Annotated in this window: 47 protein-coding genes, 1 other RNA gene and 1 pseudogene (2 of these 49 running past the window's edge); 31 read left to right on the top strand and 18 right to left on the bottom strand. The window is 72.9% G+C overall.

The window, feature by feature from the left end:
* The 10 genes and pseudogenes from ACR68M_RS25080 to ACR68M_RS25035 all read left to right on the top strand — a co-directional run.
* Window positions 1-304, top strand: partial view of an ABC transporter substrate-binding protein gene (locus ACR68M_RS25080; RefSeq protein WP_441246367.1) — the 3' end only. 746 nt of this gene lie to the left of the window's left edge; 304 of the gene's 1,050 nt are visible here — the last part of the coding sequence; the start codon falls outside the window, past its left edge; it ends in the stop codon at window positions 302-304.
* A 7-nt stretch (window positions 305-311) separates the two neighbouring features.
* Window positions 312-1,316 (top strand): siderophore-interacting protein, encoded by a 1,005-nt coding sequence (locus tag ACR68M_RS25075; protein WP_441246366.1) that lies wholly within the window; start codon window positions 312-314, stop codon window positions 1,314-1,316.
* A 137-nt stretch (window positions 1,317-1,453) separates the two neighbouring features.
* On the top strand, window positions 1,454-3,016 hold the full coding sequence (locus ACR68M_RS25070) for a pyridoxal phosphate-dependent decarboxylase family protein (RefSeq protein WP_441246365.1): 1,563 nt from the start codon (window positions 1,454-1,456) through the stop codon (window positions 3,014-3,016).
* 83 nt (window positions 3,017-3,099) lie between these two features.
* Entirely contained in the window at window positions 3,100-4,392 is a 1,293-nt protein-coding gene (locus ACR68M_RS25065) for a lysine N(6)-hydroxylase/L-ornithine N(5)-oxygenase family protein (protein ID WP_441246364.1), read from the top strand.
* Between the two features lie 11 nt (window positions 4,393-4,403).
* Window positions 4,404-4,973: a GNAT family N-acetyltransferase gene (locus tag ACR68M_RS25060; protein WP_441246363.1), complete on the top strand. Its 570-nt coding sequence runs from the start codon at window positions 4,404-4,406 to the stop codon at window positions 4,971-4,973.
* Entirely contained in the window at window positions 4,970-6,787 is a 1,818-nt protein-coding gene (locus ACR68M_RS25055) for an IucA/IucC family protein (RefSeq protein WP_441246362.1), read from the top strand. The genes ACR68M_RS25060 and ACR68M_RS25055 overlap by 4 nt, the downstream gene beginning before the upstream one ends.
* Window positions 6,784-8,283, top strand: a complete 1,500-nt coding sequence (locus ACR68M_RS25050) for an MFS transporter (protein WP_441246361.1) — start codon at window positions 6,784-6,786, stop codon at window positions 8,281-8,283. Before ACR68M_RS25055 ends, ACR68M_RS25050 begins: the two co-directional genes overlap by 4 nt.
* Before the next feature lie 61 nt (window positions 8,284-8,344).
* Window positions 8,345-9,550 carry a hypothetical protein gene (locus tag ACR68M_RS25045; protein ID WP_441246360.1) on the top strand — a complete coding sequence of 402 codons (1,206 nt, stop codon included), beginning with the start codon at window positions 8,345-8,347 and terminating at the stop codon, window positions 9,548-9,550.
* An 80-nt stretch (window positions 9,551-9,630) separates the two neighbouring features.
* A pseudogene (locus ACR68M_RS25040) lies at window positions 9,631-10,545 on the top strand (ADP-ribosylglycohydrolase family protein); the annotation flags it as partial.
* A 726-nt stretch (window positions 10,546-11,271) separates the two neighbouring features.
* Window positions 11,272-11,988: a Fic family protein gene (locus ACR68M_RS25035; RefSeq protein ID WP_441246359.1), complete on the top strand. Its 717-nt coding sequence runs from the start codon at window positions 11,272-11,274 to the stop codon at window positions 11,986-11,988.
* Here ACR68M_RS25035 and ACR68M_RS25030 read toward each other — a convergent pair.
* On the bottom strand, window positions 11,907-14,978 hold the full coding sequence (locus tag ACR68M_RS25030; protein WP_441246358.1) for a tetratricopeptide repeat protein: 3,072 nt from the start codon (window positions 14,976-14,978) through the stop codon (window positions 11,907-11,909). The two genes, ACR68M_RS25035 and ACR68M_RS25030, sit on opposite strands and share 82 nt — an antisense overlap.
* A gap of 324 nt (window positions 14,979-15,302) precedes the next feature.
* Window positions 15,303-15,653, bottom strand: a complete 351-nt coding sequence (locus ACR68M_RS25025) for a hypothetical protein (RefSeq protein WP_441251709.1) — start codon at window positions 15,651-15,653, stop codon at window positions 15,303-15,305.
* 121 nt (window positions 15,654-15,774) lie between these two features.
* Between ACR68M_RS25025 and ACR68M_RS25020 the strand changes: the two genes are divergently transcribed.
* A complete protein-coding gene (locus ACR68M_RS25020) occupies window positions 15,775-16,254 on the top strand; it encodes a macro domain-containing protein (RefSeq protein WP_441246357.1) in 480 nt (159 codons plus the stop codon).
* A 270-nt stretch (window positions 16,255-16,524) separates the two neighbouring features.
* Here ACR68M_RS25020 and rnpB read toward each other — a convergent pair.
* From rnpB to ACR68M_RS25005, 3 genes are all read right to left on the bottom strand, one after another.
* Window positions 16,525-16,922, bottom strand: an RNA gene (rnpB, locus tag ACR68M_RS25015) — RNase P RNA component class A.
* A 13-nt stretch (window positions 16,923-16,935) separates the two neighbouring features.
* On the bottom strand, window positions 16,936-18,450 hold the full coding sequence (locus ACR68M_RS25010) for an MFS transporter (RefSeq protein ID WP_441246356.1): 1,515 nt from the start codon (window positions 18,448-18,450) through the stop codon (window positions 16,936-16,938).
* A 66-nt stretch (window positions 18,451-18,516) separates the two neighbouring features.
* Window positions 18,517-19,962: an RNB domain-containing ribonuclease gene (locus tag ACR68M_RS25005; RefSeq protein WP_441246355.1), complete on the bottom strand. Its 1,446-nt coding sequence runs from the start codon at window positions 19,960-19,962 to the stop codon at window positions 18,517-18,519.
* Between the two features lie 237 nt (window positions 19,963-20,199).
* Between ACR68M_RS25005 and ACR68M_RS25000 the strand changes: the two genes are divergently transcribed.
* Together ACR68M_RS25000 and yaaA are read left to right on the top strand one after the other, a co-directional pair.
* Entirely contained in the window at window positions 20,200-20,670 is a 471-nt protein-coding gene (locus tag ACR68M_RS25000; protein ID WP_441246354.1) for a hypothetical protein, read from the top strand.
* A 97-nt stretch (window positions 20,671-20,767) separates the two neighbouring features.
* Entirely contained in the window at window positions 20,768-21,568 is an 801-nt protein-coding gene (gene yaaA / locus ACR68M_RS24995) for a peroxide stress protein YaaA (protein ID WP_441246353.1), read from the top strand.
* Window positions 21,569-21,659: 91 nt separating this feature from the next.
* Here the strand turns inward: yaaA and ACR68M_RS24990 are convergent, their stop codons facing one another.
* The 3 genes from ACR68M_RS24990 to ACR68M_RS24980 form a co-directional block, all read right to left on the bottom strand.
* Window positions 21,660-22,823: a bifunctional RNase H/acid phosphatase gene (locus ACR68M_RS24990; protein WP_441246352.1), complete on the bottom strand. Its 1,164-nt coding sequence runs from the start codon at window positions 22,821-22,823 to the stop codon at window positions 21,660-21,662.
* 1 nt (window position 22,824) lies between these two features.
* The gene (locus tag ACR68M_RS24985; RefSeq protein WP_441246351.1) at window positions 22,825-23,568 is read right to left on the bottom strand and encodes a zinc ribbon domain-containing protein; all 744 of its coding nucleotides are present in this window, start codon (window positions 23,566-23,568) and stop codon (window positions 22,825-22,827) included.
* Window positions 23,569-23,630: 62 nt separating this feature from the next.
* On the bottom strand, window positions 23,631-24,479 hold the full coding sequence (locus ACR68M_RS24980) for a Nif3-like dinuclear metal center hexameric protein (RefSeq protein WP_441246350.1): 849 nt from the start codon (window positions 24,477-24,479) through the stop codon (window positions 23,631-23,633).
* A 799-nt stretch (window positions 24,480-25,278) separates the two neighbouring features.
* Between ACR68M_RS24980 and lanL the strand changes: the two genes are divergently transcribed.
* The 6 genes from lanL (at window position 25,279) to ACR68M_RS24950 (ending at window position 34,283) form a co-directional block, all read left to right on the top strand.
* Window positions 25,279-27,969, top strand: a complete 2,691-nt coding sequence (gene lanL / locus ACR68M_RS24975; protein ID WP_441246349.1) for a class IV lanthionine synthetase LanL — start codon at window positions 25,279-25,281, stop codon at window positions 27,967-27,969.
* A gap of 81 nt (window positions 27,970-28,050) precedes the next feature.
* Window positions 28,051-30,036: an alpha/beta hydrolase family protein gene (locus ACR68M_RS24970; RefSeq protein ID WP_441246348.1), complete on the top strand. Its 1,986-nt coding sequence runs from the start codon at window positions 28,051-28,053 to the stop codon at window positions 30,034-30,036.
* A 180-nt stretch (window positions 30,037-30,216) separates the two neighbouring features.
* Window positions 30,217-30,360: a VenA family class IV lanthipeptide gene (locus ACR68M_RS24965; RefSeq protein WP_441246347.1), complete on the top strand. Its 144-nt coding sequence runs from the start codon at window positions 30,217-30,219 to the stop codon at window positions 30,358-30,360.
* A gap of 178 nt (window positions 30,361-30,538) precedes the next feature.
* Entirely contained in the window at window positions 30,539-32,173 is a 1,635-nt protein-coding gene (locus ACR68M_RS24960; protein ID WP_441246346.1) for an ATP-binding cassette domain-containing protein, read from the top strand.
* Window positions 32,170-33,924: an ATP-binding cassette domain-containing protein gene (locus ACR68M_RS24955; RefSeq protein WP_441246345.1), complete on the top strand. Its 1,755-nt coding sequence runs from the start codon at window positions 32,170-32,172 to the stop codon at window positions 33,922-33,924. Before ACR68M_RS24960 ends, ACR68M_RS24955 begins: the two co-directional genes overlap by 4 nt.
* Window positions 33,925-34,121: 197 nt before the next feature.
* Window positions 34,122-34,283, top strand: a complete 162-nt coding sequence (locus ACR68M_RS24950) for a hypothetical protein (protein WP_441246344.1) — start codon at window positions 34,122-34,124, stop codon at window positions 34,281-34,283.
* A gap of 62 nt (window positions 34,284-34,345) precedes the next feature.
* Here ACR68M_RS24950 and ACR68M_RS24945 read toward each other — a convergent pair whose 3' ends face one another.
* Window positions 34,346-35,422, bottom strand: a complete 1,077-nt coding sequence (locus ACR68M_RS24945) for a Zn-dependent alcohol dehydrogenase (RefSeq protein ID WP_441246343.1) — start codon at window positions 35,420-35,422, stop codon at window positions 34,346-34,348.
* Between the two features lie 172 nt (window positions 35,423-35,594).
* On the opposite strand from ACR68M_RS24945, the gene ACR68M_RS24940 reads away from it, so the two are divergent.
* A complete protein-coding gene (locus tag ACR68M_RS24940) occupies window positions 35,595-36,887 on the top strand; it encodes a M48 family metalloprotease (RefSeq protein ID WP_441246342.1) in 1,293 nt (430 codons plus the stop codon).
* 29 nt (window positions 36,888-36,916) lie between these two features.
* On the opposite strand, the gene ACR68M_RS24935 is transcribed toward ACR68M_RS24940, so the two are convergent.
* Window positions 36,917-37,549 carry an AAA family ATPase gene (locus tag ACR68M_RS24935; protein ID WP_441246341.1) on the bottom strand — a complete coding sequence of 211 codons (633 nt, stop codon included), beginning with the start codon at window positions 37,547-37,549 and terminating at the stop codon, window positions 36,917-36,919.
* Between the two features lie 193 nt (window positions 37,550-37,742).
* Here ACR68M_RS24935 and ACR68M_RS24930 point away from each other — a divergent pair, with 193 nt between their 5' ends.
* The 4 genes from ACR68M_RS24930 to ACR68M_RS24915 all read left to right on the top strand — a co-directional run bounded on the left by ACR68M_RS24930 (window position 37,743) and on the right by ACR68M_RS24915 (window position 42,276).
* Entirely contained in the window at window positions 37,743-38,399 is a 657-nt protein-coding gene (locus ACR68M_RS24930) for a class I SAM-dependent methyltransferase (RefSeq protein WP_441246340.1), read from the top strand.
* A 244-nt stretch (window positions 38,400-38,643) separates the two neighbouring features.
* Window positions 38,644-39,945: a hypothetical protein gene (locus ACR68M_RS24925; protein WP_441246339.1), complete on the top strand. Its 1,302-nt coding sequence runs from the start codon at window positions 38,644-38,646 to the stop codon at window positions 39,943-39,945.
* A 403-nt stretch (window positions 39,946-40,348) separates the two neighbouring features.
* Window positions 40,349-41,041 carry an N-acetylmuramoyl-L-alanine amidase gene (locus tag ACR68M_RS24920; RefSeq protein ID WP_441246338.1) on the top strand — a complete coding sequence of 231 codons (693 nt, stop codon included), beginning with the start codon at window positions 40,349-40,351 and terminating at the stop codon, window positions 41,039-41,041.
* A 200-nt stretch (window positions 41,042-41,241) separates the two neighbouring features.
* Window positions 41,242-42,276, top strand: a complete 1,035-nt coding sequence (locus ACR68M_RS24915) for a hypothetical protein (protein WP_441246337.1) — start codon at window positions 41,242-41,244, stop codon at window positions 42,274-42,276.
* Between the two features lie 119 nt (window positions 42,277-42,395).
* Here the strand turns inward: ACR68M_RS24915 and ACR68M_RS24910 are convergent, their stop codons facing one another.
* From ACR68M_RS24910 to ACR68M_RS24900, 3 genes are all read right to left on the bottom strand, one after another.
* Window positions 42,396-43,490, bottom strand: a complete 1,095-nt coding sequence (locus ACR68M_RS24910) for a prenyltransferase (protein WP_441246336.1) — start codon at window positions 43,488-43,490, stop codon at window positions 42,396-42,398.
* Window positions 43,487-44,233 (bottom strand): class I SAM-dependent methyltransferase, encoded by a 747-nt coding sequence (locus ACR68M_RS24905; RefSeq protein WP_441246335.1) that lies wholly within the window; start codon window positions 44,231-44,233, stop codon window positions 43,487-43,489. The genes ACR68M_RS24910 and ACR68M_RS24905 overlap by 4 nt, the downstream gene beginning before the upstream one ends.
* Window positions 44,234-44,410: 177 nt before the next feature.
* Window positions 44,411-45,724 (bottom strand): glycosyltransferase family 4 protein, encoded by a 1,314-nt coding sequence (locus tag ACR68M_RS24900; protein WP_441246334.1) that lies wholly within the window; start codon window positions 45,722-45,724, stop codon window positions 44,411-44,413.
* Between the two features lie 249 nt (window positions 45,725-45,973).
* Between ACR68M_RS24900 and ACR68M_RS24895 the strand changes: the two genes are divergently transcribed.
* Window positions 45,974-46,567 carry a TetR family transcriptional regulator gene (locus tag ACR68M_RS24895; protein ID WP_441246333.1) on the top strand — a complete coding sequence of 198 codons (594 nt, stop codon included), beginning with the start codon at window positions 45,974-45,976 and terminating at the stop codon, window positions 46,565-46,567.
* Here the strand turns inward: ACR68M_RS24895 and ACR68M_RS24890 are convergent.
* Window positions 46,554-48,020, bottom strand: a complete 1,467-nt coding sequence (locus ACR68M_RS24890) for an aldehyde dehydrogenase (protein ID WP_441246332.1) — start codon at window positions 48,018-48,020, stop codon at window positions 46,554-46,556. The two genes, ACR68M_RS24895 and ACR68M_RS24890, sit on opposite strands and share 14 nt — an antisense overlap.
* Window positions 48,021-48,366: 346 nt before the next feature.
* Between ACR68M_RS24890 and ACR68M_RS24885 the strand changes: the two genes are divergently transcribed.
* From ACR68M_RS24885 to ACR68M_RS24865, 5 genes are read left to right on the top strand one after another with little or no spacing between them, the layout of a single operon-like run.
* A complete protein-coding gene (locus ACR68M_RS24885; protein WP_441246331.1) occupies window positions 48,367-49,746 on the top strand; it encodes a prenyltransferase/squalene oxidase repeat-containing protein in 1,380 nt (459 codons plus the stop codon).
* The gene (locus ACR68M_RS24880; protein WP_441246330.1) at window positions 49,743-50,405 is read left to right on the top strand and encodes an SCO2322 family protein; all 663 of its coding nucleotides are present in this window, start codon (window positions 49,743-49,745) and stop codon (window positions 50,403-50,405) included. The genes ACR68M_RS24885 and ACR68M_RS24880 overlap by 4 nt, the downstream gene beginning before the upstream one ends.
* A 15-nt stretch (window positions 50,406-50,420) precedes the next feature.
* Window positions 50,421-51,503, top strand: a complete 1,083-nt coding sequence (locus ACR68M_RS24875; protein ID WP_441246329.1) for an energy-coupling factor transporter transmembrane component T — start codon at window positions 50,421-50,423, stop codon at window positions 51,501-51,503.
* Window positions 51,500-53,125, top strand: a complete 1,626-nt coding sequence (locus ACR68M_RS24870) for an ABC transporter ATP-binding protein (protein WP_441246328.1) — start codon at window positions 51,500-51,502, stop codon at window positions 53,123-53,125. The genes ACR68M_RS24875 and ACR68M_RS24870 overlap by 4 nt, the downstream gene beginning before the upstream one ends.
* The gene (locus ACR68M_RS24865) at window positions 53,125-53,916 is read left to right on the top strand and encodes an ECF transporter S component (protein ID WP_441246327.1); all 792 of its coding nucleotides are present in this window, start codon (window positions 53,125-53,127) and stop codon (window positions 53,914-53,916) included. Before ACR68M_RS24870 ends, ACR68M_RS24865 begins: the two co-directional genes overlap by 1 nt.
* A gap of 41 nt (window positions 53,917-53,957) precedes the next feature.
* Here the strand turns inward: ACR68M_RS24865 and ACR68M_RS24860 are convergent, their stop codons facing one another.
* Together ACR68M_RS24860 and ACR68M_RS24855 are read right to left on the bottom strand one after the other, a co-directional pair.
* Entirely contained in the window at window positions 53,958-54,242 is a 285-nt protein-coding gene (locus tag ACR68M_RS24860) for an antibiotic biosynthesis monooxygenase family protein (RefSeq protein ID WP_441251708.1), read from the bottom strand.
* A gap of 107 nt (window positions 54,243-54,349) precedes the next feature.
* Window positions 54,350-54,910: a GNAT family N-acetyltransferase gene (locus ACR68M_RS24855; protein ID WP_441246326.1), complete on the bottom strand. Its 561-nt coding sequence runs from the start codon at window positions 54,908-54,910 to the stop codon at window positions 54,350-54,352.
* Between the two features lie 82 nt (window positions 54,911-54,992).
* Here ACR68M_RS24855 and ACR68M_RS24850 point away from each other — a divergent pair, with 82 nt between their 5' ends.
* Entirely contained in the window at window positions 54,993-55,883 is an 891-nt protein-coding gene (locus ACR68M_RS24850; RefSeq protein WP_441246325.1) for a GNAT family N-acetyltransferase, read from the top strand.
* On the opposite strand, the gene ACR68M_RS24845 is transcribed toward ACR68M_RS24850, so the two are convergent.
* Complete coding sequence (locus ACR68M_RS24845) at window positions 55,844-56,533, bottom strand: hypothetical protein (protein WP_441246324.1); 690 nt, start codon at window positions 56,531-56,533, stop codon at window positions 55,844-55,846. The two genes, ACR68M_RS24850 and ACR68M_RS24845, sit on opposite strands and share 40 nt — an antisense overlap.
* A 32-nt stretch (window positions 56,534-56,565) precedes the next feature.
* Window positions 56,566-56,711, bottom strand: partial view of a DHA2 family efflux MFS transporter permease subunit gene (locus tag ACR68M_RS24840; protein ID WP_441246323.1) — the end only. 1,957 nt of this gene lie beyond the right edge of the window; only the last 146 of its 2,103 coding nucleotides appear in the window; its start codon lies beyond the right edge, outside the window — the gene reads right to left on this strand; the stop codon is at window positions 56,566-56,568.

The following is a 56,711-nucleotide window of genomic DNA, read 5'->3' as shown; positions in this document are numbered from 1 at the left end:
GTACTTCGCCCAGCTCGGCGTCGACCTGATCGTCCCGGACAAGCTGGACGCGGGCGGCTACTACGAGGGCCTGAGCTGGGAGACCGCCGGCAAGTACAAGGCGGACCTGCTCCTGCTGGACAACCGCAGCACCGCCCTCCAGCCCAAGGACCTGACCGGCAAGCCCGCCTGGGCCCAGCTCCCCGCGGTGAAGGCCAACCAGATCACGCCGTGGAGCTCGGTGCCGCGCTTCTCCTACGCCGGGGCCGCGCCGCTGCTGGAGCAGCTCGCCAAGGCCATCCGGTCCGCCAAGAAGGTGAGTTGACCGCCCGATGACCGACAACACCGCAGTGGATGCCGCCGTAACAGATGCTGCCGCAGTAGGTGCCACCGCACCAGATGCCGCCGGCGACCCCGAGACCGTCGCCGGGCAGTTCCGCTTCTTCGACGCCCGCGTCCTGCGGGCCGAGCGGCTCGGCCCGACCCTCACCCGGATCACCTTCGGCGGTGAGCAGTTGGCGCGCTTCGCCTCCGGCGGGCGGGACCAGAGCTTCTCGCTGTTCCTCCCGCAGCCGGGCCAGGCTGCCCCGCTGCTGCCGGACCGGACCGGTGACGGCTGGTACCAGCAGTGGCGGGCCCTGCCGCCCGAGCAGCAGGCGGTGCTGCGCTCGTACACCGTCCGCGCCCAGCGCACCCGGCACGCCCAGCAGGACAACCGCGCCCGCTGCTCCGAACTCGTCGAGTTGGACGTCGACTTCGCGCTCCACGGCACCGGCCCGGACGACCCCGCCGGGGCCGCCGGACCGGCCTCCCGCTGGGCCGCGCAGGCCGCGCCCGGCGACCAGGTCGTCCTGCTCGGCCCCGCCGTGGCGGACAACCGCAGCGTGGGCTTCCGCCCGCCGCCCGGCACCGACTGGGTCCTGCTCGCGGCCGACGAGACGGCCCTCCCCGCCCTCGGCGGCATCCTGGACTGGCTGCCGGCGGGCAGCTCGGCGAAGGCCTGGATCGAAGTCCCGCACGCACAGGACATCCAGGACCTGGCGAGCGCGGGCGAGGTGGAGATCACCTGGCTGATACGTGGCGCCGACGGTGCCCTGACTGGCGGTGCGTCAGCCGATGGTGCGCTGACCGATGCCGTCCGGGCCGCCGAGCTGCCGGAGGGAGTGCCCTACGCCTGGATCGCGGGCGAGTCCGGCGCAGTCAAGGCGCTGCGCCGACACCTCGTCAGGGAGCGTGGATTCGACCGCAGGAGCGTCGAGTTCTCGGGCTACTGGCGTCGCGGCGCCTCCGAGGAGCAGCTCCGCTCGGAGGCACTGGCGGCAGCTGACGCCGAGTAGGCCGGACATCTGACGAAGGCCCGTCCCTGATCGGGGGCGGGCCTTCATGCATGTCAGAACTTAGGATAGGCTTACCTAAGTTCTCGAGGGGACGTCTCCGTCCTCCTCCCTCTCCCGCGACTGCCGAGGACCGAACCATGAGCTTCCAGGGACCGACCACAGCGGCCACGCCGACCGGCGCCACGACCACGGTGGCGGGCGCGAGAAGGCACCTCTTCAACAACCGCACCCTGGCCGGCTACCGCAGCTCACTGGCCGCCGGTGTCGACCGGGTGGCCGACCGGATCGCCCGTGCCGACCGCCCGTTCAGCGGGGTGTCCCCGCAGCAGCTGGCGCCCGAGATCTCCGGCATCGACCTCGACCGCCCGCTGAACGACCCCGCCGCCGCGCTGGACGAGCTGGAGGACGTCTACCTGCGGGACGCCGTCTACTTCCACCACCCCCGCTACCTGGCGCACCTCAACTGCCCTGTCGTGATACCCGCACTGCTCGGCGAGGCGGTGCTCAGCGCCGTCAACTCCTCGCTGGACACCTGGGACCAGAGCGCCGGTGGCACCCTGATCGAGCGCCGCCTGATCGACTGGACGGCGGGGCGGATCGGCTTCGGGGTGGACGCCGACGGCATCTTCACCAGCGGCGGCAGCCAGTCCAACTTCCAAGCCCTGCTGCTCGCCCGGGAGGAGGCCTGCGCCAATGCCGCACTCGGGCTCGGGGCCGGGGCCGCACTCGGGGCCGACGAGCCGCCGACCCGCCGCGAGCTCCTCTCCAGGCTGCGCATCCTCGCCTCCGAGGCCGGGCACTTCAGCGTGCAGAAGTCGGCCAAGATGCTCGGTCTCGACCCGGACGCGGTGATCACCGTGCCGACCGGCAGCGATCGCCGGATGCAACCCGCCGCCCTTGCCGCCGTGTTGGAGCTCTGCCGCCGCGAGGGCCTGGTGGTGATGGCCGTGGTCGCCACCGCCGGCACCACCGACTTCGGCACCATCGATCCGCTGCCCGCCGTCGCCGACCTCTGCGAGCAGGCCGGCGTCTGGCTCCACGTGGACGCCGCGTACGGCTGCGGGCTGCTGGTATCACCGACCCGCCGACAGCTGCTGGAGGGCATCGAGCGAGCCCATTCGGTCACCGTCGACTACCACAAGTCCTTCTTCCAGCCGGTCAGTTCCAGCGCGCTGATCGTCAGCGACAGCCTTCTGCTGCGGCACGCCACGTACTACGCGGACTACCTCAACCCGGCCCGGATGGCCGAGCAGCGCATCCCCAACCAGGTCGACAAGTCGATCCAGACCACCCGCCGGTTCGACGCCCTCAAGCTCTGGCTGACCCTGCGCATCATGGGCGCGGACGCCGTCGGCGAGCTCTTCGACGAGGTGGTCGACCGGGCCGCCGCCGCATACGACCTGCTCACCGCCGACCCGAGGTTCGAGGTGGTCACCCGGTCGCAGCTGTCCACCGTGGTCTTCCGCTACCTCCCGCCCGCCGGCCCCGGCCGCGAACTCACCGACCAGGCCAACCTGTACGCCCGCGAGGCGCTCGCCGCCTCCGGCGAGGCCGTGGTGGCCGGCACCAAGGTCGACGGCCGTCACCACCTCAAGTTCACGCTGCTCAACCCCGAGACCACGCTCGACGACATCACCCACGTCCTCGACCTGCTGGCCGGCCACGCGGAACACCGCCTGCGCGAACTGACCGCAGCCTGAACCCGGTTGAGTCCGGCTGAGCCCGGTTGAGCCCGGTTGAGCCCCCATCGTCCACTGCCCCACCCCTGCCACGGGAGACACGCATGTCCACCCACGACTTCATCGCGATCGGGCTCGGCCCGTACAACCTCGGCCTCGCCTGCCTGACCGCACCGATCGAGGAGCTCGACGGCCTGTTCCTGGAGAGCAGGCCCGAGTTCGACTGGCACCCCGGGATGCTGCTGGACTTCGCCACCCTGCAGACGCCGTTCATGGCCGATCTGGTCACCCTGGCGGACCCGACCTCGCCCTTCTCCTTCCTCAGCTACCTGAAGGAGTCCGGCCGCCTGTACCCGTTCTACATCCGCGAGATGTTCTACCCGGTGCGCAGCGAGTACAACGAGTACTGCCGCTGGGCGGCGGGCAAGTTGGACAACATCCGCTTCGGCCAGCAGGTCTCGCTGGTCGAGTACGACGAGGCGGACGGCCTCTACACCGTCACCGCCACCACCGAGGGCGGGACGGTCCGGCACCGGGCCCGGCATCTGGTGCTCGGCACCGGCACCCCGCCGCACCTGCCCGAGGCCTGCCAGGAGCTGGGCGGCGATCTGGTGCACAACTCCGCCTATCTGGCGAACAAGGCCGCGCTGCAGGCCAAGGAGAGCATCACCGTGGTCGGCAGCGGCCAGAGCGCGGCCGAGATCTACTACGACCTGCTGGCCGAGACCGACGTGCACGGCTACCGGCTGAACTGGGTCACCCGCTCGCCCCGGTTCTTCCCACTCGAATACACCAAGCTCACCCTGGAGATGACCTCCCCGGAGTACGTGGACTACTTCCACTCGCTGCCCGAGGAGACCCGCTACCGGCTGGAGGCCGAGCAGAAGAGCCTCTTCAAGGGCATCGACGCCGACCTGATCAACAGCATCTACGACCTGCTGTACCAGAAGAGCGTCAAGGGGCCCGTGCCCACCCGCCTCTTCACCAACACCGCCCTGCACAGCGCCTCCTGGGACGAGAGCACCGGCCACTACACGCTCGGCCTGCACCACACCGAGCAGCAGCAGGACTTCGGCCTCAGCACGGCGGGCCTGGTGCTCGCCACCGGATACAAGTACCGGACGCCGGGTTTCCTCACCCCGGTCCTCGACCGGATCCGCAGGGACGGCCAGGGCCGCTTCGACGTGGCCCGCAACTACAGCATCGACACCACCGGGCGCGGGATCTTCCTGCAGAACGGTGGCACCCACACCCACAGCATCACCTCCCCCGACCTCGGCATGGGGCCCTACCGCAACTCCTGGATCGTCCGGGAGCTGACCGGCCGGGAGGTCTACCCGATCGAGAAGACCATCGCCTTCCAGGAGTTCGGCGCCCCCGAGGGCCTCGTCGCATGAATGAGCACCGTATGAGCATCCTGTTCTCCCGTACCGACCAGCGGCTCGGCGAGTTCGCCGTCCGCCCGCTCGACCCGGCGGCCGACGCCGAGCTGCTGCACGGCTGGGTCACCCACCCCAAGGCTCCGTTCTGGCTGATGCAGGGACAGTCGGTGGCCGAGGTGTCCGCCGCGTACCGGGCGATCCTCGAACACCCGCACCACGAGGCCTTCGTGGGCCTCTGGGAGGGCCGCCCGGCCTTCCTGGTGGAACGCTACGACCCGGCGCACGTGGAGCTGGTCGGCCTGTACGAAGCGCAGCCCGGCGACGTCGGCATGCACTTCCTTTGTGCACCCGCCGACACCCCGGTGCACGGGTTCACCCGGGCCGTGATCACCACCGTGATGGCGTTCGTCCTCGACGACCCGGCCGCTCGCCGGGTGGTGGTCGAGCCCGATCTGCGCAACACCGCCGTGCACGCCCTGAACGCGGCCGTCGGCTTCGAACCGGCCGGCCCGATCAGCAAGCCCGAGAAGGAGGCGCTGCTCAGCTTCTGCACCCGCGAGCAGTTCGCCGACGCCGTCCGAGGAGTGAACGCGTGACCCCCGCCGTCGACAGTTTCGTCGCCCACCTGCGCCCGGACACCTGGGCCACCGCCAACCGGCTGCTGGTCCGCAAGGCACTCGCCGAGTTCGCCCACGAGCGGCTGCTGACACCGGAGTTGCTGGCATCCCCGCCCGCCGGTGACCACTACGCGGTGCGCAGCGACGACGGCACGGTCGAGTACCGCTTCACCGCCCGGCTGCTCTCGCTCGACCACTGGCAGATCGCGGCCGACTCGATCACCCGCCTGCGCGGCGACGAGCAACTCCCATTGGACGCCGTCGACTTCTGCATCGAGATGCGCGAGACCCTGGGTCTGTCCGAGCAGGTCCTGCCGGTCTACCTGGAGGAGATCAGCTCGACCCTGGCCGGCAGCGCGTACAAGATCGACAAGCCCGGACTCACGGCGGCCGAGCTGGCCGGGGCCGACTTCCAGGCCGTCGAGACCGGCATGACCGAGGGCCACCCGGGCTTCGTCGCCAACAACGGCCGGATCGGCTTCGGCGGCGACGAGTACCACCGCTACGCCCCCGAGGCGGCCCACCCGCTGCGCCTGGTCTGGCTGGCCGCCCGACGCACCCACTCCACCTTCAGCTCCTGCACCGACATCGACTACCAGGGTCTGATCGACCAGGAGTTGAGCGCCGCCGAGCAGGCGCGCTTCGCCGCAGTGCTGACCGGGCTCGGCCTGGACCCGGCCGACTACCACCTCTTCCCGGTGCACCCCTGGCAGTGGTCCAACAAGCTCTCGGTCACCTTCGCCGGCGAACTCGCCCAGCAGCGCCTTGTCCTGCTCGGCGAGGGGGACGACGCCTACCTGGCCCAGCAGTCGATCCGGACGTTCTTCAACACCAGCGACCCGTCCAAGCACTACGTCAAGACCGCCATCTCGGTGCTCAACATGGGCTTCATGCGCGGACTTTCGGCCGCGTACATGGAGGCCACCCCGGCCATCAACGACTGGCTGGCCCGGCTGATCGCCGGGGACGCGCTGCTGCGCGGCACCGGCCTGACCATCATCCGCGAGCACGCGGCGATCGGCTACCGCCACCGCCAGTACGAGGCCGCGACCGACCGGTACTCCCCCTACCGCAAGATGCTGGCCGCCCTCTGGCGGGAGAGCCCCGTCCCCTCGCTCGCCCCCGGGGAGCGGCTGGCCACCATGGCGTCGCTGCTGCACACCGACCGCGCGGGCGACTCGCTGGCGGCGGCCCTGATCGAGCAGTCCGGCCTGGCCCCGGCGGTCTGGCTGCGCCGCTACCTGGACGCCTACCTCACCCCGCTGCTGCACAGTTTCTACGCCTACGATCTGGCGTTCATGCCGCACGGCGAGAACGTCATCCTGGTGCTGGACGCGACCGGCACCGTCCGGCGGGCGATCTTCAAGGACATCGCCGAGGAGATCGTGGTGATGGACCCGCACGCGGTGCTGCCGCCGGAGGTCCAGCGGGTCCGGGCCGACATCCCGGACCACATGAAGCTGCTGTCGATCTTCACCGATGTCTTCGACTGCTTCTTCCGCTACCTGGCCGCCACCCTGGACGAGGCCGGAGCACTCCCGGAGGAGGACTTCTGGCGCACCGTCGCCGAGTGCGTCGCCGACTACCGCGACCGGGTACCGCAGCTGGCCGAGAAGTTCGAGCGGTTCGACCCGTTCGCCGCGCAGTTCCCGCTCTCCTGCCTGAACCGGCTGCAGCTGCGCGACAACCGACAGATGGTCGACCTCGCCGACCCGGCGGCGGCCCTGCAGCTGGTCGGCGAGCTGGCCAACCCGATCGCGCCGTACGCCTCGCACGCGCAGGTCTGCACGTGACGGTCGACACCGCCGAGCGCCGACGGCTGGGGGCCGGGCCGGGCCCGCTCCCCACCCGGTGGCTGATCCTCGCAGTGGTCTGCCTGGCCCAGCTCGCCGTGGTGCTCGACAACACCGTGCTCAACGTCGCGATCCCGTCGCTCAGCCGGGACTTGGACGCGGACACCGCCGACGTCCAGTGGATGGTCAACGCCTACTCCCTCGTCCAGGCCGGGCTGCTGCTGGCAGCCGGTGCCGCCGCCGACCGGTACGGACGCAGAAGGCTGCTGCTGGCCGGGCTGGCGGTCTTCGGCCTCGGCTCACTGGCGGCCGGACTGGCGCACTCCACCGGCCAGTTGATCGCCGCTCGGGCCGGGATGGGCGTGGGCGGCGCGCTGCTGCTCACCACCACGCTGGCCGTGGTGATGCAGGTCTTCGAGGCCGAGGAGCGCTCCCGGGCGATCGGCATCTGGGCCGCCGTCAGCGCTCTCGGCTTCGCTGCCGGGCCACCTGTCGGCGGTCTGCTGCTGGCGCACTTCTGGTGGGGCGCACTCTTCCTGGTCAACCTGCCGGTGGTCCTGGCCGGGCTGGTCACCGTCCGCGTCCTGGTCCCCGAATCCCGGGCGCCCGGCGAGGGGCGGCCCGACCTGCTCGGCGCACTGTTCTCCACCGTGGGCATGGCCGCCACCGTGTACGCGATCACCGCAGGCCCCGCGCATGGCTGGGCCTCGGCGCAGGTCCTGCTGCCCGCCGCGCTCGGCCTCGCCGTACTGGCCGGATTCGCCCACTGGGAGCGCCGGGCCCGCCACCCGATGCTGGACGTGGCGTTCTTCCGTGACCGGCGGTTCGTCGGCGCGGTCACCGGCGTACTGCTGATCACCTTCGGCAGCGCCGGGGTGCTCTTCCTGCTCACCCAGCAGCTCCAGTTCGTCCGTGGCTACAGCGCGTTGGAGGCCGGGCTGCGGATGGCCCCCTTCGCCCTCACCGTGGTGCTGCTCAACTTCACCGGCCTGGCCGCCCGACTGCTCACCCGGCTCGGCCGCCCCCGCTCCATCGCGATCGGCATGACCCTGCTCGCCGGAGGCTTCGGCGTGGTCGCCGTCTGCACCCACGGCGGCTACGGCCCCCTGCTGGCCGGGCTGCTCCTGATGGGCGCGGGCTGCGCCCTCGCCAACCCGGCCATCGTGGAGGCGGTGCTCAGCTCCATCCCGCAGGACAAGGCCGGAGCGGGAGCCGGGATCGACGGCGCGATGGCCGAGGTCGGCTCCAGCCTCGGCGTCGCCGTCCTGGGCGCCGTACTGAACGCCCGCTTCGCCGCCCTGCTCCCGGCCCCCCTGGCCGGGGCCACCTCACTGCCGGAGGCACTGTCCGCCACCCGCACAGCGGCAGACCGCGACGCCGCCGTGGCGGCCTTCGCCCAAGCTGGCGAATGCGCCCAACTGGCGGGCGCGGCAGCGGTGCTGGCCGGTGGCTGGATGGCGGCCCTGCTGTTGCGGCGGGCCGACCGGCGGGCCTGAGCTGGATTGTGCTCGCCAGAAACTGAGACAACGTCATATCTACGGTGGCACAGTGGCGCTCATGTCCCAGGATGCGAATCAGGGCGCCACGGCGGCGGGCGGCACGAGCAGCTCGGTGTCGCACAGCACGGTCAACGGACCGCTCGTCCAACTCGGCCGGATGCACGGCGACATCCACTTCCACGGCCGGCCGAGGACACCCCGGGCGCCGGGCCCGGAGACGGTGGAAGTCCTGGTCGAGCGGCGTGATCCGGTCGGGCGGTACGTCGTCCTGCCCTCGCTCGACGCGCTCGCGGACCCGCCGGTCCGGGGGCCGGGCGTTCTCGTCGGCGGTGAGGACATCGCGGGGTGGGCCCGGAGCCACGGCGGCGTCGACTTCGACTCCACCGTTCTCTTCGTCACCCTGACCAACCGCTCGGACTCCCACCTCACCCTGCGCGGCATCAGCGCCGTGGTGCTTCGCCGCACTGCCCCGACGACAGGTGCACTGATCGGGAAGCAGACCGCGGGGAGCCAGCCGGTGCCCGAGCTGCTCTTCGACCTCGACCAGGCCGAGCCCGAGCTGTGGGAGGTCGACGAGCAGTCCAGGCAGCCGATCGGCGCCCGCCCCTACCTCGACCGCACGCACGTCCGCCTGGCGCCGGACGAGTCACTGAAGCTGATCATCACGGCGGAGAGCCGTCGCACCTGCTGCACTTGGCAGTTGAGCCTGACCTTCCGCCCCGACGACGCCCCCGAGTTCACCGTCCGGCCGCCCGACGAGTTCCGCACCACCGGCCTCCCGGTGGAGGGGCTGGGCCCCGTGCTCGTCTGGCAGTGGCACCGCACGCCACCCCAGTTCGAACACGGGCTCGCCTATCTGGACTGGTGCCGCGTGGGCAACAGCGAGCCACGCCCGCTGGGGCCGCTGCCGCCGGGCGTACTGCCGCCCTTCTGGGCGCGGCACCCCAACGTCCTCCCCTTCCTGCCCGCACTGATCCACTTCCTCAGCACCGACACGACCGGGCCGGAGGCCCGCCACCGGCTCGAAGCGGCGTTCGCGGCGGTCGACGCAGCCCGCAGCCTGGCGGGGTCGGGCGACAAGGCCTTCGAGAGCCTCGCAGAGCCCCTGCGGAAGTTGGCCCCCGCACTGCTCACCCTCTGCGCCGGACTCGCCGCCGGTCAGCTCCCGGCCGGGATCCACGACACCCTGCGCAGCTACATCGAACGGACACCTGCAGCCATCGCCCTGACCCCGGCGTTCGCCACCATCACCCGCCTCGGGTGAGGATCGCGCGCGATCTCCCGCAGCGAACTGCCGGGGAATCCGCTGGCCCCCGGGTGGCCTGATTGGCAGGATGCCTGGTGATGACCAACCACTCCGCAACCAGCACCGGGTCTGTCCCTCTCGACCACCGCGCCGCCGCGCGTGACGCACTGCGCGGCCTGGCCGTCGGCGATGCCTTCGGCGCCCAGTTCTTCGTCCCCGACAACCTGCCCGCCCTGCGCGAGCACCGGCTGCCGCCCACGCCCTGGCCGTGGACCGACGACAGCGAGATGGCCTGCTCGGTGTTCACCGCCCTGCGCGACCGTGGCACGGTGGACCAGTGGGAGCTGGCCGATTCCTTCGCTCGGCGCCACGACTTCGACCGCGGCTACGGCCCGGCCATGAACCGGTTGCTGCGGCTGGTGCGCCAGGGCGGATCGTGGCGCGAGCTCGCCGCCGGACTCTTCGAGGGGCAGGGCTCCTGGGGAAACGGCGCAGCCATGCGCGTCGCCCCGTTGGGGGCGTGGTTCGCCGTGGACCTGGAGGAGGCGGCGTGGCAAGCCGCGCGCTCGGCCGAGGTGACGCACACCCACCCCGAGGCCGTGGCCGGAGCCGTCGCGACAGCCCTCGCCGCCGCCTGCGCCGCTCGCAGCCGGGGTCAGCACCCGACTGCACAGGAATTCCTCGCTCCGGTGCTGGAGTTGACGCCGCCCGGGAAGGTCCGTGACGGGGTGGCCGAGGCATTTGAGCTGCTCGACCAGCCGCACGTGGAGCTGGCCGCCCACCGGCTGGGCAACGGGAGTCAGGTGAGCGCGATGGACACCGTGCCCTTCGCGCTGTGGTGCGCGGCCCGGCATCTGGACGACTACGAGGGCGCATTGTGGGCCACCGCCTCGGCGGGCGGGGACGTGGACACCACGTGCGCGATCGTCGGCGGCATCGTCGCCGCCCGTGTCGGCACCGACGGCATCCCCGCCGCCTGGCGGGGCGCCGTCGAGCCGCTCCCGCAGTGGGCGGACGCCGACCTGCTCGGCTCCGACCTCCGCCGCGAGGACCTGCGCCAGGCGCAGCCCCTGCAGCGCCCGGAGCCGATCGGCGTCCCCGAGCTCACCTGGACTGCTGGGCAGTGGCAGCGGGTCCGGCACGGCGTGCGCGCCACCAGCATGGAAGAGAAGTGGAACGCCTACCTGGACGGCGACCGGCTGTTCCTGCACCGCAGTTGGACCGGCCTGTGCATCTTCGAGGTCACCGTACGACGCACCGCCGACGGCTGGCACCCCGTCCAGGCCTGGGTGGAGTCCGACGCCGACCGCTACCGGCGCGGGAGCGACGAGGCGGAGATCGCCATGCTGGAGGTGCTGCTGCGCAACAAGTTCGGCGCCGGCGCCACCCAGGAACACTGGGACCGCTACAAGCAGCTGCGGTTCGGCGGCTGACCGGGGCACGGCCGCTCAATCCGCTGGAGGGTCGGGTGGAGGGTGTGGCACGCTCCCGTGGTGGTCTACGAACTGGCACCTCAGCTGCTCTACTGGGACGAGGTCGACCCACGCCTGCATCCCTTCGACGCCGGTTCGGCTCGCGAGGTGGTCGCCGGGCTCGGCCCGGCCAACGATGTCCCCGGCTGGTCGAGGAGGCCATCGGCGGACGGTTCAACAGCTGGGTCGAGCCTGCCCGTACCGTCGTCGAGGAGGTCGCCGAGCGCCTCGCCGCGTCCCTGCCGGACACCGACGGGGACGCTCCGGATGCCTGACCACCTGCAGACCTGGTGCACGGTACGGCAGGCCGTGCCCTGGCAGCAGGCCCGCACCCCCGACCTGCCGGGCAGCGGACCGCCGCACGTCCTGCGTGACGGGGCCGACCACCACATCCGGACCGTCGAGCACGCCCGCGACCCGGCACGGGCGCAGCGGCTGCTCGCGGCCCTGGGCCAGGTCCGCGTCGATGCCGCCGCCGGGCAGCCGCTGAGCTTCGCCCTGCTCAGTGGCTGGCAGCGCCTGGTGCTCGGCACCCCGGACGCCCCGTTCCGCGCGGGCCCTGCCTTCGCGAAGGCGGGCCGGGAGCGCTACGGACTCGACGCACACACGCCCCGACGCTTCGACGCCTGCCTCGCACAGAGCGAGGACCCCGGCCTGCCGCTGCCCGCCCGAGCCGCGCGCGCCTACCTCGACGTCTGCTTCTTCCACCCGTTCGAGGACGGCAACGCACGCTCGGCCTTCCTCGCGCTGGTCTTCGTCCTGGCCCGCTCCGGCGTGGTCTTCGACCAGGTCGGCCCGATCCGATGCGTCCAACGCCCCGCCGACGACCCCGACGGCGCCCTGGCCCTGGCCGACCTGGTGACGGCGCTGATCAACGCATCCCACCGACGCCGCGTCCACGGTCAGGGCGTACGGGCGGTGACCCGCGACGAGCACGCCCAGGTCACTACCTCCTGGGCCTCGGGTGCGCCGAGTTCCGTGTAGAGCTTCAGGGCGTGCTGCCGGTGCCGGCGGGCGTCGTCCGTCCGGTCGAGGTCGTGGTAAGCGTCTGCCAGGCCGCGGTGTGCGCGGGCCTCTTCGTTCGTGTCGCCGAGCCCGGTGGCGAGGGTGAGGGCAGCCTGGTGGCGTTCGACGGCGCGTTGTGGACGGCCGGCGGAGCGGTGCGACTCACCCAAGCCGTTGGTGGCTTCAACTTCGCCCAGGCGGTACCCGATCCTGCGGAAGACGGCCAGGGCCTGATGGTGATGGTCGATGGCGCGCTCATGGCTTCCCGTCCTGCAGTGGACGACGCCGAGGCCGTGCAACGCCTCTCCTTCGCCGAGGAGATGGCCCGTCTCGCGGAAGATGGCCAGGGCCCGCCGGTGGTGGTCCGCGGCTTGCTCGTACTGGCCCGTCCGCCGGTAGATGATGCCGAGCCCGTGGAGCGTGCCACCTTCGCCGACATGGTCACTGAGCTCACGGAAGATGGCGAGCGCCTGCCGATGGAGATCGGCGGCCTGTTCGTAGTGGCCGGTTCGCTCGTGGACGAACCCGAGATTGCTCAGTACGCGGCTCTCCCCCGTGCGATCGCCGATCCGGCGGAAGACGGCCAGCGCCTTCTCGTAGTGGTCAGCTGCCTCTGTATAGGCGCCGCTGCACCAGTACCCGATCCCGAGGTTGCCGAGCGCGTCGCCTTCGTAGGGGCGGTCCGGGAGTTCGCGGATCAGGGCCAGGGCTTCCTGCTGGCAGGTGACGCCCTGTTGGTAACGCGCGGTCCGCAGAAAGACGATGCCCAGGTTGACCAGGGCATGGGCGTGGGCGGCGGGGGCAGCGTGGGCGGACAACCGCTGGGCGGCAAGCACCGCCAGCTGGTGCAGCTTCTCCGCGTCGCCGAAGCGGGCCTGAGTGTCGAGGTGACCCCACAGCACGGTTGACAGGCCGGTGACGTAGGCCGGCCAGGAGCCGGCGGCGGCGTGCTCTGCGCAGGCCAGGAGATTGGCGTGCTCGGCGCCCAGCCAGGCCTGCGCGTCCGCGACGCCGGCGAGGTCGACCCGTGGGGTCGTGGGTGCAGGGGCACGGGAGTGGCGGGCCTGTTCGGCCGGGTGGAGGAGCGCAGTCGCCACGGACGCGGTGTGCAGGTAGTGGTCGAACAGCCGGGTCAGCGCCGTATGCTGCTCCTCCTCGGACTCCTCCGCCAGGACGGTGGCCTTGGCATGTCTGCGGATGAGGTCATGGAAGGCATAGCGGCCCGGAGTCGACTGTTCGAGCAGGTGGTGGTCGACCAACTCTTCCAGGATGTCATCAGCCTGACGAAGCGTCAGACCTGCGAGGGCGGCGGCGGCATACGGGTCCGCATCGTTTCCCGGGTTCAGTCCCAAGAGCCGGAACAGTCGCTGCTGGGCCGGGATGAGACCGTGGTAGGAGAGGTTGAACGCGGCAGCCACACTCTGGTCGTCGGTGGTCAGTTCGGTCAGGCGGTGGGCTTCCTCGCGGAGCCGGTCGGCCAGGTGTGCGGCGGCCCAGGTGGGGCGGTGGACCAGGCGGGCCGCGGCGATCCGGATCGCCAGCGGCAGATGTCCGCACAGAGCCACCACCTCGGCCACGACCTGCGGCACGGCCTCGCAGCGTTCAGCCCCGACCACGCGGGTGAACAGGGCGGCTGCCTCCGCGAGCCCCAGCACGTCCAACGAGACCGACATGGCTCCGTCCAGTGTGGACAGCCTTCGCCGGCTGGTGACGAGAGCCAGGCAGCCCGAGCTGCCTGGCAGCAGCGGGCGAACCTGGGCCGCGTCGGCGGCGTTGTCCAGCAGGACCAACGCGCGCCGGCCGGCCAACTCCGCGCGCCACAGACCTGCGCGCTGACCCAGGTCCTCGGGGATCTGCCCAGGCGGCACGCCCAAGGCACGCAGCAACCCGTCAAGAGCACCGGCCGGGGTGACCGGATCCCGCCCGGGGGTGAAGCCGTGCAGGTCCACGAACAGCTGCCCGTCGGGGTAGCGGTCCGCCAGCCGGTGAGCCGCGTGCACGGCGAGCGCGGTCTTGCCCACCCCGGCCATCCCGTCGATGGCCGAGATCACCACCGATCCGGCGTTGCCGCCGATCGCACCGAGAAGCCGGTCCAGCTCACTCGCACGGCCGGTGAAGTCCGGCACGTCATAGGGCAGAAAGCTGCGGCCCGTGGGCCTGCGTACCCCCTGCGGCGGCGCCGTCAGGTCCAACTGCGGATCGTTGCGCAGAATCTGCTGGTGCAGCTCCTGGAGCGCCTGCCCGGGGTCGGCGCCGAGATCCTCGGCCAACCGGCGGCGGGTCTGCTCATAGACGACCAGCGCCTCGGCCAACCGGCCGGAACGGTACAGCGCCAGGATCCACTGCCCGACCAGCCGCTCATCGCCGGGCTGCAGGGCCGCCAGCTCGTCCAGGACGGCGTGATGCGCGCCCAGGGCCAGATCGGCCTCGATCCGGTCGGTCAACGCACCGAGGCGCTGCCCGTTCAGCGCCGTACGGGTGCGCTCCGCCCAGTCACCGGGCACTCCGGCCAACGGCTCGCCGCTGAACTGGCCCAGCGCCTCCCGCAGCAGTTCGGCGCGTTCGGCCGGGCCGGAGGCGGCCCGCGCCCGCTCGGTCAGGGTGCGGAATCGGTGCACGTCCACCAGCGTCGGATCGACCCGTAGCGCGTAACCGGCCGGGCAGCGGGTGAGCTCCACCGAGTCATCGGCCCGCAGGACCTCCCGCAGCCGGCTGACGTAGGTGTAGAGCTGGTCCCGGCCGCGTAGCGGCGGCTGGTCGCCCCACAGGCGGTCGATCAGGTCCTCGACGGACACCGCCCGGCCCCGGCGCATCAGCAGGATCGCCAGCAGGCAGCGCTGCTTCGCCCAGCCAAGATCGACAGGAGTTCCTTCGGTCCGGACCTGCACCGCGCCCAGCAACTGGAACTCCACGCCGGTGTCCTCCCCCACGCCACGAACACACTCGAAGCCACGCTGATCGAGCAGCATCGCGACCAGGATCCGACCAGGATCCGGCCGGGTGACCATCCGACGGCCGACCGCAAGGTCTCCGCGGAGGTTACCGCAAGGTCGAGGCCCGACTCTGGTCTGGACCGGGACCGCCTCGCGATCCAGGTCACGTCCACCCGGCACGGCTCCGGTCCTCAGCCAGGGACCTATCAACCAGGGGTCGCCGACCTGCGCGGGCTTGGGCCCACTGCGTGAGCTGAGCGCACTTTGTTTGATGGTGTTTCAGAGACTGCGTCCGGCCACCTGGCGCCGCCGCCCACGGGGGTGGCGGCGGCGCCCGCTCCGACCGAAGCTGGTCCGCGCTCACCCCTGCTGACGGAACTCGCGTACGACCTCGATGGAACCGATGATGTGCCGGTTGAACTCCTCCAGCTCCTCGGCCGGAATCCACAGCTCCAAGATCGTCTCGCCGCCCGCCTGACGCACCGGGTACCGCGCCACGAACTCGGCCTCGACCTCGAACCGGGTCACGTAACCGACACCCGAGGCGGGCACGTTCCAGTCCCTCGCGATCCGGATCGCGTAGTCCTCGTTGAGCACCGGGTAGAAGATGGGCTGCTCGGGCAGCCGCGGCGGCCAGGCCCGCCACCCCGACCCCTCGACCAGCGCGAGCTCCTCCGGGCCGACCGGACGCCACAGCGTCGTCGTCTCCATCTGGGGCATCGCTCACTCCTTCGTCCACCTGATCGACTGCCCACCGTAGAGGCCACCCCGAGCCGATGACGACCGGTTATCCCCCGCCACGTCGTCAGTGCCACCCGCTACCGTGCGCGGCATGGCAACGGGGATCGAGTACGTTCGGGGCGATGCGACCACGCCACTGGGCAAGGGCCCGAAGGTGATCGCACATGTCTGCAACGACCTGGGTGGCTGGGGCAAGGGCTTCGTCCTGGCCGTCTCCCGCCGCTGGCCCGAGCCCGAGACGGCGTACCGACGATGGCACCGCGAGCGGGCGGGCAACGACTTCGGCCTCGGAGCCGTGCAGGTGGTGCAAGTCGACCGACTGCTGTGGGTCGCCAACATGGTCGGCCAGCACGGGATACGCACGGGCAGCAAGGGCGTCCCCGTGCGCTACGAGGCCATCGACACCGCCCTGGATACCGTCGCCGAACGCGCAGTCGAGCTCGGCGCGTCCGTCCACATGCCCCGCATCGGCTGCGGACTGGCAGGCGGCCGATGGGAGCGGGTCGAACCGCTGGTCCTCGCACGACTGACTGGCCGCAGCATCGCCGTGACCGTGTACGACCACGACTGACCTACTGCCAGGTATCGGTCTCATGACAGGCATCCGTCCAGGCAAATGGCGTCGACCCGGAGCCGCGAGGCGGCCCAGATGCTGCTGCACCGGGCCTGGTCAGCGACAGTCAAACAAGATCATTCTCGGGGACTTTTCGGGGACTTTCCGCTCTGCCAGGGGGACGTTCCGGGGACTTTTCGCCGCGTAACACGGCAAGGTCCTGAAAGATCGGAAAGGGCCTCCGACGCAGGTCAGAGGCCCTTCCGGGGGCAAAGCCCCTGGTACGGCGGATGGAGTCGGCCTGTACGCCGGGTTCTGTCTCCCGGGGTGCTTGCGCGGCCCGGGGAGGCGGTCATCCATCTAGGGCTGCCGTTGCCGACAGCCTCGTGCGGTCTACCCGCGGACTCGGGCGAGCAGCCCTCGGTCATCCGCGCACGGTGCCCGAGGGCACCGATCTTGACCTTGCTCCGGGTGGGGTTTACCTAGCCGGCCGAGTCACCTCGGTCGCTGGTGGTCTCTTACACCACCGTTTCACCCTTACCTGTGGCCGAGGCCGCAGGCGGTCTGTTTTCTGTGGCACTGTCCCGCGGGTCACCCCGGGTGGGCGTTACCCACCACCCTGCTCTGTGGAGCCCGGACGTTCCTCGGCGGGTCCAAGGACCCGTCGCGACCGCCCGGCCGGCTCGTCCGCCGTACTGGTCATCGTAGCCGCTCGCCGGGTCCGTCCCGTACCCGCCCGGGGGCCGGGCGCTCCGGGTCGAGGCGCGCCGCCACCCCTGCGGCGGTACGGACGGCCCATGGAGTGGTGGTGACCACGCCGAGCAGCAGCACCGCGGCCCCGAGACCGGTGACGATCCACCAGCCCGCGTGGCTGGCGGCCGCGAAGGTGGTCTCGACCGAGCCTGCGGCGGCAGCGGCCGCGACGACGGTGCCGATCACGGCGACCCCGAGGGACTGGCCGACCTGGCGGCTGGTCGAGGCTACTGCGGCGGCGACCCCGGCGCGGGCGGCGGGCATGCCGGAGACGGCGGAGTTGGTGATCGGTGCGTTCACCACGCCGAAGCCGAGCCCGAACAGCGCGTACGCCAGCACCAGCAGCCAGAGCGGCGAGTCGGCGGCGAGCCGGGTGAGCAGCAGTCCGCTGGCGGTGATCGCCGCACCGGCGACGAGCAGCGGCAGCCGGGGCCCGCGGCGCCCGACCGTCCAACCCGAGATCGGTGCGCCGACCAGCATCAGGAGCGCCATCGGGAGGGTCCGGAGCCCGGCCTGGACGGGGCTGTAGTGGCGGACGTCCTGGAGGTAGACGGTGCTGAGGAAGAGGAAGCCGCCGAGCGCGGCGCAGGCGCTGACGGCGGCGAGGACGGCGCCGCTGAACGGGACGCTGGCGAAGAAGCGCGGGTCGACGAGGGGTTCGGGCGTGCGGCGCTCCCACCACGGCAGAACTAGCAACGCCAGAAGGGCTAGCAGCGCTAGAGCGAGCACGAGCGGGGAGCCCCAGCCGAGCCCCGGACCCTCGATGATCACAGCCGTTCCCGCACCGAGCAGCACGATCATCAGCAGCTGTCCGACCGGGTCGAGCCGCCGGGGCTCGGGGGCTCGCGACTCGGGCACGTACCGCAGGGCCAGCACCCAGGCGGCGAGGCCGACCGGGACGTTGACCAGGAAGATCGACGGCCACCCCGCCGCACCGACCAGGAAGCCGCCGATCACCGGCCCGAGGGCCATGCTGAGCCCGACCACACCGCCCCAGACCCCGATCGCCTGGGCCCGTTCGCGCCGGTCGGTGAAGGTGCTGGTGATGATCGACATCGCCACCGGGTTGAGCATCGACCCGCCGACGGCCTGGAGGGCCCGGAAGGCGATCAGCCACCCGAGGCCGGGTGCGATGCTGCAGAGCAGCGAGGCCAGGACGAAGAGCAGCAGCCCGGCCCGGAAGACCCGGCGGCGCCCGAGGCGGTCCGCGACCGAACCGGAGAGGATCAGCAGCGCGGCCAGCACGAGGGTGTAGGCGTCGATGATCCACTGGAGCCCGGACGCGGGGGCGTGCAGGTCGCGCCGCATCGCGGGCAGCGCGATGTTCACGACCGTGGTGTCCAGGCAGACGATGAACAGGCTGAGGCAGCAGATGGCCAGGATCAGCAACCGCTCACGGCGGGTGGGCTGGGCCTGCGACCGGCCCCGATCCTGCACTGCGGTCGACCACTGAGGCGTCACCCGCAGATGTTCTCAGATGACCGTCGAATGATCTTTCGAAATGCTCACCCGTTTTCGGGCCGGCCCTCAGCCAACCGCGAAGCGGACCGTACGGGAGTGCGGGTCGGCCGTGGTGAGACGTACCCGCAGCTGCCCGCCGAGCGGGAGGTCGGCCTCGCCGTCGCACTTGGCGACCACGGCGGGTTCGCGCAGCTGGACGGTGCCGACCCGGGGCTTGCGCTCGTCCACCTCGATCACCACGGCGTCGAACCGCTCACCCTCGCGCCCCCGCAGCAACTCGCTCTCCACCAGGTCGACGCAGGCCCGCTCGACCTCGTGGGCCCGGCGGTCGCCACCCGCCATCACCCCGGGCAGGCCCGGGAGTTCCTCGCTCACCCAGGGCGGGATCTCGGCCCCTCCGGCGATCGCCGCACAGATCTCCAGCGCGTACCGGTCGGCCAGCCGGCGCAGCGGCGCGGTGCAGTGTGCGTACGGCGCCGCGAGCGCGGCGTGGACCGGATCGGCTGGGGCGGGCAGGCCCTGGGCGTCGTCGAAGGCGTGGTAGCCGGCGCCGCGCAGCAGGCCGGTGCAGGCGTTGAGGAAGGCGGCCTCGGCGGCACGGGCCGGGTCGAGGCTGCGGATCAGCTCCTGGTACGGCATCGCCTCGGGCCAGTCGACCCCGAGCGCGCGGGCCACCCGGCGCAGCCTCGCATACGCGGAGGACGGCGCGGCGGGGAGGGTGCGGAGCAGGCCGACGCCCGCGTCCAGCATGAGGTCGGCGGCGGCCATGCCGGTGAGCAGGGAGATCTGGGCGTTCCAGCCGTCGGCCGGCCGTGGCGCGCGGTAGGCCAGGCGGTAGCCGCCGTCCACCGGCTCGACCTCCTGTTCGGGGACGGGCAGGCTGATCCCGCCCCGGGCCTGCTCCTGGGCCTCGCGGAGCCTGCCGATCTCGGCGAGGAGTTCGAGCTGTTCGTCGGCCGAGCCCGAGTCGACGGCCTGCTGGACCTCCTCGTAGTCGAGTCGGCGGCGGGAGCGGACCTGGGCGCGGCGCAGGTCCGCGAGCACCACCGCGCCGTCGGAGTCGAGGTCGAGCTGCCAGAGCAAGGCCGGGCGCAGCTCACCGGGGAGCAGGCTGGCGGCGTCCTCGGCGAGGCGGGCCGGGTGGAGCGGCACGCGTTCGTCGGGGAAGTAGAGGGTCTGCACCCGGCGGCGGGCCTCGGCGTCGACGGCGCCGCCGGGGTGGACGAAGGCGGCGACGTCGGCGATCGCGTAGTGGACGCGGTAGCCGCTGCCGCGCCGGGTGAGGTGCATGGCCTGGTCGAGATCACGCGAACCGGGCGGGTCCACGGTGAAGAGCGGCAGGTCGGTGGCGTCGAGCTCGGGCAGCCGGGGCACGGCGGCGGCGCGGTCGGCCTCGGCGAGCACGGCGGGCGGCCAGTCGGTGCGCAGCTCGAGCTGAGTGCGCAGCTCGGCGAGCTCGGCGTTGATGCGGGTGGAGTCGGCGGCTCGGACGCTCAGATGACGGCGCGGCATGCTCGCAGCGTACGGCGGGGTGCGGCAGGCGGCCCGCTGGGCGGGCAGTGGGTGTTGGGCAGGGCGTGTTGGGCAGGGGGTGTTGCTCGCGCCGGATCGCGCGGAGACTGGTTGACATGGGGTCGCACACAGAGCATTGAGGAGGCGGACCATGAGAGACACCCCGGACGCCACCGCGACATCCGTCCGCACCGATGACCGGCGCACCACCTGCCCAGGCCCTCGGAAGTGACCGCCATGAACTTCCAACCCGCCCGGCGCAAGGCCGTTGGCGGCGCCGGTGCGGCCGCCGGTGCCGCTTGGCGCGCCATCGTGATCACCACCGCGCTCGTCGCGGCGACCGCGCTCGGCACCGGCGCCCCGGTCACCGCCCAGGCCGCCTCCCAGGCCGCCGCCCCCACCCAGCAGGGCCAGCTGTACGCCTGGGTCAGCGACGGATGGGGTGGTGGTACCGTCACCAGCCAGCCGGCCGGCATCCAGTGCCACCAGACCGCATGGGACCCGTACAGCGACACCTACCAGGAGGCCCCGACCGGCTCCTGCTCCGCAACCTTCCCGGTCGGCACCTCCGTCACCTTCACCGCAACACCCGATCCGGGGTCGTATCTCAACGGCGGCCCCGACCCGAACTCCGTGACCATGCGGGTCGGCTACAACAGCGTCTGGGTCATGTTCTGCCCGGACGACAACCTCTGCTCCAGCTGGTAGCTCGGGCGGCCCGACCAGGGACCGGCGGTCGTGGCGGGGTGGGGCGGGCCCAGTACAGTGGCGGGACTGTTGCCACAAAGTGTTGAGGAGTGCCGCTGTGCTGGTGTTGCTGCCGCCGTCGGAGGGGAAGGCGGCTTCGGGGGACGGAGTGCCACTGACACTGGACGGCCTCTCCCTCCCGGGGCTCACGGGCGCGCGGGCCGCCGTACTGGATGCGCTGGTCGAGCTGTGCACCGGGGACACCGACGCCGCACAGGAGACCCTGGGTCTGAGCCAGGGCCTGCGTGGGGAGATCGTCCGTAACGCCGGGCTGCTGACGGCGGGGGCGCTGCCGGCCGGCGAGGTGTACACGGGGGTGCTGTTCGACGCGCTCGGGCTGGCCAAGCTGGACGAGGCGGCGTACGGGCGGGCGGAGCGCTCGCTGCTGGTGTTCTCCGGGCTCTGGGGTGCGGTGCGGATCAGTGACCGCATCCCGCCGTACCGGTGCTCGATGGGGGTGAAGCTGCCGCCGCTCGGGGCGCTGGGCGCTTACTGGCGGCGGGAGACGGCCGCCGTGCTGCCCGAGGTGGCGGGGGACGGACTGGTGCTGGACCTGCGGAGCTCGGCGTACGCGGCGGCGTGGAAGCCGAGCGGCGAGGTGGCGGCGCGGACGGCGACCGTGCGAGTGCTGCAGGAGCGCGAGGTGGACGGAGTGCTGAAGCGCTCGGTGGTCAGCCACTTCAACAAGGCGACCAAGGGGCGACTGGTCCGGGACCTGCTGGTCGCGGACGCTGAGCCGGGCTCGCCGGGCGAGCTGGTGGACGTCCTGACGGAGCTGAACTACCGGGTGGAGGTGTCGGCGGAGGGATCGGCGCGGAAGCCTTGGCAGCTGGACGTTGTGGTGACGGAGATCCACTGACGGATAACGGCCAACGGATGAGGGTAATCAGCTGACAGAATCTGAAATCTGTCAGCTGATTACCCTCATCCGTTATCCGCTCGCCCCCGCCTCAGCGCAGGTGGCTCGTGTCGTTGAGCAGCCGCAGCGAGGCATTGCCGTCCGAGTAGTACTGGACCGCGCAGAACGAGGCCGCCGACAGCTCCATCCGGTACAGCGAGTCCGGCGGCGCGCCGAGCGCGAGGCGCACCAGCGTCTTGATCGGGCTGACGTGCGAGACGACCAGCACCGTCTTGCCGGAGTAGCGGGCGAGGATCTTGTCGCGGGCGACACCGGCCCGGTGCGTGAGAGTCGTGAAGCTCTCGCTCCCGCCCGTCGGCTTGGCCTTCGCCGAGCCGAGCCAGGCCGCGAGGTCCTCCGGGTGGCACTCCTGCACCTCGGCGAAGGTCAGCCCCTCCCAGTCGCCGAAGTCGAGCTCGCGCAGACCCTCCTCGATCCGGACCTCCAGGCCGAGCCGCTGCGCCACTGCCTCGGCCGTCTGCCGGGTCCGCCGCATCGGGGAGCTGACGATCGCCTGGATCGACCCCCGGGCGGCGAGCGACTCGGCGGCCCGAGCGGCCTGCCAGAGCCCCTTCTCGGAGAGCTCCGGGTCGGAGCCGCCGCTGCCGGAGAAGCGCTTCTCGGGCGTCAGCGGGGTCTCGCCGTGCCGCAGCAGCACGAACGTGGTCGGGGTGCCGAGGTCGGCCGGCGCCGCCCAGCCCGCCTTGGCGGCGGACGGCGCGGGCAACGGCTCGTCCGCGACGGCCGCCGGAGCTACTGGGGCTGCAACGCGCTCAGCCTTGGGCTCCCACTGACGCCCGGCCTTGCCCGCGTCCATCGCCTCGTTGGCCAGCTTGTCCGCGTCCTTGTTCCGCTCGCGCGGGATCCAGGTGTACGAGACCTGCGAGCGCGGCAGCACCGTCCGCGCCTCGGCGGCCAGCGGCTGCATGTCGGGGTGCTTGATCTTCCAGCGCCCCGACATCTGCTCGACGACGAGCTTGGAGTCCATCCGGACGTCCACGCGGGCGTCCGGGTCGAGCGCGTGCGCCGCGCGCAGCCCGGCGATCAGCCCCTTGTACTCCGCCACGTTGTTGGTGGCGTGCCCGATGAACTCGGCGGCCTCGGCGATGATCTGCCCGGTGTCGCCGTCCCGGACGACCGCGCCGTAGCCGGCCGGCCCCGGGTTACCCCGGGAGCCGCCGTCCGCCTCGACGATGAACCTGCGGCCCCCCGACATGTCAGACGCCGGACTCGGCCGTGCGGATGAGGATGCGGCCGCAGTTGTCGCAGCGCACGACGGCGTCCTTGGGCTCGGCCTTGATCGCGTTCAGGTCGGTGATGGCGAACTCCACCCGGCAGCCCTCGCAGCGCCGCTGGTAGAGCCGGGCCGCGCCGACGCCGCCCTGCTGCTCGCGCAGCCGGATGTAGAGCTTCAGCAGGTCGGCGGGGATGACGGCGGCGACGGCCTCGCGGTCCCGCTTGACCTTCTCGGCGTCCGCGTCGATCTCGGCGAACGCGGCGTCGCGGCGGCTCTCCGCCTCGCTCAGCACGACGGTGGAGTGCTCCAGACGGCCCGTCAGCTCCGTGACGCGGGACTGCGCCGACTCCAGACGCTCCATGATCTCCAGGACGACCTCCTCGAGGTCGGCCTGGCGCTTGGTGAGCGAGCCGAGCTCGTGCTGGAGGTTCTCCAGGTCACGGGGCGAGGAGACGGCTCCGGAGTCGAGCCGCTGCTGGTTGCGGGCGGACCGGGCGCGGACCTGCTCGACGTCGGCCTCGGCCTTGGTCTGCTCGCGCTCGGTGTCACCGAGCTGCGCCTGGGCGGCGACGACCAGCGAGGTGAGGGCGGTGTGGTCGGCGGTGGCCTGGGCGATCTCGGCGTGCTCGGGCAGGCTGCGACGCCGGTGGGCCAGCTGGTCGAGGCGGGAGTCGATGGCCTGCAGGTCGAGCAGGCGGATCTGGTCGGCGGGCGCGGCGTTCAAGCGGAGGGCTCCTGTGAATCGGTCAGGTCAGTCAGGTCGTCAAGTCTGGGGCGGGCCGTGAGCTACGAGGGTTCCGCACTCGCCGGAGGCATCGGTGCGTGGGCCGTCCACGGGTCGGTGACGCGCTCGGAGACCCGGGTCTCCAGCTGCCAGCCCTCCCGCAGGGCGGCCTGGGCCAGCCCTTGGGCGGCCAGGCCGAGCCAGGGCCACTCGGTGGCCCAGTGCGCGGCGTCCACCAGGGCGACCGGGGACGACTCCACGGCCTCGGAGGCGGGGTGGTGGCGCAGGTCGGCGGTCACATAGGCGTCGACGCCGGCGGCCCGGACCTCGGCGAAGAAGCTGTCACCCGAGCCGCCGCAGACCGCGACCCGGCTGATCAGCCGGTCGGCGTCCCCGGCCACCCGGACCCCGGCCGCCGTGGCGGGGAGCCCGGCGGCGACCTGCGCGGCGAAGGCGGAGAGCGTCAGAGGCGGTTCCAGCACGCCGATCCGGCCGGTGCCCCGGCGGCCCGCCGGGTCGGTCGGGTCGGCGATCAGCGGGCCCAGCACCCGGAGGCCGACCGCTTCGGCGAGGGCGTCGGAGACACCCGGATCGGCGTGGTCGGCGTTGGTGTGGGCGACGTGCAGGGCGATCCCGTTACGGATCAGGGTGTGCACCACCCGGCCCTTGAAGCTCGTCGTGGCGACGCTGGTGGTGCCACGCAGGTAGAGCGGGTGGTGGGTGACGATCAGGTCGGCCCCCCACTCGACGGCCTCGTCGACCACCGTCTGCACGGGGTCGACGGCCAGCAGGACACGGTTGACCTGGGCCTCGGCGTCCCCGCAGACCAGGCCGACGGCATCCCACGATTCCGCCCACCGCGGCGGGTAGAGCTCTTCGAGCACGCTGATGACGTCGGACAGTTTCGGCACCTGTTGAGACTACCGCGCGCGGAGAGCGCGCCGGGCCCCGGAAGCAGCGCCCCCGGGGCGGAACCGCCGCTCGCAGGCTCCGCGAGGGTCCACCGGGAGCCGTACAGCTGCTCGTCAACCGGCGCAAAGGGGTGCGCCGGGCGCTCCGGCGGGCGCTTCGGACGACATCCGCCCTGCGGGCCCTGCCCACAGCCCCGGGGTCGCGCGCATTCGAAAACGAATCGAGATCACCCTTACGAGTGAAGTGACTCCTTCAGCATTGAGCCACACCGTCCCCGAAAGTAACTTCAGTGGTGCGAACGAGAGTTGCCTCGACCAGGGGGGTCGAAAGGGCGCTCCGCCGAACCGCACCACACCGGTGCTGACATCCGGGCCAGCATGCCCCGCCGACCACGCGGGGCATCGACGAGCAGCCCGTACGGCGGACGCGGCCGGGGCGACTCCCGTACTTCCGAAAGACCGATTCGAGCCGGAGTGCCCGCGTGAGCTGGCGCCGACGGCGACACGACGAAGGGGTGTGAGCAGAGTGGGGGCGGGCACATCGCTTCGCATGGCTGGGGGGCCGGGGTCGGTGAACGACGAGCCGGGTGCGGACGGCACGTTGATGGAGGTGGCTCGGGCGGCCGTGGCCGGCGCCGGGAGCCGGGGGGACGGCGGTGGATGGGGGTTCACCGTCGAGGGCTTCTGGTGCACGGTGCGACCGTCCGGGTCGGCACTGTCACCCGGGACCGAGCCGGGGGCGGAGTCCGTGACCCAGCCGGGGGCGGGGTCCGGCCTGGAGTCCGGGCCAGGAGTCGGGTTGCCCGCGCAGGGCTGGAAGCTGCACGTCAGTGCGGCCTCCGAGGTTGCCGACCAGGTGCTCGGAGCTGTTGCGGCGGTACTCGCCGACGACCCCTGCGTCTACAAGTTCGCCGCCGACCGGGACAAGCTCCACGAGATCAACTCCCGCAACAGCGAACGTGGATCAGCCGGGAAGTTCATCACCGTCTACCCGGCCGACGACGAGCAGTTCCGGCGCATCGCCGAGCGACTGCACCACGCCACCGAGGGCCTTCCCGGGCCAGGAGTGCTCTCGGACCGGGCGTACGCACCCGGCAGCCGGGTGCACTACAGGTACGGCGTCTTCGCCCGGCCCGCCGAGCTGGGGAACGACGGCGCCTACCGCTCGATGATGGTCGGCCCGGACGGCGCCCGGGTCGAGGACCTGCGGACGGCCGGGTACCGATGTCCGCCATGGGTGGTCGACCCCGTCGAGGGGAGGGGGTCGACCGACTCCAAGGGGGCTAGCGGCGCTAAGACATCTAGCAACGCTACGACTCCTGCCAGCGCTAGGAACCCTGCCGCTGCTAGCACGCCCCCCGCAGCTCCACGCCCCCGCAGCAGCGGGGTACTGCTCGGCGGGCGGTACGCACTCACCGCCGCCGTCCGGCACAGCGCGAAGGGCGGCGTGTTCCTCGGACGGGAGACCGAGACCGGAACCGACGTCGTCGTCAAGCAGGCCCGCGCCCACATCGAGGTGGACCGCTCCGGCCGCGAAGCCCGCACAGCCCTGCGCCACGAGGCGATGCTGCTCACCCGCCTCGACGGACAGCAGCTGACCCCCCGCCCGATCGAGCTGATCGAGCAGGACGACTCACTCTTCCTCGTCCAGGAGCGGATCCCCGGCCAGTCGCTGGCGAGCTGGGTCGCCGGCCGCCTGCGGCGCGACGGCACACCGGACATCGCCTGGTCCCAGGCCGGCCCGATGGCCACCGCCCTGATCGAGCTCGTCCAGCAGGTGCACGCCCAGGGGCTGGTCCTGCGCGACCTCTCCCCCGGCAACGTCATGGTCCGCCCGGACGGCTCGCTGCGGCTGGTCGACCTGGAGATGGCCGCACAGGCGGGCAGTGCAGCGGGCTCGGCAGGCACTCCCGGCTACCGCGCGCCGGAGCAGGGCCCCGCCGTCACCTCCGCGATCGCCGATCACAGCACCGACCTCTATGCACTCGGCGGTCTGCTCTTCCTGCTCTCCACCGGACACGACCCGCTGCTGCCCGAGGACGCCCCCCTCCCCCGCCCCGCCGCCGAACGGCTCGGGCGTTGGCTGGAGCAGGCGGCCCGGCACGGTGACACCGCCCGGCGGCTCGCACCGATCGTGCTCGCACTGCGCGCCGAGGAACCGGACCGCCGCTGGAGCCTCGCCCGAGCACGGGACGCCGTCGCCGCCTGCACTGACCACACCGTCGGACACCCCGCGCCCGCCTCACCCCTGCCAGACCAGCTGCTCGACCGCCTCATCCGTGACGGGCTGCGGCACGTGGCAGCGACCGCGACCCCGGAACGGCGTGACCGGCTCTGGCCGACCGTGCCCGCCGGGCAGCTCACCGACCCCTGCAACGTGCAGCACGGCGCCGCCGGAGTACTCGCCGTGCTGGCCCGCGCCGCCCTCGCACCGCTCCCGGAGGAGGAACGCGAGCTCGCCCGGCAGACCGCCGCCCTGGCCGCCGCATGGATCGAGCGTCGCTGCGCTGCCGAGCCACGCGTGCTGCCCGGCCTGCACTTCGGGCGCTCCGGCACCGCCTGGGCACTGCTCGACGCCGCCGAAGCCCTGGACGACAAGGAACTTGCCGACCGTGCAGTCGAGTTGGCGCGACGTGTGCCGGTCGAGTGGCCGAACCCCGACGTCTGCCACGGCGCCGCCGGGGCGGGCTTCCTCCAACTGCGCCTGCACCGCGCCACCGGCTCCGCCGAGTACCTGGACCAGGCCACCGCCTGCGCCCGAGCCCTGCTCGGGGCAGCACAGCAGGAGCCGTACGGGCTGGTCTGGCCGGTGCCGAAGAGCTTCGACTCCAGCCTCGCCGGGATTACGCACCTCGGCTACGGACACGGGGTCGCCGGAGTCGGCGCCTTCCTGCTCGCCACCGGGGACACCACGACGGCGACCCTGGCCGCCCGGACTCTGGCCGCCACCGTCCGGTACGAGAGCGGCCCGCCCGACGGTGCCACCGGAAGTGACACCGGAAGTGACACCGGGATCGGCACCGGGATCGGCACCGGGATCGAAGCGGCCTGGTGGCCGCAGAGCGCCGGCGACCCCGATGCGGTCAAGTTGCAGCACTGGTGCAGCGGTTCGTCCGGAGTCGGGAGCTTCCTGATCCGACTCTGGCGGGCGACGGGCGACACCGAGGCGTACGGGCTGGCGCTCGCCGCCGGGCAGGCCGTGCTCGACAGCCGGTGGCACAGCGGGGTCTGCGCCTGCCACGGGTTGGCCGGCAACGGCGAGTACCTGCTCGACCTGGCCGAGGCCACCGGTGAGGCTCGATTCCGCAGCGGGGCCGAGGAGTTGGCGCGGCTGATCGCATCCCGGGCCGCCCTCCGGGACGGGTTGCTCGTACTCCCGGACGAGACCGGCATCGGCTTCACCCCCGCCTACGGCACCGGCACCTCCGGCGCACTGGCCTTCCTGCTCCGGCTCCGCCACGGCGGCCCCCGGATCTGGCTCGAAGCCTGACCCTGACCCCGGCCCCGCTACCCCGTCCGTCGACTCCACAACTCCACGACTCCCAATCAACGCCCAGGAGGTGAGCCCACGATGAGCACCGCCACCCGCACCACCGCGCAGGCCCTGCGCAGGCTGAGCTTCACCTTCTCCCCCGACGGCTCGCACGCCGCCTGCCTCGCCGCAGGCGCCGACGGCGGTTGGTACGCCGAGAGTTGGCGGCTGACTGCTGACGGCGGGGCCGTGCCGTCGGCGCTGGCTCCGGCCGGCAACCGCTCGGAGAGCCTGCGTTCGCAGCTGGTCAGCCTGCCGGACGGCCGGGTGCTGGTCTGCCGCCATGACGGGGAGCGGCACGACCTGGTGCTGCTCTCCGGCACTCCCGGGGCAGTCACCGAACGGGTGCTGGCCACACTGAAGTTGCCCGGACTGCGGCTGCTTCCCGCGCCGGGTGGCACACCGGCGGCCCCGATCGCCGTCGCGCTCGGCACCGACACCCGGCCGGTCACCACGGCCTGGCTGGTCTATGCCGACGGATCCGAGCCCCGGCAGATCGCCGAACTCCCGGGCCTGCACGGCGGCGGAGTCTGGCTCGACCGCGCCGGCCGGCTGCTCGCGCTGGACCGCGTCGCCGACGGCGTCGTCAAGTCCGTCGCACTCGATCTCGATCTCGGCCAGGTGACCCCACTGCTGGAGATCGCCGAGCGCAGCAACGACCGGCTGGTGCTCTTCGATCCGGATACGCGCTTCGCGATGGTACGCAGCGACGCTCCCGGCGCCGACCGGCTCGGCTGGGGGGTGCTCGGTGGCAGTACGCCGCTGCGCTTCCCGGAGTGCCTGCACGTGCCCGGGATGTTCCTGCGCCCCATCGCCGTCACGCCCGGCCGCACGGGAACGTCACGGGTGGCCCTGCAGATCGACCGTGGTGCGGCCTCCGCGCTCGCGCTCTGGGAGCCCGAGGGCGGTCGGCTCGACCCGCTGCCGGTCCCGGCCGGGCGGCTCGGCGCCGTCGGGCACTGGGCGGACGGGCGGCTACGGATGCCGTACTCGGCACCCGACCACCCCGCCGCACTCGCCACCCTGGACATCGACGCCCTGCTCGGCCTCGACACTGCGGCCGACGACCGGACGTCGACAGGCAGCAGCGCGCTCGCGCCGGCGCCGGAACCACTGCCACTTCGGCTTGCCCCGCTCCAGCCCGGCAGCGTGGCACCGGCCACCGTGGGCCGGTACAGCTACCGCACGCCGCCGGGTTGGCAGTTGGACGGCAGCGCCGCCCCGGCCGACGGTGGCCGGTGGCACGCCGCGCAGAGCATCGAACTCACCGGCCCGGCAGGCCCGATCGAGGCCGTCGTGTACGGCGGGGACGCCTGGCTGAGCGCCCGGCACCTCGTACTCGCCCTGCACGGCGGCCCGGCGGACGCCTGGCGCCTGGAGTTCGACCCGGCCCTGCAACGGATGGCCACCGCCGGACTTGCCGTGGTCGCGCCCAACCAGCGCGGCAGCACCGGCTACGGCGTGGCGCACGCGATGGCCATCCGCGGCGCCTGGGGCGGGCCCGACCTCGCCGATCTGCTGCACCTGCTCGACGGGTTGGCGGGCCAGCGGGCTGCACTCGGCCTCGAACCGCCCGCCCTGTTCGGGGTGAGCTACGGCGCCTTCCTCGCCCTGCTCACCGCGGCCCACGCGCCGGCCGGACGGGTGAGCCGGTGTGCGGTGGTCGCCCCCTTCCTGTCCGGAGCCCGGCTGTTGGCGGAGGCCTCGGCCCCCGTCCGGGCGCTCACCACCCGGCTCGGCGGCGCGCAGCCGATCGATGACGCCCTCGGGCCACGGGACGTGCTCACCCTGGCTCACCGGCTCACCGCCCCGCTGCTGGTCGTGCACGGCGACCGGGACGAGGTGGTGCCGGTCAGCCAGTCCCGCTCGCTGCGGCACGAGTTGCTGCGGCTCGGCCGGGCCGAGGGCACCGACTTCCGTTACGTGGAGGCAGCGGGGGCGGGTCACGAGGTGCTCGCCGAGGAGGGTGCGGCGGTTCTCCACGAACTGCTCGCGGCCTTCCTCGCCACCGGAAGACCCACCTGACCACCTCACCACCTGACCGCCCTGTGACGCGCAGGACGGCTCACCAAGACTTCCCAGGCGTGCAGTTGGCCTGGGGGACATACCTGCGGCGGAGGGGAATCTGCCGCAGCCGCCACCTCGTGTGGCACCCGACCGTCGGCCGCACCGTGCGGCCGACGACATCAAAGGGGAGGAAAACCCATGCAGAACTTCACCGACTTCGAGACCGACCTCGCTGCGCTGCAGGAGCTGCCGGAGACCGAGTCCGTCGAGCTGACCGGCCAGGGTGGCGGCTGCCAGTACACCTGCCTGATCCTGACCTGCCTGCTCTTCACCTTCGCCTAGTCACAGCCTGCTGCTGACTGAGTGACCGGGCCGTGTCGTACCCCCTCCTACGGGGTACGACACGGCCCTACCGCTACATCCAACACCACGAGACTTCGACTACTTCGGACGCTGCCGAAACCTCGGACGCTTCGGATACTTCGGACGCTTCGGACCGGACGGCTTTGGGAGAGCACAGATGCGTGGCTGGAGCCTGGCACTTGCCGTCGCCGTACCCGTCGAGGCGGTGGCGACGCTCGCCCTGCCGGGGGCGGTCGCCGGAGCCGTGGACAGCGTGCTGGGCGGCGGCGCGCTGCTCACCGACGGCGTCCTGCTCGGCGTGGCGCTGCTGGGCGGCGCGGCGGCCGGGGCGGTGGCGGCGGCAGCCGGGCCCGCGTGCGGCGCGGAGGCGACCGTCGCGCTGCGCACCCGAATGCTGCGGCACGTCCTGGCAGTGGGCCCCACCTCGCAGGCAACGCCGGCGCCCGGCGATCTGGCCTCCCGGCTGGTCGGTTCGGCGGCCGACGCCGGAGGCGCCTTTCCGGCCCGACTCGGCGCTTTCACGGCCCTGTTGACCTCGCTCGGCGCCGTCGTCGGGCTGGCCCTGCTCTCGCCCTGGCTGGCGCTGGCGTTCTTCGGCGGGGTGGTGCCGGGCATCGTGCTGATCCGGCTCTTCCTCACCCGGGCCGGGCAGGTCTTCACCCGGTACCAGGAGGTGCAGTCCGAGCTGGCCGCCCGTCTGACGGAGGCGCTGGGCGGGCTGCGCAGCATCCGGGCAGCCGGCGCCGAACAGCGGGAGACAGCACGGGTGCTCGACCTGCTGCCCGAACTCTCCACCGCCGGGCACGCGTTGTGGGCGACCCAGCGGCGTACGGTCTGGCAGGCAACCGCCCTGGTGGCCGTCGTGGAACTGGCCGTGCTCGCCACCGCCGGGTGGCAGGTCGCGCAGGGTGCGCTGCCGCCGGGGGCGTTGGCGGCGGCGGCCGGATGGACGGCGTTGGGAGTCGGCTTCTTCGAGCAGGTCGAGGCGCTGGCCGGTGTCGCCCATGCGCGGGCCGGGCTCGGGCGCGTCGCGGAGGTGCTGGCGCTGCCCGCTCCCACCGTCGGCACCCTGCGACTCCCTGACGGCCCCGGGGAGTTGGTCTTCTCCGAGGTGGTCGTGCGGAACGGCGGCGACAACGTACTGCTCGGGCCGCTCAGCCTGACCGTCCCCGGCGGGCGGACGGTGGCGCTCGTCGGCCGCTCGGGTTCGGGCAAGTCCCTGCTGGCAGCGCTGGCGGGACGCCTGCGCGAGCCGCAGGCCGGCCAGGTGCTGATCGACGGCATGCCGGTGGCCGAGCTGGACGTCGCCGAGCTGCGCCGGGCGGTCGGCTACGCGTTCGAGCGCCCGGCCCTGGTCGGCGCCACCCTCGCGGAAGCCCTGGAAGGCTCCGGGCCGGAGCAGACCCGAGCCGCACGGGCTGACGGCTTCCTGGCCCGCCTCCCTGCCGGGCTGCGCACACCTCCCAGCGAACTCCAGCTCTCCGGAGGCGAGTTGCAGCGCCTCGGGTTGGCCCGACTGCTGGCCTTGAACCCCCGCGTGATGGTGCTGGACGACGCGACCTCCAGCCTCGACCTCGCCACCGAGCACCAGGTCAGCCGCGCCCTCGCCGACTCCACCCGTGGCCGCACCCGCCTGGTCGTCGCGCACCGCGCCCAGGCCGCGGCGGATGCGGACCTGGTCGCCTGGCTGGAGCACGGCCGTCTGCGCGCCCTCGCCCCGCACTCCGAACTGCTCACCGACCCCGACTACCGCAGCACCCTCGCCGGCGCCCACCTGGAGCCCTCCCGATGAGCCGTCACAGATCACCCGGCCAAGCCCTGCTCGTGGCCCAACTCGCCACCACTCGACCCGCACTGGTCCGCACCCTGGCCTGGTCGGCGGTGGAGGCCCTGCCCGCGATGCTCTCCGGGCTGCTGCTCTCCGCCGCCGTCGACCAGGGCTTCCTGGCGGGCCGCCCCGCTCTCGGCTGCCTCTGGCTGGGCGGCCTGGGCGCAGCAGCGGGCCTGCGGGCGTACGCCGCGCGGGCCGCCTTCCCTCATGTCGCCGCCGTGGTGGAGCCGCTGCGCGACGCCTTGGTGGCCCGCGTCGTCCGAGGCGCGCTGACCCGACCCGAGGCCGACCCGGCGGCCGTCGCCCGACTGACCGAACAGGTCGAGTCAGCCCGCCAGTTGACCGCCACCCTGCTGCGGACACTGCGCGGGGTCGGAGTGACCCTGGTGGCGGCGCTGATCGGCCTCGCGCTGCTCGCACCCGTCACCCTGCCGCTCACCCTCACCCCGTTACTGCTGGGCGGCCTGCTCTTCGTCCGGCTGCTCAAGCCGCTGCTGGCCCGGCGCCGCGCCGTGGTGCTGGCCGACGAACTGGTCGCCGCCGAGACCACCCGGGCCTTCGAGAGCCTCCGGGACATCACCGCCTGTGGAGCACAACAGCGTGTCGGCGACGCACTCACGGCGGCCGTCCGGTCCCAGGGCGCAGCCGTCCGGGCGCTCGGCCGGGCGTCGGCGCTGCGCTCGCTCGCAGTCGCGCTGGCCGGGCGCGTGCCGGTGCTGGCGCTGGTGGTTTCGGCGCCGTGGCTGGTGCGCGGGCACTGGTTGAGCGTCGGGCAGGTGCTGGGCGTCGCGGCCTATCTGCTGCAGCAACTCGAGCCTGCCGTCCGGACCTTGGCCGGGATGGTCGGCGGCTGGGTGCTGGAGCTCGCGGTCGTACTGGACCGGCTCGCATCGGTACCGGTACCTGTACCGATGCCTGCTCCCACCATCGGCAGGAGCAGGTCCGGAAGGGCCCTACCCCCGGACGGCACCGGCCACGCGGACGGCCCGGCCGTGCACGTTCGTGGGCTGCGGTACGCGCACGGGCCGGCCGCGCAGCCCGTACTCGACGGCTTCGAGCTGGAGTTGGCTCCGGGCGAGCACCTGGCCGTGGTCGGGCCGAGCGGGACGGGCAAGTCGACGCTTGCCGCACTGCTGGCCGGGCTGATCGAACCGCAGCTGGGCGAGGTGCTGGTCGGCGATGTCCGGCTGCACGATCTCCCCGGGCCGGTCCGGGCAAGGGAGTTGGCGCTCGTCCCGCAGGAGGCGTACGTCTTCACCGGGACGGTACGGGAGAACCTGCGCTGGCTGGACCCGGAGCTCGGGGACGACCGGATCGGCGAGGTGGTCACGCTGCTGGGGGCCACCGAGCTGGTCGGGCGGCTCGGTGGGCTGGACGGGACGGTCGGCGGTGGTCTCTCCGCCGGGGAGCGCCAACTCCTGGCGCTGGTAAGGACATACCTCTCCCCCGCGCCGGTGGTGGTGCTGGACGAGGCGACCTGCCACCTGGACGCGGCCGCCGAGGCCCGGGTCGAGGAGGCGTTCGCCCGACGCCCCGGCAGTCTGGTGGTGATCGCCCACCGCATCGGCTCGGCACTGCGGGCGGACCGGGTGCTGCTGCTCGACTCCGGCCGGGGCCTGACTGCCCGGCACGGCGACCTCCAGGTGCTCTCCCCCCTCTACCGCGAGCTGGTCGGCCACTGGCTGGGCTCGCTGCCGCAGGCGGCGGCCTGAGCGACCCGAGCGGTCCCGAGCAGCCCGAGACGCTACGGGCTGTGCGACGCGGCGCGGACGGACTGCCGGTGGAACCCGTCGGACCAGCTAGGGTGGCCCCCGTACAGGCCGTGACGCTTCCGGCACAGGCACGTCCCGCACCGTCGGCTGCGCCTCGGCCCCGACACCCGCACCCTCGCACGGAGAAGACGAACCTGATGTCCGAAACCCTCACCGACTCCACCGAGCACGAGACCAGCGCGCCCGGCGCCGACGAGGCCACGGCCACGGACGCCGCCCACGGCCGCCACCGGGGCACCACCGCGCCCGACGACACCCCGGAAGCCGACCCGCACGGCCGCCACCGCCTGCACCGGTAGCCGGACCGGGCCTGGCGGCAGCCGGAGACCGCGCGGCCAGGCCCAGCCCGGTACTGGGCCCGCTAGTCCAGGGAGATGACCGTCCGCAGGGCCGTGCCCTCCCGCATCTGGGTGATCGCCTCGTTCACCTCGGCGAGGGTGACCCGGTGGGTGATCATGGATTCGAGGTCGATCCGCCCGGCCCGCCAGAGCTCGATCACCCGGGCTGCCATGCGCTGGACGTCGCCGCCGCCGTACATCGAGGGCAGGATGCGCTTCTCGTTGAAGAAGAGCTCGCCCATGCTGAAGGCGACCTTGTCGTCCCGGGCGCCGGCACCGATGACCACGACCGCCCCGCCGCGCCGGGTCGCGTCGTAGGCGGCCCGCACGGTGGCGCTCCGGCCGACGGCCTCGAAGACGTAGTCGTAGCCGCCCGCCGCGAGGCTCCTGGCAGCCGTCTTCAGCTCCTCGGGCGCGACCGCGTCGGTCGCACCGAAGGCGAGGGCCCGCTCGCGGCGTGACTCGACCGGGTCGACGACGGTGATCCGGGCGGCGCCGCAGACCCGGGCACCCTGGACCGCCGCGATGCCGACCCCGCCCGCGCCGATCACGGCGACGGAGGCACCGGGCTCGACCCGCGCGGTGTTGACGGCCGCGCCGACACCCGTGGTGACTCCGCAGCCGATCAGCGCCGCCAGCTCGTACGGCATGTCGGCGGGCACCTTGATCACGCTGTCGGCCGCGACGACGGCCTCCTGGGCGAAGGTGCCGGTGCTGTAGAAGCCGTACGCCGCCGCCTCCCCGTACGTGAACCCGGGGGTTCCGAGGCGGCCCAGACTGCTGACACACAGGTGGGTCTCGCCACGGCGGCAGAGCTCGCAGGCTCCGCAGGGCGGCATCCAGCAGAGCACCACCCGGTCACCGACCGCGACGTTGGTCACACCGTCACCGACCTCGACCACGTCACCCGCGCCCTCGTGCCCCGGCACGAACGGCGCCGGCTGCGGCAGCACCCCGCTCATCGCGGAGAGGTCGGAGTGGCAGAGACTGGTCGCACGAAGGCGCACACGCACTCGCCCGGGGCCGAAGCCGACGGCCTCGACGTCGTCACGGACCTCCAGCTTGTCCTGACCGGTCTCGTGCAGGATCGCTGCGCGCATGGGGCTGCTCCCGGGGGCCGTGTGAGTTGGGACGGATCAGAACGAGTCGGACGAGCTGTCGCAAGCTAGAACGAGTTCTAGAAACCTGACCATGTATAGCGCATCAGGGCTCCCGTCCGAAACCCCGGAATCCGGTCGATCGGACGCCTGCGATCTGGCATGATCCCCGGCCATGCCTCCCCACAGTCTCGTCGACGCCCGCCCCTGCCCGGAGTGCGGGTCCGACCTGCCGAGCGACGAACGGTTCACCGACTGGTGCCCCGCCTGCGAGTGGAACCTCGCGCCCGCCGCCGCCCCGGACCTCCACCGCACACCCCGCCGACAGCGCCGCGCCGAACGGGCGAAGCGCAAGGAGACCGCGCGCAAGGCCACCGTCCGGGCCCGGGTCGAGAAGCTGTACGCGGCGATGGCCGACGACAGCACCCCGCACCGCGACGGCGCCAGGTACGCCGCCGCCGCCCTCGCCGGGCTGGTCCACCTGCTGACCGTAAGCCTGCTCACCCTGTCGCTCGTGACGATCTGGGGCGGCACCTGGCCCCTGCGTGTCCTCGGCCTGATCGGACTCGCCGTCACCGCCACGCTGCGCCCGCGCCTCGGCCGGATACCCGACGACGGGTCATGCCTGAGCCGCACCGACGCACCGGCCCTGCATGCGCTGGCCGACCGCGTCGCCGCAGCCGTCGGCGCCCGCCCGGTGGACGTGATCCTGACCGACGGCCGCTTCAACGCCTCCTACGGCCGCGCCGGGTTCGGCCGCCGGAGCAAGCTCACCCTCGGGCTTCCGCTGTGGCAGATCCTGACGCCGCAACAGCGGGTTGCGCTGCTGGCTCACGAGTTCGGGCACGACGTCAACCACGATGCCCGGCGCGGCCTCTGGCTCTGGTCGGCCCTCGAAGCCCTGGTCAGCTGGCACGATGTGCTCCGGCCGGTGCGCGGAAGAAGCCCCGGTGAGGCGCTCGCGGCACTGGTGCAGGTGCCGCTCCGCCGGGTGGTGCTCACAGTCCTGCTACTGCTCGAACGCCTCACCATCCGCTCGGGGCAGAGCGCCGAGTACCGGGCCGACGCCCTCGCGGCCTCAGTTGCCTCGACCGACGCCGCTCAGCGCATGCTGGAGGCCATGCTGCTGGACCGCAGCATCGCGACGGCGTTGGTACGCCACCGCAGCACCCCGGCCCAGCGCCGCCGCACGGCCCCCGACCAGCAGCAGCCCGCCGACCTCTGGCAGGCGATCAGCGACCAGGCCACCTCCGTACCCGCGTTGGAACGAGAGCGGCTGTTCCGACTGTCCGCCCGGGAGATGGGCTCGACCGACCGTAGCCACCCGCCGACCCACCTGCGGATCAGGATGCTCGGCCACCGGCCCGCCCAGGAGCCGACCGTGGTGCTCACGGCTGCCGAGAGCGCGACGATCGAAGCGGAGTTGGCCCCCGCCAGGGCCCGGGTCGCCCGCGACCTGCTGGGCTGAGAGCCCGAGGCTCTCCAGGGGGCGGGGGCTCAGTCGGAGCGGATGTACCTGACCCCTGTCCAGGCCCGGCGGAGGCGGCCTCGAAGCGCGCTGTCGGTGTTCGGGACGAGCGACAGCCCGGCCGAGGCGGCGATGTGGTCGGCGACCTGCGGGATCGTGATCTGGTCGGTCTGCACGTGTTCGGCGAACTCTTCCGCGCGCAGGCGGTCCAGGCACAGGTCGAGCTTTGACAGTGCGAAGCTCTCGCGGTGCAAGGGGGCGTCCTTTCCGCCGACGAGCCGGGCGGCGTGTCCGAAGCCCCGCTCGCGGAGCCGACGCACGACCGTCTCCCGACCGGCCAGCAGGGCGAAGTGCCGGACATCATGCCCGCGCTCCCTCAGCCGACCGACGGTCTCCTGGAAGTAGGCCGTCTCCACGACCGTCATCGGCGCGACCACGACCCCGTCGTGCTTGGTGAGGGCCAGGTCCAGCACCTCGAACACGCCCTGCCGCCAGGCCGGAAGGTCCTGGAAGTCTCCACGCAGCGCCGGAGGCGTCATGCGGTGCATGCCGAACCCGACGTGTTCGGGGTCGCAGATGACGCTACCGGGCAGCCGACGCTCGATCTCGTGCGCCGTCTGCGTCTTACCGCCACCGAAGGGGCCGTTGATCCACAAGAGCATGCCCACACCCTACGGACGCCGGGGCCCGACGTCCGGTCTTCCCGTACCGCGTACCCCGTAACCCGGACCAAGCGGGCCAGCGGGCTGGCGGCCGAGGTCGCACTACCGTCCAGTAGGGTCCAGGAAACCCCAGGGTCCAGATCCGGCCGATGTCCTGGAACCCCGACACCGCACAGCAGCAGGGAGCAGCACCATGACCACCACCCGGGAGGGCGCCCGCCCGGCGCCCGAGGTGCTTGCGGCCTTCGAGGCGGCGACCGGCTTCATGCCGCTCGACGAGGGCCTCGCCCTGTACGCGGCGGCGGCCGAAGCCGCCGGGCGGACGGGCCTGCCCCTGCTGGAGATCGGTACGTACTGCGGCCGCTCCGCCATCCTGCTCGCCGACGCGGCCCGCTCGGCCGGGACGGTCGCACTGACGGTCGACCACCACCGGGGCTCGGAGGAGCAGCAGCCCGGCTGGGAGTACCACGACCCCGGCCTGGTCGACCCGGAGGTCGGCCGGATGGACACCCTCCCGCTCTTCCGCCGGACTCTGCACCGGGCCGGGCTGGAGGACCACGTGATCGCTCTGGTCGGCCGTTCGCCGCAGATCGCGGCAGTCTGGGGCGGCAAGCTCGCGCTGGTCTTCATCGACGGCGGCCACACGGACGAGCACGCGACCGGCGACTACGAAGGCTGGGCCCCGCACCTCGCCGAGGACGGCCTCCTCGTCGTCCACGACGTCTTCCCCGACCCGGCGGACGGCGGCCAGGCGCCGTACCGCGTGTACCTCCGCGCTCTCGCCGAGGGCTTCGAGGAGGTCTCCGTCACAGGGTCGCTCCGTGTGCTGCGCCGCTCAGCCGCTGCCTGACGCACCCGTCGGGAGCCGCCCGTGCAGGACGCGCTCCGGCCCTGCGGGAGGGGCTCGCACGGCTGAGCCGACAAAGATCGCAACGCTCCTGCGGGCACGATCGCCGATGCTCTAACGTCGTCCCACTGGCCGGTTCCTCCGGGTGCCGCCGTACCCCGCCGCACGGATGGCCGGTACGGTGTCCGCGAACACCCGGACGACACGGCCGTCAGCGGCACGAAACGACAGCGGGGGCGAGCCAGGCATGAGCGACCAGGACAACACCGCTCCGGCGGTCTGGGATCCGACCGCGCGCGGCGGCGCGGGCGGCTGGGTCCGGCGTCCGCCGGCCCCCGGCCAGCCACCGTCCCACCCTGGTGCACCCGCCGGGCCCGGCTCGGCCGGCGACCAGGGCCCGCTGCTGGGCGCTCGGCCCTACCTGCCCCCCGCTCCGCCGACCACGCCGCCCCCGCCGGGCGGCTACGGCTTCCCCCAGGCTCCGCCTCAAGCTCCGCCGCAAGCGCCGGGCCAAGCTCCGGGTCAGGCCCCCTACACCTTGGCCCCGCCGGGCCAGACCCCGCCGCCGCAGCAACAGCCTCCGTACGCCCCGCCCCAGCCCGGCCCGATGCCGCCGCCGGGCACCGGCGGGTATGGCTTCCCGCCCACCGCCCCGACCGGCTCCTTCCCGCCCCAGCAACAGCCCCCGTACCAGCCCGCCCAGACGCCCTACCCGGGCTTCCCCGCCCCGGGCAACCCGCCCGGCAACGGCCCCGGCACGTCCGGCGGCTTCCTCGGCGCCGGTCAGTACGGCCAGCAGCCTCAGTACAGCCAGTACGAGGACCTCGGCTACTCCCAGGAGCCCGAGAGCACCGGCAACCGGAAGGTGCTGTTCGTCGCAATCGGTGCGGTGCTGGTCCTCGCGCTCGGCGGCGGTCTGGTCTGGGCGTTGCAGGGGGACGGCGCCTCGCCGAAGCCGCAGGCCGCACCGGTGCAGACCGACAGCCCGCAGAGCCCCGCACCGCAGGGCTCGGTCAGCCAGCCCGCGGACTCCGCCGGCGCCAGCTCCTCGCCGTCGCCGAGCGCCTCGACCGTGCCCGGCGCGGGCCCGAACGCCGCCGTCCAGGCCAAGGCGCTCGACGACCTGCTGAGCCGGGGCGAGAGCGCGAAGGCACCGATCGGGAACGCGGTGGCGCAGGTGCAGTCCTGCGGCAGCGGGTCGGCCGCTTCGGCGGTGCAGATCTTCGAGGGTGGAGCGGCCCAGCGCGACCAGCTGATCTCCGATCTCGGCAAGCTCAGTGTGGGCGATCTGCCGGGCGGCACGGACGTCACGCAGCTGCTGCGGACCGCGTGGCAGCAGTCGGCCGACATCGACCGCGCGTACGCTGCTTGGGCCCGTACGGTCGGCAGCCAGGGGTGCAGCAACGGCGCTGCGCCCGACACCGCCGACCTCAAGCACGCCAACGATCTCAACCCGCAGGCCACGCAGTCCAAGAAGGACTTCGTAACGAAGTGGAACTCACTGGCCGGCACCTTCAGCCTCACTCCGCGCACCTTCGACAGGATCTGACCCTCTCGTGAACGGCACCACCGACGACCGCCCCCGCCGCCGCTCGACCGGCTTCCGCCTCACCGTGCTCCTCTGCGCCCTGCTGCCGATGAGCCTCGCAGGGTGGCTGGGCTGGCAGGCGCTGGCAGGCAACGGCTCCGGGCGGGCCGCCGGGGTGCCGTCGGCCGTGCCTCCGGCGTCGGCCCCCGACCAGGCGGGCACGATCCCTGACATTCCGGGACCGCTGTCCGGCGTTCCTAGCACCGCTAGCGGTGCTAGCCCCGCTAGCGGCACCGGAGGTTCTAGCGCCGCTAGCTCTTCTAGCACCGGCAGCCCCCTCACTCCCGGCGCCACGCCTAGCACCGGCAGCACCTCTAGCGGCGGCAATATTTCTAGCAGCGGCAACATTGCTAGCGGCGCTAGCTTGAGTGGCAAGACGATCCTGCTCGACCCCGGCCACAACAGCGGCAACGTCAACCACACCACCGAGATCAACCGACAGGTCGACATCGGCAACAGCAGCAAGGAGTGCGACACCACCGGCACCGAGACCAACGCCGGCTACTCCGAGGCCGACTACACCCTGGACGTCTCCCGCCGGGCCCGCGCGATCCTCCAGTCGCGCGGCGCGAAGGTCGTCCTCACCCAGGACGGCGACCGCGCCTGGGGCCCGTGCATCACCGAGCGGGCCCAGATCGGCAACCAGGCCCACGCCGACGCGGCCATCTCCGTCCACGGCGACGGCGCCCCCGCCTCCGGCAACGGCTTCCACGTGATCATGCCCGCCAAGGTGACCGCGGGTAAGGCCGACAACTCGGCCATCGTCTCGCCCTCGCACCGCCTCGGCCTGTTGCTCCGTCAGGACTTCAAGGCCGCGACCGGCGAACCATACGCCAACTACATCGGCGAGCAGGGCCTGGACACCCGTTCCGATCTGGGCGGGCTCAACCTGTCCACCGTGCCGAAGGTGTTCATCGAGTGCGGCAACATGCGAAACTCGGTCGATGCCAAGCGGATGACGGACCCACAGTGGCGCCAGCAGGCCGCCCAGGGCATCGCCGACGCCCTGACGGCCTATCTGACCACCACCGCCACACCCGATGCGTCGGCCGGCTGAACCCGAGCCGGCGCCGGTCGAACCGGGCTCCGGCCGAACCCGGACCACGGGAGAACCGGACCACAGGAGAACGGCCCGTTATTCGGCCGGGCGGAGGGCGCTGTGCCGGATGAAATGACTTACCTCTAGGCTTTTGCCCCGAATACTGCTACTGCCTTGCCCGCTCACCGCCGTCCACGACACCAACGAGGGGAACGTTCGTGAATCTGCGCGCTCTCACCCGGGGAGATGCCGCCGTCGCAGGTGCGGCGCTCCTGCTGCTCATCGCCTCCTTCCTGCCGTACCGTTCCTACACGCTGTGCCTGAGCGTGAAGAGCCCCTGCATCACCAACTCGCAGAACGCCTGGACGACGGCGCTCTTCCCGATCCTCCCCTCGGTCTTCCTGTTGGGGCTCGCCGCCGCCGCGCTGATCCTGCTTCAGCGCTTCCAGGGTGAGGCCGCGACCAACCGTCAGGTGCTCGGCCTGCGGCTCGACCAGTGGGGCATCGCGCTCTCGGTCGCCGCGCTCTGGGCCGGGCTCACCTCGCTCGCCGGTGGCGGCAGCGCCGGCGGCAACAGCTTCGGCGCCTGGCTGTCGGTGCTGGCCCTGCTGGTGCTGGCAGGCGCCGCCGCAGGCGGCCCGCTCGTCCCGGCGCTCCAGGCTCCGCTGCTGACCGACAAGCCCGCCCCGCAGGGCTACGCCGGTGCACCGCTCGGCTACCAGGGCCCCGGCGCCACCCAGCCCGGCCAGCAGGGTCAGCCCGGCCAGCCCGGCGGTTACGACTACGGCTACCCCGGCAACCCCCAGCAGGGCCAGCCGCAGGGCCAGAACCAGGGCCAGCCGCAGGGTCCGGGCCAGGGCCAGGCGTACGGCAGCCAGCCGCAGCCCGGCGGCTACGGCTTCCCCGCCCCCGGCCAGCACGACCCGGCCGCCCCGCACGCCCAGGCCGGGCCGCCGCAGCACCTCCAGGCCACCACCCCGCTGCCGGACCCGACCCCGGCGCCCGCGCCCACCCCGGCACCGGCCCCGACGCCCGCCGCCGCCCCGGTCGCCGACTTCGCGCCGTTCTGGTTCGCCGTCCCGGTGCCGCGTCAGCTGGCGCCGAAGGACAACCCCGTGGGCGCACCGGTCGGCGAGCTGCTCCCCGGCACCTGGTACCTCGCCGTCGAGCAGCGCGGCGCCGCTCTGGTCGCCCAGCTCCCCGACGGCAGCCACGGCCTGCTCAGCGACACCTCGGGCATCCAGCGCGGCTGACCGTACGTAGGAGGGGCGCGGCGAGCGCGCGAGACCGGAGGGCACGTCACCCTCCAGCCTTGCGCAGCTCCCCGCGCCCCTTCGCCGTGTCCGACGTGCGTACCCGCCGGCAGCGCCGGTCAGCAGCAGTCGCTGACGACCAGCCCGCTCGGCAGTTGCTCGCCGCCGAACACCGCGACCGTGGCGGGCTCCCCGCCCACCGCCGCGACGGCGAGCAGCAGCGCTCCGGCCGTCCAGGTGGTCCGCTCGTCGGGCCAGATCGCGTCGTCCTCGAAGACGTACCCGGTCCAGTACGAGCCGTCGGTGTGGCGCAGGTGCTGGATCCAGCGGAGGATCTCCACCGCGCGGTCGGACTGGCCCACCGCCCAGAGGGCGAGGGCGAGTTCGGCGCTCTCGCCGCCCGTCACCCAGGGCCGGTCACTGACGCAGCGGACGCCGAGGCCGGGCACGACGAAGGTCTCCCAGCCGGATTCGATCCGGGCCGTAGCCTCCGCGCCGCGCAGGGCGGTGCCGAGCACGGGGTAGTACCAGTCCATCGAGTAGCGGTCCTTGTCGAGGAACCGCTCGGGGTGGTGGGCGATCGCGTGGCGCAGCCGTCCGGTCGCCAACTCCCAGTCGGGCTGCGGCTCTTCGAGGTAGTCGGCGATGGCGAGACCGCAGCGCAGGGCGTGCAGGATGCTGGAGGAGCCGGTGAGCAGCGCCTCCTGCGGGGCGGTGCCGTCCTCGTCGAGGCGCCAGGCGATCGGGCCGCCGGGCAGCCGCAGCGCGACGGTGAAGTCGAGGGCGCGGCGGACGGCGGGCCAGAGCCATTCGAGGAAGGCGTCGTCACCGGTGCTGAGGTGGTGGTGCCAGGCGCCGACGGCGATGTACGCGCAGAAGTTGGTCTCCTTCGACGCGTTGCTGACCTCCCCGTCCGGTCCGCTCCGGCCGTCCGGGCCCGGCTGGCCGTAGGAGTAGGCCGAGTACCAGGAGCCGTCGTCGTTCTGGCGGGCGGCCAGCCAACGGTAGGCGGCCTCGGCGGCGGCGTGCTCGCCCGCCGTGTCGAGGGCCATCGCCGCCTCGGTGTGGTCCCAGGGGTCGAGGTGCCCGCCCCGGAACCACGGTATGGCGCCGTCCGGCTGCTGGTCCGCGAGGATGCTCCGCACCGTGGCGGCAGCCTGCCCGGCGTCCAGCACGCCGTCGAGCAGCAGCACCTCCGGGACGGCGGCGGTCACGCCCGGCCCCCGCCCGAGGGGCGGTTCGGCTTGGTGGCGTACGCGACGAAGCTCTTGCCGATCGCCGGGTTGAGCGCCTTCTCGGCCGCCTTGAGGACGGTGCTGATGACGGGGGTGCCGACGATGTCCCAGACCAGCAGCTGGTGGTAGGCCTTGACCGGCAGCGCCTTGTCGTTGTTGACGCCGACAGCGCACTTGATCCACCAGTACGGGGAGTGCAGCGCGTGTGCGTGGTGGGTGCCGTAGGGCTCGAGACCGGCTTCGCGGAGCTTGTCGAGCAGCTCGTCGCCCCGGTAGATGCGGATGTGGCCGCCCTCGTTGGCGTGGTACTCGTCCGAGAGCGCCCAGCAGATCTTCTCGGGCAGCCAGCGCGGCACCGTGACGGCGAGCACGCCGCCGGGCTTGAGCACCCGGGTCATCTCGGCGAGCACGCCCTTGTCGTCGGGGATGTGCTCCATCACCTCGGAGATGATGATCTTGTCGAAGCTCTCGTCCTCGAAGGGCAGCGCGAGCGCGTCACCCTCCATGGCGACGGCGGAGGCGCCGGCCGGGGCCTCGCCGGCCTCCTTCATCGCGGCGAACCACTTGCGCACCTCGGCGATCTCGTCGCCGTTCTGGTCGAGCGCGACCACATCGGCACCGCGCCGGTAGCACTCGAACGCGTGCCTGCCCCCGCCGCAGCCCAGGTCGAGCACCCGGTCGCCGGGAGCGAGCGGGAAGCGGGAGAAATCGACGGTCAGCACTGCGGGGCTCCCATTCTTCGGTGTTGCACAAGCAGGTAGAGCGAAATCGGGTAGAGCGATATCAGGTGGAACGAAAGCGATGGAGTGCGAAAACCGACGAAGCCCGTTTGCCCACAGCGCAGTTGACGTTACGTCAGTCGCACGTACACGGCCACGCACGCGGCCAGGTACACGGCGTCAGGCGACGTAGCGCCAGCCGGCGCCCGAGCGGGCCCGCTGCCCGGCGCCGGTGGCGACGGCCGCCCGGTACCGCTCGGCGGTCAGCTCGGCGGCCCGCTGCCAGGTGAACCCGGCGAGCACCCGCTCCCGCCCGGCCGCGCCCAGTGTGGCGCGCAGCTCCGGGTCGTCCAGCAGGCGTCCGAGGGCGGCGGCCAGCGCCCCGGCGTCGCCCGGCGGTACGGCGAGGCAGGTCTCGCCGTCGGGGCCGGAGACCTCGGGGATGGCACCGCCGGTGGTGGCGACCAACGGCGTGCCGGTGGCCATCGCCTCGGCGGCGGGCAGCGAGAAGCCCTCGTACAGCGAGGGAACGCAGGCGACCTCGGCCGAGCGGTAGAGGTCGACCAGCTCCGGGTCGGTCAGGCCGCTGCGGAACTCGACGGCCGACTCCAGCCCGAAGCGGCGCACCGCCTCCGCGACCGGGCCGTCCGCCCGCTGCTTGCAGACCACGACCAGGTGCGCGTCGCGCTCGGTGCGGACCTTGGCCAGCGCCTCGATCAGGTACACCAGCCCCTTGAGCGGCACGTCGGCACTGGAGGTCGCGACGATCCGGCCGGGCACCACGGCGATCTCCGCCGAGGGCGACCACAGCCGGGTGTCGGCGCCGATCGGCACGACCGAGATCGCGCCGGGTGCGGCGCCCAGGTGCTCGGCGATCTCCGTCTTGGAGCTGCCGGAGACGGTGATGATGTGCTCCAGCCGCCGGGTGACCCGGCGCTGCATCCGGGTGAAGGCGTACCAGCGGCGCAGCGAGAGCCGCCGCAGCCGGGTCGGCGCGGCGTCCAGCTCCAGCTGCCGGTCGACGGTGACGGGGTGGTGGATGGTGGTGACCAGCGGGAAGCCGTGCCGCTCCAGCCCGAGCAGGCCGTAGCCGAGGGTCTGGTTGTCGTGCACGACGTCGTAGCGGCCCTTGTGCCGGGCCAGGTACTGCCGGGCCCGGAGCGAGAAGGTGAGCGGCTCGGGGAAGCCGCCGGTCCGCATGCCCGCGACCTCCAGGACGTCGACGGCACCCCGGTACTCGCCGAGCTTCGGCGTCCGGAAGGGGTCGTCGGCGCGGTAGAGGTCCAGGCTGGGCAGCTCCACCAGCCGCACCGAACCGGGGCCCTCGACCTCGTCCAGGACGGGGAAGGGCTGGGCGCCGATCACGTCGACGTGGTGGCCGAGCCGGGCGAGCTCGCGGGACAGGTGCCGGACGTAGACGCCCTGCCCGCCGCAGAAGGGGTCACCTCGGTAGGACAGCAGGGCGATCCGCAGCGGTGGCGGCAGCGCGGTCATCCTGGGGCCCCTATCCCTACCTCACCGGCATCTTTGCGCAGCGGTAAAGTAGATCACGTTTCATGATGGTGCGGAGATCGTCGTCGGGCTGGTGAACGACGAGAGACCTCGAAGATACCGGCCCGTAGCTTGCCGTTCCGAGCCAGGGCTGGTGATTAACGCCACGCTGCTCCTTGACACACTGCGACACACCGCGACACACCAGCCCCAGCCCACCAGCCCCAGACCCTGCCGCCGTCGGGAGCCCCCTTGCCCACCGCCACCGCCCCCGGGGCCCAGTTGACCCCACGCCAGGCCGAGCGCCGCGGCCGGATCCTGCGCGCCTCCACCGTGCTGGCCGCCCGGGGCGGCTACGAGGCGGTGCAGATGCGCGAGGTCGCGGAGGGCGCAGAGGTCGCGCTCGGCACGCTGTACCGCTACTTCCCGTCCAAGGTGCACCTGCTGGTCGCAGTGATGCAGGAGCAGCTCCAGGGCCTGCACGAGCAGGTCCGCCGCCGCCCCCCGACCGGGGAGACGCCGGCGGCCCGGGTCGCCGAGACGCTCACGCTGGCCTTCCAGGCGCTCCAGCGCGAGCCGCGGCTGGCCGAGGCGATGGTCAGGGCGCTCTCCTTCGCCGACCGCTCGGTGAGCGCCGAGGTGGACCGCGTCAGCGGCCTCACCTCGGCGATCGTGCTGGACGCGGCCCGGCTGGACGGCCCGCCGGACGCGGAGCAGCAGGCCGCCCTGCGGGTCATCGCCCACACCTGGCACGCGACGCTGCTGGGCTGGCTCTCGGGGCGGACGTCCCTCACCGAGGTCCGCGCCGACCTGCACACGGCGGCCAAACTGCTCACGTACCGCTGATCCGGTACCCCTTCGGCAGGGCGATGGTCTTGCTCTCCAGGTACGCCTCCAGCCCCTCGGGCCCGAACTCCCGCCCCAGACCGGACTGCTTGTAGCCGCCGAACGGGCCGAGGTAGTCGATGGAGAAGGTGTTGACCGAGAAGGTCCCGGTGCGGACCTGCCGGGCCAGGTCGAGGCCGCGCTCGACGTCCGCCGTCCAGACGCTGCCGGAGAGCCCGTACGCGGAGTCGTTGGCCAGCCGTACCGCGTCCGCCTCGTCGTCGTACGCGACCAGGCAGACGACCGGGCCGAAGATCTCCTCCTGGGCGATCCGCATGCCGTTGTCGACCTCGCCGAAGAGCGTCGGCTCGACGTACCAGCCGCGCTGCTGCCCGGCGGGCACTCCGCCGCCGGTGAGCAGCTTGGCGCCCTCGCGCAGGCCGAGCTCGATGTAGTCGAGGCTGCGCCGCTGCTGGCGCTGCGTCACCAGCGGGCCGACCGCCGTGGCGGGGTCGAGCGGGTCGCCGACGGTGAGGGCGGCGACCGCGGTGGTGAGCCGGTCGGCGGCCTCCTCGTACCGCTCGCGCGGCAGCAGCACCCGGGTCTGCGCGACGCAGGACTGGCCGTTGTTCATGTACGCGGCGCCGAGCAGGCCCTGCACGGTGAGGTCGAGGTCGGCGTCGGGGAGCACGATCGCGGCGGACTTGCCGCCGAGTTCGAGGGTGACGCGCTTGAGGGTGCGGGCGGCGGTCGCCATGATCTGCTGCCCGGCGGCGACGGAGCCGGTGAAGGAGACCTTGTCGACGCCGGGGTGCCCGACCAGGTAGGCGCTGACCTCGCGGTCGGCGGGCAGGATGCTCAGCACGCCCTCGGGCAGCCCGGCTTCGCGGACCACCTCGGCCAGCAGGTAGGCGTCGAGCGGCGTCTCGGGCGAGGGCTTGAGCACCACGGTGCACCCGGCCAGCAGGGCGGGCGCGAGCTTGGCGGCGGCGACGAACTGCGGCACGTTCCACGGCGCGACGGCCGCGACCACCCCGGCCGGTTCCTTGCGCACGACGAGCGGCCCGAAGGAGCCGGCCCGGTGCTCCTCGAAGGCGTACTCCTCGGCCGTCCTCAGGTACGCGCTCCAGATCGCCGCCGCGCCCTTGGCCTGGGCACGGATGCTCCGGGAGTAGGGGGAGCCGTTCTGGGCGCTGATCAGGCGGGCGAAGTCCTCGACCCGGGCGGCGATGCCGTCCCGGATGCGGGTGACCACCTCGGCCCGCTCGGCGGGCGTCATCCGGGGCCAGGGGCCCTCGTCGAAGGCCCGCCGGGCGGCGGCGACGGCGCGGTCGACGTCCGCCTCGCTCGCGTGCGGCACCCGGCCGATCACCTGCTCGGTGTGCGGCGAGACCACGTCGATCCGCTCCCGCCCGGCCGGGGTGGTGTACTCCCCGCCGATGAAGAGCTCGCCGTGCTCCAGCACCTCGGTCATAGCCGTCTCCCACTCGCCTGGCCCGTCGTGACATCCGGGGATGCCGCGCCACCGAAAAACTGGTACCAGTTCTAGTCCGTCGTCGGGGTACCGCGCTAGTGCGGCTTCCCGCCGGGCGGCCGGATAGAGTCGTGTGCGCTTCACTGCTCCATCCGCTCCTCATCCGGGGGAAGCCGGTGCGAATCCGGCGCTGACCCGCAACCGTGACCCCGCCCGTGCGGCGGGGGAGCCGGACCACCCGGGGAGGGGCGAGCGGCAACGCCGGGCTCCGGCCCGGCCCCGTCGAGGTCTACGGGCGGCCCGTCCACGGGCCGCTGCCCCGCTCACCGAAAGGCTCTCCCCCGTCATGCACACCGCTTCACGCCTGGGCGCCGCCGCGCTCACCGGCCTGCTGCTGGCCGGCACCGCCGCCGCACCGGCCCTCGCCGACACCCCCACCGCCTCCCCCACGCCCGTGGCCGTGCCCGCCGGGGTCTACGGCAAGGGCGACCCGACGTACGACGGCGTGTGGCGCCAGTCGCTCGCGCTCACGGCGCTCGCGGGTGCCAAGGTCGTACCGGCCGACTCCGCCGTCGGCTGGCTCACCGGCCAGCAGTGCGCCGACGGCGGCTGGCCGTCCTTCCGCGCCGACGCGGGCACCCCCTGCGACCCGAAGACCGAGGACAGCAACGCCACCGCCGCCGCCGTCCAGGCCCTCGTCCAGCTCGGCGGGCAGCGGGCAGGGGTCACCAAGGGCGTCGACTGGCTCAAGGCGAACCAGAACGCGGACGGCAGCTGGCCCTACAACCCCGGCTCGCCGGGCGACGCCAACTCCACCGGCCTGGCGATCAACGCCCTGACCGCCGCCGGGGCCGACCCCACCCAGGTGAGCAAGAACGGCAGGAGTGCGTACGACGGCCTCGCCGCCTTCCAGCTCGGCTGCACCGCACCGGCCGCGCAGCGCGGGGCCTTCGCCTTCCAGCCCGCCGCCGACGGCACTCTCGCCGCGAACACCCTCGCCAGCGCGCAGGCCGCCCTCGGTGCAGCGGGCGGCAAGCTGCCCGTCACCAACACCAACCGGGTCGACGCCGCACCCAAGCCGCTCAGCTGCGGCACCGACAAGCTGGTGCCGCACGCCGAGGCCGGTGAGGCCGCCGCCGCCTACCTCTACGCCCAACTGAACGCCAACGGCCAGCACTTGATGCAGACCACCCCCGGCGCCACCCCCACCCCGGACTTCGCGAGCACCTCGTGGGCCGTCCTCGGGCTGATCCAGTCCGGGCACCCGCACCAGGCCGCCAGCGCCGCCGACTGGCTGGCCGGCAACGGCTACGCCTGGGCCGCAAAGGGCAAGAACGGCACCGACGCGGCGGCCGCCGCCGCCCTGCTGCTGGTCGCCGAGGCCGCCAAACTCGACCCGTACAACTTCGGCGGCACCAACATCCTCCAGCTGCTGGTCGAGGCCGGGCCGGCCCCGAAGTCCGTCCCGTCCGCCGCCGCCTCCGCCCTCGCCGAGAACCCCGACGGCACCAAGGCCCCGGGCTCCGGCATCACCGAGGCCGACGACAACAGCGGCTTCTCCCCGATCTGGCTGGTCGGCATCGGCCTCCTGATCGGCATCGGCGGCGGCCTGCTGCTCAGCCTCAACCGCCGCCGGGGCAACGCCTCCGCCGCGAAGGCCACGAAGGCCACGAAGCCCACGGGCGACTCGGGCGACTCGGGCGACTCGGGCGACGAGCAGAAGTGACGCTCTCCCCACGCCGGACGGCGGCGGCCCGCGCCGCCGCCGTCCTGGCGCCCCTCCTCGCGCTGCTGGCCCTCGTACCGGCCCCCGCCGCACACGCCACCGGCTACCGCTACTGGTCGTTCTGGAAGGGCACCGGCGCGGGCACGGCCTGGGCCTACCAGCAGCAGGGCCCGGCCGGGTACGTCCCGCCGGACGGCGGCACCGACGGCTGGCGCTTCGCCGTCAGCCCGGACGGCGGCCAGGACGCCGCCCGGCCGGTCGCACCCGCCGAATTCGCGACCGCCTGCGCCACGACCCCCGCCCAGCCGGGCCGGAAGCGCGTCGCCGTCGTCCTGGATTTCGGCACCGCCACCGACGCCCCCTCCGGCGAGGCGCCCCCGGCTGCCCGGACGGCCTGCGCCGCCGTACCGGCCGGAGCCAACTCCGCCGAGGTGCTCGCCGCCGTCGCCCCGCCGCTGCGCTACGACACCAACGGCATGCTGTGCGCCATCGCGGGCTACCCCCGCTCCGGCTGCGGTGACACCGTCAACTCCGCACAGCAGCCCACTACTTCGTCCTCGTCCTCGTCCGGTATCGGCCCGACGCTCGGCGTGATCGCCGGTGCCGCCCTCGTCGCCCTGCTCGGCGGTGCCGCCGTCTGGCAGGCCCGCCGCCGCTGACCGTCAGGATCTCCCATGCGTTCCCCCCTCGGCCCGCGCCAACTGCACCCCGGCGCGTGGTGGCTCTGGGCGCTCGGCCTGGGCGTCGCGGCCTCCCGCACCACCAACCCGCTGCTGCTGCTCCTGATCACCGCCGTCGCCGGGTACGTCGTCGCGGCCCGGCGCGGTGACGCGCCCTGGGCCCGCAGTTACGGGGCCTTCCTCAAGCTCGGGCTGATGGTGCTGGGCATCCGGCTGGTCTTCGCCGTGCTGCTCGGCTCGCCGATCCCCGGCACCCACGCACTCGTCACCCTCCCCCAACTGCCGCTCCCCGGCTGGGCCCAGGGCGTGCGGATCGGCGGCGCCATCACCCTGGAGGGTCTGCTCTTCGCGCTGTACGACGGCCTCAAGCTGGCCACCCTGCTCGTCTGCGTCGGCGCCGCCAACGCCCTCGCCAGCCCGTCCCGACTGCTCCGCACCCTGCCCGGTGCGCTGTACGAGGTGGGCGTCGCGGCGGTGGTCGCGATGACCTTCGCGCCGAATCTGGTCGCCGACGTCAAGCGCCTGCGCACCGCCCGCAGGCTGCGCGGCCGCACCGACCGGGGCATCAAGTCCATGCTCAGCGTGGGTCTTCCGGTCCTCGAAGGGGCGTTGGAGCGATCCGTCGCGCTGGCCGCCGCGATGGACTCCCGGGGCTTCGGCCGCACCGCCGACGTCCCGCGCGCCGTGGCCCGGACGACGGCCGCGCTCACCCTCGCCGGGCTTCTCGGCATCTGCACCGCGACGTACGGACTGCTCAGCGCCTCCGCCGCCTGGGCCCTCCCGCTGCTGCTGCTCGGCCTCGCCTCGGCGGGCGGCGGGCTGGCCCTGGGCAGTCGACGGACCGTCAGATCGCGCTACCGGCCCGACCGTTGGGGAGTCCGCGAGTGGCTGGTGGCCGGGTCGGGGGCGGCCGTCGCCGGGCTCATGGTGTGGTTCGCCGGCCAGGACCCGGCCGCACTCGCCCCCTCCGTGGTGCCGCTGGTCGCACCCGGCCTCCCGCTGCTCCCCGCACTCGCCGTCCTGATCGGCCTGCTGCCCGCCTTTGCCGCACCCCACCCGCCCCGGAGGGCCTCGTGATCACCTTCGAGCAGGTCTCGGTCCAGTACAACGGCGCTGCCGAGCCGACCCTGCGCGGTCTCGACCTGACCGTCCCCGAAGGCGAACTCTGCCTGCTCGTCGGCCCGTCCGGCTCCGGCAAGTCGACCCTGCTGGGCACCGTCAGCGGGCTCGTCCCGCACTTCACCGGCGGGACGCTGCACGGCAGGGTGACGGTCGGCGGCCGGGACACCCGCAACCACCGCCCCCGCGAACTCGCCGACCTGGTCGGCACCGTGGGGCAGGACCCGCTCGCGCACTTCGTCACCGACACCGTCGAGGACGAACTCGCCTACGGCATGGAGTCGTTGGGCCTGGCCCCCGAGGTGATGCGGCGCCGGGTCGAGGAGACCCTCGACCTGCTCGGCCTCGCCGACCTGCGCGACCGGGCGCTCAGTTCGCTCTCCGGCGGCCAGCAACAGCGCGTCGCGATCGGCTCGGTGCTCACCACCCACCCCCGGGTGCTGGTGCTGGACGAACCGACCTCCGCCCTCGACCCCGGCGCCGCCGAGGAGGTGCTCGCCGTCCTGCAACGCCTGGTGCACGATCTCGGCACCACCGTCCTGCTCGCCGAGCACCGCCTCGAACGCGTCGTCCAGTACGCCGACCAGGTACTCCTGCTCCCCGGCCCTGGCGGAGCGGCCGTCCTCGGCGAACCCGCCGAGGTGATGGCCCACTCCCCCGTCCACCCGCCCGTGGTCGCCCTCGGCCGGGCCGCCGGGTGGTCGCCGCTGCCGCTCTCCGTCCGCGACGCCCGCCGCCGGGCGGCCCCACTGCGGGCCCGCCTGGAGGGCCGTACGCCGCCCGCGCCGCCCGCCCTCACCGACGGATCGGCCCCCACCGGCGAACCGGCCGCCGCCGTCTCCCGGTTGGCCGTCAAGCGCGGGCCCGCGCTCGCCCTGCGCGGCGTCGACCTCACCCTCCTCCCCGGCCAGATCACCGCACTGATGGGGCGCAACGGCGCCGGCAAGTCCACTCTGCTCGGTGCCCTGGTCGGCCTGCACCCGCCCGCCTCCGGCAGCTGCCGGGCGGGCGGGCTCACCCCGCACAAGGCCCGCCCCCGCGATCTGCTCCGCAAGGTCGGCCTCGTCCCGCAGGACCCGCGCGACCTCCTCCACGCCGAGACCGTCGCCGCCGAGTGCGCGGCCGCCGACCACGACTCCGGTGCAGCGCCCGGGAGTTGCGCCGCTCTGGTGACCCGACTGCTACCCGGGATCGGCACCGACCTGCACCCGCGCGACCTCTCCGAGGGCCAGCGGCTCACCCTCGCGCTCGCCGTCGTGCTGACGGCCCGTCCGGGCGTGATCCTGCTGGACGAACCCACCCGAGGGCTCGACTACGCCGCGAAGGGCCGCCTGGTCGAGATCCTCCGCCGCCTCGCGGCCGACGGACACGCGATCCTGCTCGCCACCCACGACGTCGAACTCGCCGCCGAACTCGCCCACCGCACCGTCATCATGGCCGAGGGCGAGATCGTCGCCGACGGGCCGACCCCCGAAGTCGTCGTCTCCTCACCGGCCTTCGCCCCGCAGGTCGCCAAGGTGCTGACCCCGCTGCCCTGGTTGACCGTCCGGCAGGTCACCGACGCCCTGGAGCTGAGCTGATGCCCGTCCCGCTCGGCCACCGGTCGGTCACCGCCCTCGTCCTCATCTCGCTCATCGGCATCGCCGCCTTCGGCTGGCCGCTACTCGCCTCCGGCTCCTCCGCGCTGGTCGGCCACTCCGCCGACGCGCCTTGGCTGTTCGCCCTGCTGCTGCCCCTGCTGCTGGCCGTGGTGATAGCCCAGATCTCCGAGGGCGGCGTCGACGCCAAGGCGGTCGCCCTGCTGGGCGTGCTCGCGGCGGCGGGCGCGGCGCTGCGGCCGCTCGGGGCCGGGACGGCCGGGCTGGAGCCGATGTTCTTCCTCATGGTGCTCGCCGGGCGGGTGCTCGGCCCGGGGTTCGGCTTCGTGCTCGGCGCGGTGTCGATGTTCGCCTCCGCGCTGCTCACCGGCGGCGTCGGGCCCTGGCTGCCGTTCCAGATGCTCAGCATGGGCTGGGTCTGCCTCGGCGCCGGCCTGCTCCCCGGCTCGGCCACCCTGCGCGGCCGCCGCGAACTCGCCCTGCTCGCCTGCTACGGCGCAGCCGCCGCCCTCGTCTACGGCACCGTCATGAACCTCCAGGGCTGGCCCTACATCGGCGGTCTGAGCAGCTCGATCTCCTTCGTCCCCGGCGACCCGCTGAGCGCCAACCTGCCCCGCTTCGCGGCCTACTGCCTCACCACGTCCCTGGGCTGGGACCTCCCCCGCGCCGCCCTGACGGCCGTGCTCTCCCTCACGATCGGCGCCCCCGTCCTGCGCACCCTCCGGCGGGCCCTGCGGCGAGCCGCCTTCGCGGCGCCGGTCACCTTCACCTGACCCAGGGGGCGTCCCCTGGGTCAGGTCGACGCACCGGTGCGTCAGGCCTTGGGGCCGGTCGACTGGACGACCTCGAAGGACCAGAGGGTCGAACCGGTCGCGGCCGGACGCTGGGGCACCTCGCCCTCGGCGGCGGGCGGGCGGTGGGCCGCCTGCATCGGGCCCTCCATCCAGGCCTTGAAGTGCTCCTCGCTCGCCCAGCGGGTGTAGACGAGGTACTGCTCCGTCCCCTCCACCGGCCGCAGCAGCTCGAACCACTCGAAGCCGTCCGAGTTCTCCACCGCCCCGGCCCGCGCGGAGAACCGCTGCTCCAGGCTCTCCCGCATCTCCGACGGCACGGTCAGCACGTTGATCTTCACCACACTGCCCACGACACACCTCTCCCCTGCTCGTTCCGACCCGGCGGCCCCACTCCGGCGCCGCCGACCCCACCCTACGAACTCCGCCCCGACCGCACCTCATCCATCCCCTGCCGCGTCGGGACGACGTACCGCAGGCGGTCGCCCGAAGTGTCGACGAACCGGCCGCCGTTGGCCTCGATGACCCGGCGGGAGGCGGTGTTGGTCGCGGCGCAGGTGAGGAGGGCCTCCTCGACACCGAGGGCTGCGGCGACAGGCCGGGCGGCGGCGAGCATCGCGGTGGCGTGGCCCCGACGGCGGGCCCCGGGGCGGACGTCGTAGCCGATGTGGCCGCCGAGCCGCTCCAGCTTCGGCGTCAGGTAGTGGCGGATCGCCAGGCGGCCGAGCACATGGGCGTCCTCGACCCACCAGAGGGTGGTCTGCGCGACGAACCCGTCCGCCCGGACCCCACTCAGCTCACGCTCACCGAGCACCCGAGCGACGTAACCGGGAAAGGCCGACGCTTCGGTCAGCGCCTCGGGGTCGATGTCGGTCACGAACCACGGCACCGGGTACTCACGGTCCGCCCGGAACTCGGCCACCGCCTCCAGGAAGGAGACGCGGAGCTCGGCAGCAGGGTCCAGGAGTTCGGCCATCCCCCCATCATGCCGGGAGGGGGTGCGGCGCAGCGCGGACAAATCCGGTGACGGTCGCCGGGGCTCCGACTACCGTGTCGGGGTGACAGCTATCAAGATCATTGATGAGACGAGCACCTGGCAGTCCGGCTTCGAGCAGCGGGTACGCGACTGGTACGCGAGCGTCGGCCTCGGCGAAGGGGCACTGACCTGGTACGTCGAGCGGGCCCGCAGGGAGCTCGCGGACTGGACGGTCGCCGAGATCGCCGACGACGACGGGGCCCCGGTCGGGTACGTCGCGGCGGGCGTCCGGGAGGCATACGGCGCGCCGATGGGCTCGCTCGGCGATCTGTGGACGGTGCCGGGGGCGGAGCAGCACCGGGCGGCGGCCCGGGAGTGGGCCGAGCGGTGGTGTGCGGAGCACGGGGCGCGCCAGCTGTCCGTACGGATGACCACGCCGGACGACACCTTCGCGGACTACAACGTCGGCGCGCAGACCAGGCTGAAGGTGATCGGGGCGCCCCTGAGCTCCGAGCGGCTGACGGCCCGGCCGATGACGGCCGAGGAGTACCCGGCCTGGGTGGCCTCGGAGAAGGCGGGCTACGCCGCCGACATGGTGCGCTCCGGCAGTTGGACGCCCGAGGAAGCGCAGACCAAGTCCGACTCGGACTTCGCCAAGCTGCTCCCGCAGGGCCTGGAGACGCCCGGCCACACCGTGACGACGACCCTGGCAGGCGGTGAGCCGGTCGGGACGGGCTGGCTGCACCACGGCCACCAGCCCGGCGTGACCTTCGGCTTCTCGCTGCACATAGCGCCCGAGCACCGGGGCAAGGGCTACGGCCGGGACTCGATGGCGCTCGGCGAGCAGGCGACACTCGCGGGCGGCGACACGGCGCTGATGTTCAACGTCTTCGGCGGCAACGAGGTCGCGATGAACCTCTACACCACCGCCGGCTACGCCGTGATCGAGGAAGGCCGCTCGATCGACCTCTGACGCCCCGGCAACAGCCACGCCGCCCCGGCCGCCAGCAGCAACAGGGCCGCCGGGGCGGCGATGCCGAGCAGCTGCCGGACACCCGCCGGGTCGCTGAACACGTCGACCGGCAGCCCGAGCCCGCTCAGCACGTAGAGCGAGTCGTACGTCGCCGCGACGTACGCCACTCCCCCGTACAGCACGGCGAAGGCCGCGAGCGCGGCGCTGCGCTCCCCCGCCGCGAGGGCGAGCAGGGCCAGGGCGGAGACCACCAGCGGCGTGGCACCGTTGAAGAGGAGCAGCTCGGCCGTCTCCACGACCGCACTCGGGCTCCGGAAGCCGTGCCACTCCGCCGCCGTCAGGACGACCGTCAGCAGGCTCACCACCCCGGCGGTGACCAGCGCGGGCAACGCACGGCCGAGCCGCCCTGCCCTGCGGTACCACCAGGTGGCGGCAGCGGTGGTGAGCAGCAGGGCCACCGCCCAGTAGAGCTGGAGCACTCCGGGCCGGGCCAGCTCGTACGAGCCCAGTACCCCTACGGGCGAGCTGATGCCCACCCCACAGCCGGTGCCCGGCACGCACTGCTCCCCGGGCCGGAGGTAGAGCGGCAGCGACAGCGCGAGCGCAGCCCCGTATGCCATCAGCACGAACCAGTACCGGCGAGCAGCCATCGGTGCATCCCCCCTAGGACGAGGGGCGAAGTCTAGAACGAACGGCCCTCGCTGTGCGGGACGGCCGGGGCGGCCGTGCGGTCGGGCTTGTCGCGTTGGTCGCCGCAGAGGGTGGAGCTGAGGCGGTTGAGCAGCTCGGCGAGGTCGGCGTACTGCTTCTCGTCGTAGTCGCCGAGCA

The sequence above is a fragment of the Kitasatospora sp. McL0602 genome, from assembly GCF_052076145.1.
Taxonomy (GTDB): domain Bacteria; phylum Actinomycetota; class Actinomycetes; order Streptomycetales; family Streptomycetaceae; genus Kitasatospora.
The sequence above is the reverse complement of the archived record's forward strand: the minus strand, read 5'-3'. Positions and strand labels throughout refer to the sequence as shown.

What these genes read in the sequence shown, in the direction of transcription:
- ACR68M_RS25075 (WP_441246366.1), top strand. Translation starts at nt 312, where the DNA reads ATGACCGACAACACCGCAGTGGATGCCGCCGTAACAGATGCTGCCGCA.
- ACR68M_RS25070 (WP_441246365.1), top strand. Translation starts at nt 1,454, where the DNA reads ATGAGCTTCCAGGGACCGACCACAGCGGCCACGCCGACCGGCGCCACG.
- ACR68M_RS25065 (WP_441246364.1), top strand. Translation starts at nt 3,100, where the DNA reads ATGTCCACCCACGACTTCATCGCGATCGGGCTCGGCCCGTACAACCTC.
- ACR68M_RS25060 (WP_441246363.1), top strand. Translation starts at nt 4,404, where the DNA reads ATGAGCATCCTGTTCTCCCGTACCGACCAGCGGCTCGGCGAGTTCGCC.
- ACR68M_RS25045 (WP_441246360.1), top strand. Translation starts at nt 8,345, where the DNA reads ATGTCCCAGGATGCGAATCAGGGCGCCACGGCGGCGGGCGGCACGAGC.
- ACR68M_RS25035 (WP_441246359.1), top strand. Translation starts at nt 11,272, where the DNA reads ATGCCTGACCACCTGCAGACCTGGTGCACGGTACGGCAGGCCGTGCCC.
- ACR68M_RS25030 (WP_441246358.1), bottom strand. Translation starts at nt 14,978, where the DNA reads ATGCTGCTCGATCAGCGTGGCTTCGAGTGTGTTCGTGGCGTGGGGGAG.
- ACR68M_RS25025 (WP_441251709.1), bottom strand. Translation starts at nt 15,653, where the DNA reads ATGGAGACGACGACGCTGTGGCGTCCGGTCGGCCCGGAGGAGCTCGCG.
- ACR68M_RS25020 (WP_441246357.1), top strand. Translation starts at nt 15,775, where the DNA reads ATGGCAACGGGGATCGAGTACGTTCGGGGCGATGCGACCACGCCACTG.
- ACR68M_RS25005 (WP_441246355.1), bottom strand. Translation starts at nt 19,962, where the DNA reads ATGCCGCGCCGTCATCTGAGCGTCCGAGCCGCCGACTCCACCCGCATC.
- ACR68M_RS25000 (WP_441246354.1), top strand. Translation starts at nt 20,200, where the DNA reads ATGAACTTCCAACCCGCCCGGCGCAAGGCCGTTGGCGGCGCCGGTGCG.
- ACR68M_RS24990 (WP_441246352.1), bottom strand. Translation starts at nt 22,823, where the DNA reads ATGTCGGGGGGCCGCAGGTTCATCGTCGAGGCGGACGGCGGCTCCCGG.
- ACR68M_RS24970 (WP_441246348.1), top strand. Translation starts at nt 28,051, where the DNA reads ATGAGCACCGCCACCCGCACCACCGCGCAGGCCCTGCGCAGGCTGAGC.
- ACR68M_RS24965 (WP_441246347.1), top strand. Translation starts at nt 30,217, where the DNA reads ATGCAGAACTTCACCGACTTCGAGACCGACCTCGCTGCGCTGCAGGAG.
- ACR68M_RS24960 (WP_441246346.1), top strand. Translation starts at nt 30,539, where the DNA reads ATGCGTGGCTGGAGCCTGGCACTTGCCGTCGCCGTACCCGTCGAGGCG.
- ACR68M_RS24955 (WP_441246345.1), top strand. Translation starts at nt 32,170, where the DNA reads ATGAGCCGTCACAGATCACCCGGCCAAGCCCTGCTCGTGGCCCAACTC.
- ACR68M_RS24950 (WP_441246344.1), top strand. Translation starts at nt 34,122, where the DNA reads ATGTCCGAAACCCTCACCGACTCCACCGAGCACGAGACCAGCGCGCCC.
- ACR68M_RS24945 (WP_441246343.1), bottom strand. Translation starts at nt 35,422, where the DNA reads ATGCGCGCAGCGATCCTGCACGAGACCGGTCAGGACAAGCTGGAGGTC.
- ACR68M_RS24940 (WP_441246342.1), top strand. Translation starts at nt 35,595, where the DNA reads ATGCCTCCCCACAGTCTCGTCGACGCCCGCCCCTGCCCGGAGTGCGGG.
- ACR68M_RS24935 (WP_441246341.1), bottom strand. Translation starts at nt 37,549, where the DNA reads ATGCTCTTGTGGATCAACGGCCCCTTCGGTGGCGGTAAGACGCAGACG.
- ACR68M_RS24930 (WP_441246340.1), top strand. Translation starts at nt 37,743, where the DNA reads ATGACCACCACCCGGGAGGGCGCCCGCCCGGCGCCCGAGGTGCTTGCG.
- ACR68M_RS24925 (WP_441246339.1), top strand. Translation starts at nt 38,644, where the DNA reads ATGAGCGACCAGGACAACACCGCTCCGGCGGTCTGGGATCCGACCGCG.
- ACR68M_RS24900 (WP_441246334.1), bottom strand. Translation starts at nt 45,724, where the DNA reads ATGACCGCGCTGCCGCCACCGCTGCGGATCGCCCTGCTGTCCTACCGA.
- ACR68M_RS24890 (WP_441246332.1), bottom strand. Translation starts at nt 48,020, where the DNA reads ATGACCGAGGTGCTGGAGCACGGCGAGCTCTTCATCGGCGGGGAGTAC.
- ACR68M_RS24885 (WP_441246331.1), top strand. Translation starts at nt 48,367, where the DNA reads ATGCACACCGCTTCACGCCTGGGCGCCGCCGCGCTCACCGGCCTGCTG.
- ACR68M_RS24875 (WP_441246329.1), top strand. Translation starts at nt 50,421, where the DNA reads ATGCGTTCCCCCCTCGGCCCGCGCCAACTGCACCCCGGCGCGTGGTGG.
- ACR68M_RS24865 (WP_441246327.1), top strand. Translation starts at nt 53,125, where the DNA reads ATGCCCGTCCCGCTCGGCCACCGGTCGGTCACCGCCCTCGTCCTCATC.
- ACR68M_RS24860 (WP_441251708.1), bottom strand. Translation starts at nt 54,242, where the DNA reads ATGCGGGAGAGCCTGGAGCAGCGGTTCTCCGCGCGGGCCGGGGCGGTG.
- ACR68M_RS24855 (WP_441246326.1), bottom strand. Translation starts at nt 54,910, where the DNA reads ATGGCCGAACTCCTGGACCCTGCTGCCGAGCTCCGCGTCTCCTTCCTG.
- ACR68M_RS24845 (WP_441246324.1), bottom strand. Translation starts at nt 56,533, where the DNA reads ATGGCTGCTCGCCGGTACTGGTTCGTGCTGATGGCATACGGGGCTGCG.